Genomic DNA, 57,671 nt, shown 5'->3' with positions numbered 1-57,671 from the left:
TCCGGGCGTTCCACATGGACGAATACATTGGTCTGCCCACCGATGCCCCCCAGAGTTTCGGGCTGTTTCTGAAACAGCAGCTTTTCGATCAGGTTGGCATCCGGGAGGTGTATTATCTGGACGGCAATGCCGCCGATCCGGAACAGGAATGCCAACGGTATGCCGCGCTGCTGGAGCAATACCCGACGGATATTGTCTGCCTGGGGATTGGTGAGAACTGCCACATTGCCTTCAACGACCCGCACGTTGCCAACTTCAACGATCCGGTGCTGGTCAAACAGGTGCAGCTTGATCTGACCAGCCGTATGCAACAGGTTCACGATGAATGCTTTGAATCGCTGGACCAGGTACCCGAATACGCCCTGACCCTGACAATTCCGGCCCTGCTGCGCGGCAAACACCTGTTCTGCATGGTTCCGGCGGCCCACAAAGCCGAAGCGATTTATCACACGCTGGTCGATGCGGTTACGGAAGAATTTCCTTCGACCATTTTGCGGTCGCACCCCAGCACCCAGCTCTTTATCGATCAGGACAGTGCCAGAAAATTCTTCCAGGAAACGGCCTAGAATGGCTTTTACGGTTATGGACGGAAAACGCGGATTGGGTGGGTATTCAATCCGCGTTTTTCGTTACCGGTTTCACAAAACAGACCCACTTGCGTTAATTCCCCGGCAATCAAAGGCTACGACAGCGTACCGCTCACTCATACCGATGCATTGGGACGACTGGCGTATTCGGTCGGCAGCACGCCAAACTGCTCGCGGAAAGCTTTGGAGAAGTAGGAAAGCGAATTAAAGCCGACTTCATAGGCAATTTCGGATACCGTAGCGGCCTGACCTTCCAGCAATTGGGCCGCCCGTTTCAGACGCATCACACGGATGAAATCACCCGCCGACTGCCCGGTTAACGCTGTCAGTTTGCGGTGTAACTGCATCCGGCTCAGGCCCGCTTCCCGGCCAAATTCCTCCACGCTGAATTCCGATTTGCCCAGGTTATCTTCCACAATTTTCATGACGCGCATCAGAAATTTTTCGTCGGCGGAAGTTACGGCAATGTCCGTGGGACCAATCCGGAGTTCGCGGCCAAACCGTTCGCGGAGCTTCCGGCGGCTTTCGATCAGATTCTGCACCCGCACCAGCAACTCCCGCGAGTCGAACGGCTTGGTCAGGTAATCGTCGGCACCGGTTTCCAGACCGGTCAGTTTGTTGTCCTGCGTGGCTAAAGCCGTCAGCAGGATGACGGGAATGTGGCTGGTTCGTTCGTCGGTTTTGATGCACCGACAGAGTTCGGCCCCGTCCATTTCGGGCATCATCCAGTCGCTGATAATCAGATCGGGTGCCTGCTCAATGGCCGCTTCCAGCCCCCGAACACCGTTCTCGGACTCCAGAACCCGGTAATGCCGTCGCAACTGGTTTCGGATAAACATCCGCAGGTCATCGTTATCCTCCACAATCAGCAAGGCGGGTCGCTGGTCGGATTCTTCCGCCCCGTTTTCCGGTTCGTCCGGAACGGTATTGTCCGCGACAAAGCGCGCTTCATCCGCCCGACTTTTGATCGAGGTGCCCTCACTGATGGGGTCTGCCCACTCCACAAGCGGCAATTCCACCACGAACCGCGCCCCCGGCCCGGCTTTTGTTTCGACGCGGATGGTACCGTTATGCAGTTGAATTACCTCCTTGACCAGCGAAAGGCCGATGCCCGTACCGGGCTGGTCGCCCACCAGCGAAGTAGTTCCCTGATAAAACCGTTCAAAAACCCGTTCGAACTGCTCGGGGGCAATACCAATACCGTTGTCGTCGACGGATAGCTGCACATACGGTTTTTCGTGCTTCAGAATCCGCTGCGCGGTGAGCGTAACCGAACCTCCGTTGGGCGTAAACTTGAACGCATTCGACAGCAGGTTGGTCACCACTTTCTCAAACTGGTCGGCGTGATAGCGCACCGAAAGCCGTTCGGTCGGTATATGGACGGTGTACTGAATATGCCGCTGCTCGGCCATGGACGAAAAGGAAGCCGCCGTTACCGTCAGCAGGTCGTTGATGGGGCCCGGCTGAAGCCGGAGTTCCATTTTTCCGGATTCAATCTTCGACAAATCGAGCAACTGGTTGATGAGCTGCAAAAGCCGCTGGGCGTTCCGGTGCATGACGGCCACCTCGTTCCAGCGGAAATCGACATCGGTGGAGTCGGTCATGGAGCGCATTTTTTCGGCCAGCGGACCGATGATCAGCGTCAGTGGGGTCCGGAATTCGTGGGAGATATTGGCAAAAAACCGCGACTTCACCTCGTCCAGTTCCTGAAGCTGGCGGGCCTGTGTGGCCAGCGTCTGGGCCTGCCCTTCCAGTTGGAGCGTCTGGCGCTGGAGTTGTTCGTTCTTTTGGGCCACCAACCGGCTTTGCTCCAGCAACGCCTGATTTTTCTGGATTTTCAACCGCTGACGGCTCACGACCAGCGCCCCGACGAGGAGCGTCAGCAGCAAACCGGCCCCGATGGTATTGCGCCACAACACCGATACTTCCTGCTCCTTTTTCAGTAGTTCAATTTCGGCCTGTTTTTTTTCAGACTGGTATCCGGCCTGTACGCTGGCAATCTTTTTGGCGCTCTCCTCATTGAATACCGAATCGTTCAGGGCCACCCATTTCGACTGAAAACCGTAGGCTTTTGCGAAATTGCCGGTGGCAGCATAGGCAGCCGCCAGTCCCTTGTAGGCCGATAGCCGGTCTTCCCGCTGGTGCAGTTGTTCGGCCAGCTGCCGGGCTTCTTCGTAATAGTCGAGGCTCCGGGCGTCCTGACCGGTTTCCGAACGCACCCTGCCCAGCCCGAGCAGACTCGTCAGGATGCTCGACTGGTAATTTTTCTGCTCGCCCAGTTGCAACGCCCGACGATAGTGGTTTTCGGCCCGGTCGAGCTGCTTCATTTTCAGGTACACTTCGCCCAGATGGTTCAGGCTCATCGCGATTCCAATGGGTTCCTTCATCGTTTCGAAACCGCTACGGGCCTGATTCAGATAGAAAACCGCTTTGCGCAAATCGCCTTTTAGCTGGTAAACCGTACCGATGTTAATCAATACCCCCATCTGTCCGCGCAGATCGGTACCGGCATTTTTTCGGTATGACTGCCAGTAGTATTTCAACGCCTGATCGTAATTTTGCTGGTGTTCAAAGATAACGCCGATGGCATTATACGTGCTCGCTGCCTGCGCCTGTGTGCCAGCGCCCATTCCCTCGTAAACTTTCAGTGCTTTGAAGTAATAGTCAATCGCCTGTGGAAAATCGCTCAGGGCGGCATAGTTCATGCCCATATTGTGATAGGCAGCCGAGATCGCCCGGTTGTTCTTCCCCGCTTCCAGATACGGCAAACCCGCTTTGACCGATTCAATCGCCTTCTGGTAGTTGCCCTTCGCCCAGTGATAGATTCCCATACTGACGTAGCTTCGACCCATCCCGACGCCATCATCCAGTTGCCGGGAAAGCTGCATGGCTTCTTCGGCGTAGCGTTTTAGCTTTTCCGGATCACTGCTCCAGTAGATAGCGGCCGCATCGTTCAGCAGCCGGACCCGGTTGGTATCTGGCCCCGCCTTTTGCAGGAGGGCTTCCAGACTATCGCGCTTGCTTGGCTGCGCTACCGCACAAAACCCGATGGCACAAAAAAGAAGTAAAATTTTTCCCATCAACGCACCGATTTTACTCCGGCAATTTACGCGTATCGTCGAATATGTTACCTAACGAATTGATTGAATGGCCCCTATTTTTTACCTGAATTACCCATAAAATCCAAAACAAATTTTGTTTTTATCATTATTCCTGCAAATTAACTTCCTGTTGCGACCGGGCTAAATGAACTTACGACTGTGTTAATGCCGTCCCGCCCGCTCAATTCGCTGTGCTCCTGTACTTATTTCTGCTCAAACCGCTCCTCAAACCGACATGCTCATGCCTAAATCTGTAGGACGATTCCTGATTTTCCCGCCAATGGTAATCTGACCGGCAGCCGCTTTATATTTTCTTCATGGTAAAAAGCCCCGCCAACAATCCCTAGGATAAGTAATTGTCCACCTTATGATCTTGCTCACCCGCTCCAAGCCACTTAGACTGTAGATTTGCCAAAAATCAAACCACGCTAGTCATCCCTTTCCACGCATGAATAATCTGGTGCCCATTGTCAGCCCGGAGCAGGCCGTACAGGTCATTCAGTCCGGCAACCGCGTTTTTATCCACAGCGTCGCCCAGACGCCCCACCGGCTTATCAGGGCGATGGTCGAACGGGCCGCTGGGGAGCAACTTCGCGATATTGAGGTATGCCACATGCATACCGAAGGCCATCTGCCGTATTGTGAAGAGCAGTATGCGGCCCAGTTTAATCCCAATGCTTTCTTTATCGGGGCCAACATGCGCAAGCAGGTCAACGCCGGTATGGCCGACTACGTTCCGATTTTTCTGAGTGAAATACCGTTGCTGTTTCAACGGAATATTCTGCCGCTGGATGTGGCGCTGATTCAGGTTTCCCCGCCGGATCAACACGGTTTCTGTTCGCTCGGCCCGTCGGTTGATATTTCGCTGAGTGCCGTCAAAACCGCCAAATACGTCATTGCCCAGATCAACCCCAACGTACCGCGTACGCACGGAGACGGTATTATTCACGTTAGAACCCTGCACGCTGCCGTCGAATGCGACGATCCGTTGTACGAAATGCCGTTAAAATCCGCTACGCCCACCGAACAGAAAATTGGCCGCTTCGTGGCCGAACTGGTTGAAGACGGCGCGACGCTGCAAATGGGCATCGGCGGGATTCCGAATGCGGTGCTGGCCGAACTGGTTCACCACCAGAAGCTGGGTATTCATACCGAAATGTTTTCCGACGGCGTGATTGATCTGGTCGAACGGGGGGTTATCACCAACGAAAAAAAGAAAGCCATTCCCTACAAACTCGTTTCCTGTTTTGCGATGGGCACCCGTCGGCTGTACGACTTTATCAACGATAACCCCAGCGTGGTGATGAAGGAAGTGACCTATACCAACGACACGGCCATTATCCGGCGCAATCCGAAAGTGACGGCCATCAACAGCGCCATTGAAGTGGATCTGACGGGTCAGGTCTGCGCCGACACCATCGGAACATTCCAGTATTCGGGCGTGGGCGGACAGATGGATTTTGTGCGGGGTGCTTCGCTCTCGGAGGGCGGCAAACCGATCATTGCCCTGCCGTCGGTTACCAAATACGGCGACAGCAAGATTGTCCCTTTCCTGAAAGAAGGAGCCGGTGTAACCACTACCCGCGCCCATGTTCACTATATCGTAACGGAATACGGTGTTGCGTATCTGTACGGTAAAAACCTCCGCCAACGCGCCCAGGCCCTGATCAATATTGCCCACCCCGACCACCGCGAAACGCTGGAACGGCAGGCCCACGAACGGTTTAAGATATTTGAGTAAGGTCCAGACTGGATAGAAAATGGCCCTTTATGGGCCATTTATTCTGTTTAACCATCTCGAAAAGCCATCCATCATCGTTCGGGCAGTGCATCCATTCAGGCATGTAATTTTGCCGACGCATTTTCATCAGCACGACTTCAACCCATTTGCGCATGAGATTCAGGGGTACGTACCGGATCGTTTTTTTCTTTTTACTATCATTTCTGTTCGGAACAAAAACCGCTTTCGCCCAGCAAACCGAGCCGGTTGAAATCCTGTTTCTCGGCTTCGACCACCTGAACCAACTGGCAAACGGCACGCCCCAGGCCGAGGTTTTCAGCTCGAAAAAGCAGGCTGAACTAGCCAAACTCAACGCGGCCCTGAAGCGGTTCGCGCCGGATATGATTATGGTGGAAGTGGAACCCAGGGAGCAAGCGCGGCTGGATAGTTTGTTTCGTTTGTACCGCTCGGGTTCGCTCAGATTAACCGATCTGGACGGTGGGCGGAGCGAAACGTATCAGGTGGGTTTTGCGCTCGGCAAACTTCTGAACCACCCGCGGATTTACGGCATTGATCATTACGAGGCCACGTCGCAGTCGCTGCTGAGCAAAGGCAAGAACATCGAACTCTTCCGGCAGGGCTTGCAGAAACTCCAGAATACCGCCCGGCCGCTCAAAAAAGCTGTGCAACAGGACAGCCTTTCGCTGTACGATTACGTGGTGGCCATCAACCGGCCCGCGATGATTCAATTGACCCACCGGCTGTTCTACAACACGCCCGCCCTGGTCATCAACGGCGATTTCTCGGAGTCGGGCGTTCACAGCACCGACCTGAGCAAGCTCGATAAAGCCTACATCGGTGCTGAATTCATCAGTCTGTTTTACAACCGGAACCTCAAAATCTATTCGAATATTCTAACGGCGCAACTCAAAAACCGGGGCCGGAAGTTGCTCGTGATCATGGGTCAGACGCACGTTGGTGTGTTGCAGGACCTGGTCGAAGACAATCCGGCTTATAAAATTGTCTCACCCCTATCCTATCTGGAACCGAAGAAGTAAACGATGGCTATTATTTTGAGTCCGTAAGGTTTTATTCCCCCGTTGGCAATTCTGTGGTTTCCCGCTGGATGATTTTCTTCCGGTGGCCCGTCCCCCATTCGTGCAGCGCCTTGATCACGTTATCCAACGAACAGGCGTAAGGTTCCGGCGTGTATAAAACTGCCACCGGGATGGTATCGTGCACGGTCCGCTTAATGAGCTGGTGTTCTTCCAGATCCTTAAGCTCTTTAGCCAATACTTTGGAAGTAATGCCGGGAATGCTCCGCTCAATTTCCCGAAACCGCTGATTGCCGGTTGAGATCGAAATAATGATCTGTAGCTTCCATTTTCCACTCAGCACCTCCAGCGCATCCCGAATCGGCAGGAGCGCACTCTGGCACTCCGAATGTGGTCTTTGCTTCATCTTTCCTAAATACCATCTGGTTACCTTCAGGTAACTGCTATACTTTGGATAGCAAATGTACGTAATTTTGTCGCAGCAAGTTACGTACGGACCAAAAATACCGACCGCTTTTTTGTTGGCTCAGTCCCACGCTTTGACTCTTATGTTTTTAACACGTTTACCGCTATGAATCCTAAAATCAAACGAATTGCAACCATCCTCTTCACGGTATTAGCCGCCGGAATGACCATCTTCAGTGGGATTATGAAACTAACCGCATCTCCGGAGATGGTGGCAACCCTCAATAAAATGGGCGTAGCTCCTTATGTTACGTTGTTGGGGATGATGGAGATTGTCTTTGCGCTGTTGTACCTGTATCCCAAAACCATGAAACTGGGCTTTATTCTATTGTCCTGCTACTTCGCTGGTGCGCTGGCTACGGAGCTTTCCCACGGTACTCCCTTCAATGCCGTTCTGCCAATGGTATTGATCTGGATTTCGGCTTTCCTGCGCGATCAAACCATTTTTCTTTCTTCCGGCAAGCTGGCCTAAACGACGAGAGAAACATTGCTGAAAAGCCGCACGAGCAGTTAACCGGTGCGGCTTTTGCTTTTGATCCACTATCAGTACCCTGCTCAGGGAGCCTGCCAGGCGTAATCACCAATGGTCAGGGTCGGCGGGCCCAGTTCTGCCCAGGTCGGTTCGGCTTCGAAGCGTTCGGGGTAGTTGTTCAGCGCTTCTACAATGTGCGCGCCGTAGTTAATCGTCGGGTTGAAGCGTCCCAGCAATTTCAGAACGCCCAGGGGTGCATTTACAATGGCCAGTTTTCGTTTGGCATACTGCTGGACAAACAGCCTTGCCCCCGCTTCGTAGGTGTATGCTTCCGGCCCTTGAACAACGTATTCGCGGTTTTGATTGCCCGGCAGTTGCAGCGCCCGCGCCACCTGCCGCCCGTAATCCTGCCCGGCCACAAACCACATGGGCGCGACGGATTTTCCGGCCAATGGCAGCAGCGGCCCCTGCGTCTGCATCGAGAAACTTTCCATGAACGTGGACGGATAAAAAATCGTGGTCGGAATACCCGATTCGTTCAACAGGCGCACGGCTTCGTGCTTCACGTCGAACACCCACCAGCGAAACCCGTTCAGGCCCTGATACCGCATGACCAGCGACGACAAATAACCAATGCGCTGGATGCCCGCCCGCCGGGCTTCGGCCAGCAGGATTTTCAGGCCGTCAGTTTCGGTGTGAAATTCATTCGGCTTCTCGTTTTGCCGGACCGACAGATTCAGGTAAACCGCCTGCTGGTGTTGCAGTCCGGTTCGCAGGCTTTCCGGATTCCGCAAATCAGCACGGACGATCCGCGCAGTAGGAAACCGGGCCTGCACTTTTTCGGGATTACGCGCCAGAATCGTGACGGTATAACCAGCCGCAATCAGTTGTTCCGTAACGGGTTTTCCGATCAGACCCGTAGCACCCAGAACGGCGATTTTCATGCCGGTAGCGTATTAGCGTTCACATCCGGAGTATCAAACAAAACCGTCAGCATCCGGCTGAATTCGGCCTGCCAGGGCGCTGTGATGGCAATTTCCTCGTCGGTCAGCGGGTGCCGGAACCGGATGCGCTCGGCGTGCAGCAGCATCGTTTCCATACCAAACTGCTCCTTGAACAACCGGTTTTGCTTGTTGCAGCCGTGGGGCCGGTCGCCGATGATCGGGTGAAAAATGTGCGCCATGTGCTTCCGGAGCTGGTGGAGCCGGCCGGTGGTGGGCGTCAGTTCCACGAGCGAATACCGGGAAGTGGCGTGTTTGCCAAACGGCAACGAAATTTCGGTGCGCCGGAGGGTTTTCAAGTGCGTAAACGCATCCTGTACAGTGCCCACTTTGGCGTTTGCCGACCCCGCCGAACGTTCATCGACCCGGAGCGGATAATCAATGTCGAGTTCGTGGGGGGTGTACCCGCGTACGATAGCCAGGTAGGTCTTGTCCACCTTGCCGTCGGCAAACTGCTGCTGCATGAGCGAATTCATTGTTTCATCCAGCGCAAACAACAGAACGCCCCCGGTTTTGCGGTCGAGCCGGTGAACGGGATAGACGCGCTGCCCCAACTGATCGCGCAGCAACTGCACGGCAAACTCGCTGGCGTCGCTGGCGATAATCGAGCGGTGCACCAGCAAACCGTGCGGTTTATTGACCGCGACCAGATCACTGGATTGATACAGAATTTCCAGCTCCTTCTGTGAATGAATAACGCCAACTTCCGGCTGCTCCTCTCCCATCAATATTTTGCCATCAGATTCAACAACTTCCGGTCCAGCTTATGGCCGTGCCAGTTTTCGTAGGCCACGTCGGCCCGGTCGGAATCCAGCACGCCAAACGAACCACTGAATTCCCAAAGCGCAAAGCCAATGCCGTTGCTACTCAGAATATCGAGTACGTCGCCAAACCAGGCCAGAAACACGTCGTGGGGTGTTTTATTCCAGCAGCCGCATTCGCCACAGTGTACGCCCACGCCCTGGTTGACCAGCCCGATCCACGGTTTATAAAATTCTTCCAGCATGGCGCGGCTGAGGTATTTGTTGCCCACCTGTCCGGGCCATTTCGGCATCGGCAGGTTCTCCGGGTCTTTGTTGGCCCAGGGTGCTTTATAATGCGAAATAATGCCCGGATGATAGCCCCGGCAGCTCTGCCCGATGTTCAGGTCGGTAATCTCCGGAATGACGGTCGAACCGCCACTGTTACCGTCGGCAATGACCAGATGGTCCGGGTTTTCTTTCCGAATGGCTTCCGCAGCGGCTTTGGCCACTTTGCGGTACACCTCGCCGGGCACCGGCCCGCTTTTGGAATGCTGGTCGTTCATGTCCTCCCGCATACTCGGCTCGTTCACCAGATCAAAGCTGATTTTCTTGGACGACGTGTTTTTGTAGCGTTTGGCCCACATATTCCAGTGGAAATTGAAAGCATCCTGCGCCTGCTGATCGCGCCAGAGGTTATACGGTTCGTGGAAACCGGCATTGATGCAGTAGCCGGGCGCACGGTGCAGGTTCAGGCTGACGTGCAAACCGTGTTTGTGGGCCATTGCCACCAGCCTGTCAATGCGTTCCACAGCCTGCTCGTCGATCTGGTAGACCTCTTCGGGCGTGATGTTCCGGCTACGGTCAAATTTGAGGTACGACGGATAAGCAATAGGAATCCGGACAAAATCAAAACCCCAGTCGCGCATCCACTTGAAATAGTCTTCCTGGGTGGCCGGACGGCTCTGGGCCGGATTGGGCGAAAAGAAATCCAACAGATTGAACCCCTTCCATTTAGGCAGTTTATTCTTGGCCGCTGGAGCCGGGGTAGACGCCAAAACTGCGGGGCCGGATGTATGAACGGCAGCCGCCAGCAGGCCGGTATGTTGGAGAAATGTTCTGCGTTGCATACAGAGACGGGTATAGTGGAACTACAAACTTACTCAAAAACCACTTTAGTGTTGTTTTTGCGCAATTGATTCCGGGCCTTTGGCAATTGGCGCATAAGTTTCTTCAATCCGCCCCGATCCGTACCCAATTTTGTACTACCCGAACGCGTTTGGGGCCAACAACAAATACAGAAGAACCAAGATGAAGTCCGTACAACGTTTGCTGTCAAAAGCGGCTTTACTGGCCCTGGTGGTCAGCACCCTGACGAGTTGCAACAAGGAACCCGTGGCCCCCGTTGAGGGGGGCGGTGGCAACGAAGAGATGCCCAACACGCCGTACACCTCCATTCCCGACGACCTGGTCGGTACGTGGTATGCCAGCCACAACAACGGCCCGCTGACGAAAAACTGGGAAAACAAGACTTTTCAGGGCGAAGCGGGTTTTCGTGAATTCCGCACCATGATCTTTACCAAAGACGGTAAAAACGCCGTCGAATACACATCGGAAGTGTACAGCGGCAGCGGTGGAGAAGAAAAGCAATACCTGTACAAAATCACCGGAACGCTCGAATACCAGGCCAAGCCCGCCCAGCTGACATTCCACGCCCAGTCCGGTGTTATGCGGATTTTCAGCAATCAATCACCGGGTTACAAGGAATCGCCCATCAAAGCCGACGACCTGAAAAACTACTTCAGCGTCTTGCGCAATCCGCAGGGCACCACGTTTCCCAACGAGACTAACTACCTGAAAGCCCAGCGGTTCGACGGTGGCAACCAGTATTCGGTGGAATACACCAAAGTAGGCAACGACGTTCCGAACTCGCCGGGCGGCAACGGCAGCTACTCGAAACCGCCGACCTCCGGCAGCTACGTCCAGATCGGAAAGCAGTATTACCCGACGGTAACCATTGGCTCGCAGGAATGGATGTCGGTAAACTACGACGGGGGCGTGGGCGGTCTGAAAGACGGTAACAAACCGCAGTACGGCACCTATTGCAAATACGCTGATTTACCCAACGTGATCAAGATCCCGGCAGGATGGCGCTTGCCGTCCCGGCAGGATTTCGTTAAACTGCTCGAATCGCAGGGTCTGGCGCTGAACGACTGGGGTTCGACAGACGGTTCGGATCTGGCTTCCAAGAAAAAGCTGGGTCAGTTGATGGCGGCAACGGGCTGGAAAAAACAGGATGGTTACGCCAACAACAAATCGGGTTTCAACGCCGTGCCCGGCAACCTGCGGGTGTTAAACGGCAACCCCAACGGCGAAGGCACCAACTGCCTGCTCTGGACCTCCGATCTGAACGAAGAGGAGATTCCGATTGCCTTCGAACTCATTCAGTTGCCGAGCGACACCTACGCCAAATTCGGTGCGTACCCGGTTGGCTACAACCCGCCCTACCTTCCCATCCGGCTGGTGCGCGACAAGTAACCGCCAGCTTTGGCGGTAGTTAAAAAACGGTTTTCGGTGACACCAGCCACCGAAAACCGTTTTTAGTTTACTCCGGCTTATGCCCCCAGTTTTTAAGCGAATATTCCCAGTTGCTGCCTTTCACTTCTTTGGGCCGCTGGGCGCTGTGGCGTTTGATGTAGCCCACCACCTTGCGCATGTGTTCAAAATCGCGGTCGGTCAGGTCGGCCTGTTTTTTCTGCTTGATCTGGATGATTTTTTCACCCGATTTATGGCCGACCGATTCGCCGTCGCCACTGTCCCAGCCCACAGATTTCGACTCGTCCGTTTTCAGCCATTTTTCCAACTCCGACGGGCTCATGTTCACCAGGTCGTTAAACGCGTCGAGCACCTCCTTTTTTTCTTCCTCGTTCATGACGTTTTCTCTTATGGGTGGACCTTTTCCACTTCGCTTTCCAGCTTTAAAACCAGATCGTTATCGTCCTGCTCAATAATCAGCGCCGGGTCATCCGCCGAGCCATTGCGTTTTACCTTCGACCCCTTGATGGTTTTTTCGACCGCTTCTTTGTGGATTTCCACCACCTTCCCTTCGGCGTGGCCACTGGCGTATTTCCAGCGCACCGAATCTCCTTTTTTAATCATAACCGTTGCCTGATTTGGTTGAAAAGCGCTTAACGGCCTGTCGAAAAGAAATGTTTCGCCAGCCGCTCCCTCCCGGTTCCGGACGGCTTTCCGACAGGCCAAACCGATCCCGTAGCCTAAGACTCGCAAACTTCACCCCTGGCATTTGGGTTAAAGGAGCATCCATTATTTGACTCAACTCATGAAAGCTGCAACGATTCACCAATACGGTGCTAACCACGAACTACACGTCGAGGAGATGCCCAAACCCATTGTCGATCGGATTGACAACCCGCATCAGGTTTTGATCCGCGTTTATGCCGCCGGTATTAACCCGATGGACACCAAGGCGCGCGATGGCTCTATGAAGCTCGTTCTGTCGGGTAAGTTTCCGAAGGTTCTTGGCGGGGAATGCGCGGGGATTGTGGAAGCAGTGGGCCTGATGGTGAAAAACCTCCAGCCCGGCGACCGGGTCGTGGCGTCACTGGGGCCGGAAGGGGGCGGTTATGCCGAATATGCTGTTGCCAAAGATACCCAGGTGGTCAAACTGCCCGATGCTGTGAGCTTTGTTCAGGCGGCCGCTCTTCCCATAGCCGCCGGAACGGCATTGCAGGCCCTGCTCGACAAAGGTGAGGTGCGCCCCGACGACCGGGTACTCATCAACGGCGCCACGGGGGGCGTCGGCACGTTTGCCATCCAGATTGCCAAAATCCTGGGCGCTCATGTTACGGCGGTTTGCAGCACGGAGGGGGCCGCCCTGGCCCGCCAGCTCGGGGCCGATCAGGTGATTGATTACAATGCCCACGACTTTACGAAAGGGATTGAAAAATACGACCTGGTTTTCGACGCCATCGGCAAAAGCTCCTTCGACGACTGCCAGAATGTCCTGAAAGAAGATGGGATGTACATCACAACGCTTCCGTCGGCCAAACAGGTGTTAAACCAGGCCATCACGACATTTACCAGCAAAAAAGCGGAGTCGCTGCTATTTACCTTCAAACCGGAGCAAATAAACTGGCTGTTGAAGCAGGTGACAGACGGTAAGCTGGTTCCGGTAATCGAACGGACCTACCGTCTGGACGAACTGGCCCAGGCCCACGCCGAAAGCGAAACCGGGCACGTCAAGGGCAAACTGGTGGTTGAAGTCGAGAGCGAACCCAAATCCGAAAAATCATGAAAGCACTCGTCGCCGGTTTGTTGTTGGTGGTGAGCCTGTCAGCCGCAGCCCAGACCAAACCCGCAGCCACTACGCCCCCGGCGGTTGTTTCGGCCATCGAGGGCATTACTGCCAAACACTTTCAGCCCGACACGGTGTATGCGGCCTTGTCGGAGGAAGACCAGAAGGTGCTGGCCAACGAACCGATTGCCAACTGGGGACTCGCGCAGGAATCCGGCGGAATGACGTATTATAACCTGATTGTGGGCACCCGTTCGTACCAGTTGCTGATTACCAAAGCGCCCAAGGAGGAATTCCCCAAAGCGACACTGCTCCGGTATGCAGACCCCAAATCAAAACCAGAGCCTATTGCCCGCGGTATGCTCAAGCCCAAAGAGGAAAAAGCCAAATAAGACCGTTTTTCGGCACAAGGGAAAGCCGGACATCACCCCGTAAGATAAGCTCCGAAGGAGCGTCCTCAGATATAGATCAGGACGTTCCTTCGGAGCTTATATGTTTTACATCCCTGTTTTTCCGGAAACAGAACGCTTGACGGGAGACCACTTTTCCGAATTCCCCTTAACTTACGAGCTGATTTGTACTTTCACCTACTAATGACACTCGTTTCCCGTTTTTTCCTGATTTTAACTTTCTTGTGCGTGTATACCGTATCCGGCTTTTCCAAACCGGGCAAACCCGGCCAGAAACTCGTTGACCCGAATGCCACCGAAGAAACCGTTGCCCTTCACAAAAATTTAAAGAAACTCGCTAAAAAACACACCCTCTTCGGCCACCAGCACGCAACGGAATACGGCCACGGCTGGGCGGGTGACGCCAACCGCTCGGACGTAAAATCGGTAACGGGTTCGCATCCGGCCGTCATTGGCGTCGATTTCAGCGGTTTGTCGGGTCGCCCTGCCGAAGCCATCGAAAAAACAAAGGAAGCACTGCGCCAAAACATCGCCGACACCTACAACCGGGGCGGAGTAACGACCGTGGCCTGGCACTTTTCCAACCCGGTATCCAAAGGCGGTTTTTACTGGGTTGATTCGGTGTCGGCTCCGGCGGTATCGATGATCATTCCGGGCGGCTCCCACCACGAAACGTACAAGCAGATTCTGCGCACGGTGGGTGAGTTTGCCAATTCCGTCCGGGGCAGCGACGGCAAGCTTGTGCCGATGATTTTCCGCCCTTACCACGAGTTCGACGGGGGGTGGTTCTGGTGGGGCAAACCGCACTGCACCCGCGAAGAGTTTATCCAGCTCTGGCAATTTACGGTTTCGTACCTGCGCGACAGTCTGGGCGTTCACAACTTTCTCTACGCTTTTTCGCCCGATTGTCTGTTCAAAACCGAAGCCGAGTACCTGGAACGCTATCCAGGCGACGCGTGGGTCGATCTGGTCGGCATGGACAACTACACCGATTTTGGCCGCAACGGTCGCTACAACGTTGAAGCCGGGATTCAGAAATTGAAAATCGTTTCCGACTACGCCCGCAAAGCCGGGAAGCTGGCGGCTTTTACCGAAACCGGTCTGGAATCCATTCCCGACACAACCTGGTGGACCTCCACCCTGCTCCGCGCCATGCGGGCCGAAAAAATGCGGCTCTGTTACGTGCTGGTCTGGCGCAACGACACGCGCTCCCCAACGCACTACTACGCCCCGTTTCCCGGACAGGCCAGTGCGCCCGACTTCATGAAATTTTACCAGGACCCGTACACACTCTTCGAAAACGACCTGCCGAGGCTGTACCGGTAGTTTCGTAAGTTATGACACGGCATTATTCAGGGAATAACGGAGGGAAGCCGGGAGACTCTGATTAGTGCTGATGTCCACTGATCAACCCTGTGTAACAACCCACCTACGTTATTATTCTGTTAACCAGAGGCCCTTTTTTGAAAAAACGGAGTAAAGATAAAGTATCTTTACCAACCCACTTTTCATCCTCCGACATGACCGATACCCGCAGAGAATTCCTCAAGAAAGCCGCCCTGCTCGCCGGTGGCACCAGCCTTTTTCAGGTCTTACCCGACTCGATCCAGAAAGCCCTTGCCATCGACCCGAAGCCGGGCAGCACGGTGTTTGATGCCGAGCACGTGGTTATTCTGATGCAGGAAAACCGTTCGTTCGACCACTGCTACGGCACGCTTCAGGGCGTTCGGGGGTTCAACGACCCGCGGGCCATTACGCTGCCCAACCAGAACCCGGTCTGGCTCCAGACCAACGGCGGGGGCGAGACGTATGCGCCCTTCCGGCTGAACCTGAAAGATACCAAAGCCACCTGGATGAGTTCGCTGCCCCACTCGTGGACCAATCAGGTGGACGCCCGCAACAACGGCAAATACGATAAATGGCTGGATTCCAAACGCTCCGGCCATAAGGAATACGCCAAAATGCCCCTGACAATGGGCTATTACAACCGCGACGACATTCCGTTTTACTACGCCCTGGCCGACGCCTTCACGGTTTGCGATCAGAATTTCTGTTCGTCACTGACCGGCACCACACCCAACCGGCTGTATCTCTGGACCGGCACCATCCGCGAAAAGCCCGACCGCTCGGCCAAAGCCAACGTACGCAACGAAGACGTCGATTACGGCGATAACGCCCGCTGGACCACCTTCCCCGAACAGCTGGAAGATCACGGCATTTCCTGGAAAATCTACCAGAACGAACTAAGCCTGCCCGTGGGCTTCGAGGGTGAACAGGCCGACTGGCTGGCCAATTTTACGGACAACCCCATCGAGTGGTTCGAGCAATACAATGTCGGTTTTTCGGAAGCGTACCAGCGGTATCTGGCCAAACGTCTGCCCGGCCTTCCAACGGAAATTCAGGAACTGAAGGCCCGAATCCAGGCCCTTCCGGCAACCGGTGCGGAGACCGAAAAGCTAAAAAAAGACCTGGCCCGCAGGGAAGCCGAACTAAAAATTGGTCAGGAACACCGGGAGAAATACAGTCGGGAGAAGTTCGAGCAGCTATCGCAGCGGTCCAAAAACCTGCACGAGAAAGCATTCACCACGAATAAAAACGACCCAAATTATCACTCGCTGACCAAGCTGAAATACCACGACGGCAACACGGAGCGGGAAGTGCAAATTCCGAAAGGCGACGTATTGCACCAGTTCCGGGCGGACGTAAAAAACAACTCACTGCCGACGGTTTCGTGGGTGGTGGCCCCGGAAAACTTCTCGGACCACCCCGGCGCAGCCTGGTACGGAGCCTGGTATATTTCGGAAATGCTCGACATTCTGACGCAAAACCCGGAAGTCTGGAAAAAGACGGTTTTCATTCTGTGCTACGACGAAAACGACGGTTATTTCGACCACGTGCCGCCGTTTGTGGCCCCGCACCCCGACAAACCCGAAACCGGCCTGGTATCAAAAGGCATCGATACGAGCGTGGAGCACGTTTACATGGAACAGGAACTCCAGCGGAACGTAAGCGACCCCAAAAAAGACGGTCGGGCCAGTGCGATTGGTCTGGGTTACCGGGTGCCGCTGGTGATTGCCTCGCCCTGGAGTCGGGGCGGTATGGTATCGTCGGAGGTGTTCGATCACACGTCCATTCTGCAATTTCTGGAGGTATTTTTGAGTAAAAAAACCGGCAAAAAAGTCGAAGAGCCGAACATCAGCGCCTGGCGCCGGACGGTTTGCGGGGATTTGACGTCGGTATTCCGGCCCTACAACGGCGAGAAAATACCACTGCCCGCGTTCGTAGCCAAGAACGAATTTGTCGAAAGCATCCACAAAGCGCAGTTTAAGGAATTGCCGTCGGGGTACAAAAAACTGACGAAGGAGGAAATTGAACAGACCCGACGGGGGGCGTCGTCGGTGGTTCCACGGCAGGAAAAAGGCATCCGGGCGGCCTGTGCGCTCCCCTATCAGCTATACGCTGACGGTAAACTGAGCGCCGATAAAAAGTCGTTTGACATCACGTTGCAGGCTAAAAACCAGATCTTCGGTGCCCGGTCTGCCGGTTCGCCGTTCACGGTTTATGCCTTGAACAATTATGTGTCGGCCGCCCAAAAACCGGAACGCGATCTCATTGTCCGGGATTATGCCGTATCCGCCGGTGACAGCCTGACCGACCGCTGGAACCTTGCTGATTTCGAACAGGAAACCTACCAGTTCCGGGTCAACGGTCCCAACGGTTTTTTCCGCGAATTCATCGGCAATGCTAACGATCCGCAACTCACCATCCAGTGTGAATACCAGCGCAAAACGCCCCAGTCGAACGTTTTGACGGGTTCGGTTGAATTGAAAATCAGCAACCTGAACAAAGCCAATCCGATTACCATCGAGGTCAAAGACAACGCCTACAAGGCCGCCCCGAAAACCAGGGTGATTCCGAAAGGTGGTCAGGCCAGTCTGGTGCTGGATTTGAGCAAGAGTTTTGGCTGGTACGATTTCAGCGTCCGGGTTGCCGGAAATTCGGTGTTTGAGAAACGCTACGCCGGGCGCGTCGAAACCGGCAAAGCAAGCTTCACCGACCCGGTGATGGGCGGAGAAATCGTGTAAAGATTCGCTGAAACCAATAAAGAAGCCCGGGTAGAAACGATCCGGGCTTCTGCGTTTTTACGTGTACTGTCAACCCACTCCCCCTTTTCAATAGTCTTTTCCGGCTGCTTAACCGTAAGGTTAGAGAACCTATCCTATTCACTTATCATCAGGAAGTATGAACTATAAAGCGTTGTTGTTAGTCTTGGGAGTAGCCGGGTATTTGGCCTTGTCGGCCAGGGGCCGTTTTGAGGAGGAAGACCCCTCCTCGCTCTCCTTTCGGTATCCGCATCACATTTCCATCTCCTGGGAAACCGCACCGGTTTCGAGCCAGAGTATTTCCTGGCGTACGCATGATACCGTTCGGGTCAGTTTTGTGGAGTACCTGGAAACGACCGCAACGCCCTTTTTCAAGGATCAGGTGAAGCGCTTACCGGCGAAGACGGAGCGGCATACGGCCGACGATGGCACTTGGAACCACCATAGTGCAAACATTCAGGGACTGAAGCCCAATACGACCTACAGTTACCGGGTCGGAAATCATACGTATTGGTCGGAATGGGCGGAATTCACAACCGCTTCCGGTACTCGTGAACCCTTTTCATTTATCTATTTTGGGGATGTCCAACGCGACATTTACTCGCTGGGAAGCCGGACGATCCGCAAAGCGATTATGGATAAACCGGATGCCAAATTCCTGCTTTTCGGGGGCGACCTGGTCCACCGGGGGGCCGAAAACCTGGGCAACTGGAACGAATTTTTTCCGACGGGCGGTTGGGTCTACCAAAGTTATCCGCTGCTGGCAACGCCGGGAAACCACGAGTATGCCAATGCCGCATCGCCCGACTACCTGACGAAACACTGGCGGCTGAATTTTACCTTCCCCCAGAACGGTCCCGCGGGTCAGGAAGAAGAAACCTACTTTGTCGATTACAACAACATCCGGCTTATTTCCCTGAACCTTATCCGGTATCCGATTGACAAACCCGGCACCCAGAAAATGCTGGTCTGGCTGGAAGAACGGCTGAAGGAATTCAAAGGCGACTGGGTAATTATTGTGCACCATTATTCGATGGAGCAACTGGCCCGCAACCGGGAGGCCGGTGTGCGTTTCCCGGAATTCAAAGCCCTCTACGAGCGGTATCAGGTGCCGCTGGTTTTAACCGGTCATGAACACGTGTATGCCCGCGGACGGATGAATGGAACGCTACCCGTGTACGTGGTGAGCGTTTCGGGGCCGTATCAAAATGCCATTCGCTTTCCCGACTGGATCGAGCGGGCGGGCTCGTCGCTGCAACTCTACCAACTCATTGACATTACGCCAACCCGTATTCAGTATACCTCCAAAACCGTTCGGGGCGATGTATACGACGCGTTTTCGATTGAGAAAGATAAAAAAGGACGCCTGAAATTTGCCGCCAGCCCGTCGCTCGGGCCGGAGTCGTTACTGCCACCCGATAAATTTGAGACGCGGTATAAAAAAGAGCAGGTCGATAGCTACGCAAAAGACCGCGATAACTACCTGAATAGAAAAAAGTAAACCCGGCTTTTTGAAAAGTACCCCGGGAAGCACCGGAGCACCAGGAATCCGGTGCTTCCCTATTCCTCCACGGTAACGGGAGGATGTTGCCTGCCTTCTTTTAGAATCCGGACCAATAGCGGTAAACTCAGGCCCTGCACAACCAAGGTGATCAGCACAACCACCACCGAAACAAAGATCAAGGTGTTTCGCTCCGGGAACTCACTCCCATCGTCCAGCGTCAAAGGCAGGGCCAGGGCCGACGCCAATGATACGATGCCGCGCATCCCCGACCAGCCGATAATCAGTGCATCACGCCAGTCAATTTTTTCGTCCACATAAAACCGGAACCGTCGGTGCTCCGGAAAGCCGTTGCGACGGGCAATGGATTTTTTCAGATTATTGTTGTGTCCGAAAATCCACAAAATCCGGATAATCAGCATAATGAAACTAATCAGAAAGCTGTAGCCAATCAGTGGTAGAATCATTTCGTGGTCGATCCTGTTGACCACCTGCGGAAACTCGAGCCCAATCAGGATGAAAACCAGCCCATTGAGCAGAAATATAATCACATCCCAGAAAGATTTGTTCTGCGTTTTGACGGATGATGGAAACAGTTTTCGGGTATAAAACGACAGGGTAATCCCCAGAACCACTACGGCCAGCACCCCCGACACGTGCACTTCTTCCGCCAGCAGATAGGCCACAAACGGCGCCAGCGCCATGGCACTGATGGCGATCAAACTATTGCCATAAATTCGCCGGAGAAAGTACACCAGCACCCGGCCAAACACCAAACCGACGGCACAACCACCGATTAGTACAATTAGAAATTGCCCGTATGCTTTCCAGAGCGTAAAACCGGCTCCCGAAACGGCCGCCACCGCAAACCGGTAAGCCGTTAGTCCGGAAGCATCGTTCACCAGACTTTCGCCTTCCAGAATGGTCAGGGTCCGGTGCGAAAGCCCCAGTCCCTTGGTGACGTTGGTAGCCGCCACCGCATCGGGGGGCGACAAAATGGCCCCCAGGGCAAACGCCAGTGGCCAGTTCATGCCGGGAATCAGGTAATAGCCCACCACCGCAATGGCCGTGGTGGTCAGAAACACCAGCGAAATGGCCAGCGAACTAACTGTCGGCCAGTTGCTTTTTAATTCTTTAAACGAGATGTTAAACGACGCATCGTATAAAAGGGGCGGCAGAAAAAGCAGAAAAATCACTTCCGGATTCAGGGTGATCAATGGGATACCGGGCAGGTAACCAATACCGATTCCGGCCAGCACCAGCAGAATGGGATACGGTAATTTGATCCGGTTGGCGACAGCGGATAAAACAATCATGATCGCCATGATGAATAACACAATGCTGTAATTTTCCACGCCTGATTCTTTTGTTGATGCCCCAGCTATAACAACAGCCCGGATGCAAATCCGGGCTGTTGGCTATTTTCAGAAAATCCAGGTCAGCTTCTTACGCTTTTTTCGTGACCGCCGTAACGGCTTTCTTCGCCGGGATTGACTTTTTGGTACCGGAACCAGCCGGTTTGCTTTTAGCAGCACCGGGGTTCTTCTGGGTCATCGTAACGGGGTCCCAATGCACCACCTTATTCTCGAAATAGCTTTCGTTGCAGGCCAGTACGGGAGCAGCCGCGCGGAAACCGAATACGGGGTCTTCAATGGTGCCCTGGCTACCGTTCCGAACGTTCGTAAAGAAATCGGCAAAGTGTTTGGCGTGGGCGTCGTCGTCTTTCGGCGCTTCAAACTTCACTTCCTTCACCGGTTCGGCGGTCCGGGTTTCGGGCGGATATTTGGCGTCGTATTCCTCCACAAACTTCTTCTGCACGTCTTCCGTGAACGTAAAGAAGCTGTCGTAGTTACCGTAACCCGGCGCGATGGGCAGCTTTTTCTTGGTCAGAATCAGGTTATTTTCCGAAAACTCCACGGTTCCTTCGTTACCGATAATCCGGGTTACGTTACTGATCTTTCCGGCATTGGCAAAGTTCACCCGCAGTACCATCTGGAACGCGTCGTGCTGCTCGGTTTTCGGATAATCCATGATGCTGGTCATCACATCGGGCACATCCCGGTGTTCTTTCCAGTAGGCCAGGTTGCCCGACGAGTAAATACGGGTGGGTCCCAGGGTATTGGTTACGTAGTGAACACCCGTAATCAGGTGGACGAACAGGTCACCGGCCACACCCGTACCATAATCCTTGAAATTCCGCCAGCGGAAAAACCGGATCGGATCGAATGGCCGCTTGGGCGCATCGCCCAGGAAGCGGTCCCAATCAACGGTTTGGGGCGACGCATCCGGTGGTACGGAGTAGTTCCAGGCCCCAATGGCGTTAAACCGGTCGTTGTTGGACTCAATGTAGTTGATAGCCCCGATTTCTCCGGCCTGAATCAGCCGTTTGGCTTCCTGAAAAGCCGCGCTGCTGATGCGCTGGCTTCCGACCTGCATGGTTTTTCCCGACTTTTTCCAGGCATCAATCACGGCTTTGCCTTCGTTCAGGTGCTGCACCATCGGTTTTTCGCAGTACACGTGCTTACCGGCTTTCAGGGCCGCAATGGTGATATGGTCATGCCAGTGGTCGGGCGTTACAACCAGCACGGCATCCACGTCCGGCCGGGCCAGAATCTCGCGGTAATCGCGGGTCGTGAACAGTTGCTGACCAAAAGCCGTGCGCGCATGTTCCAGACGCCCGGAATACAGGTCGGCTACGGCCACCAGTTCCACATCGGGGTTGCGCAGGGCCGCCTGGGTATCGTAGTTACCCTGAATACCCATACCGATGGTGGCAATCCGAATTTTGTCGTTGGGGCTGATTTTCTTCAGATCCTTTATGATAGTAAAGGGTTGGGCCACAAAAGGCTTGGCGACGCTCTGGGTAGCCGCCAGCGCCGAAGCGGCTGTCAGTCCCTTGATAAAGTCGCGACGGTTGGATTGCATAAGGTTACTTTTGGGTAAGTTAAAACGGACGTTTAAGTTTATGGTAAAGTTAGAATTTTACGGACTAAATACCTACTTCCTGTTTCCCATGTTATTTGGCAAACGCCAACATTTACCTTTCAAAAATTAGGCAAAGCCGTGTAAAATAGAAGCCTCAAGGCCGATTGTTCGCAGCCCCCATTTTTAATATCCTGTTCAGCCAGCATTCAGTCTACACAAAAAAGTACCTTTACACAGCGTGTGTAAAGGTACCCATCTATCCAACCTGAATTTACCCCTACCTTGTATACAAGGCTCCTCTGGCAATGGTCGATTCATATTCGCCACTGATGGTTTCCAGAAATTTGCCCGTTACCCAGCCAATGTCGGAGTTGCGAATAAACACAAACCGTTTCGGAACGGAGGGTGTCGAGTAGGCTTTCATAATCGCTTCGAGCCACAACACCCCGGCAATAAGCTGTTTTTCTCCCACCTGATTCCGGACGATCCGAATCTCCTGCTCTGCCTTTGTTCGCGTGAGCGCATCCGCAATCTCCTTCACGTCCGGGTGCGTCAGCGCCTGATAATCGTCCATCACCCGTTTTTTAAACTGGTCAATATCCTCCATCGAAATGGCAACAGCCGTGGTGCCGCTTTTTTCGGGATGCAGGTATGTCACCAGCGCCCAGGCTACGTCACCACCCAGCCCCACCGTCCGACGGTTTTGCAGCCCCGTATCCCTGGTTTTAAAGCGGGGCCCCAAAGCCGTATCGGCCACCGCTTTTACCACCCGCTGCGCTTCCCGCTTAAAGGCATCAGTGCTCAGTGACCGCTTGTTTTCGATCCGGCTCACCAGCGTATTCACGCCCACCGGCAATTCAACCGGGTGAAAGGTCCTATTAGGATCGAAATAACCACCTGCGGTTGCATCACTGCCGATGTTGAGCGCCGAGGTGATCGGCCAGACTTTGCGGGGAATCGAGCCGACGGTAAACAGTTCGGCTTCGCGGTGGGTCGAAAGCGTGGTATCAATGCGCAAACTGCTGTTGGACAAGGCGCGGGATAACTGGTCGTACAGCATCTTTTTTGTCGCCGGGGTTCGGGCAAGTCCTTCCTTCATTTCATTGCTGAACACAATAAAAATCCGTTCGGCCGGAATGTTGTAATGACGGATCGAATCCAGGCATACCTTCAGCGCATCCTGACCGGCTTTCAGCGAGTTGGTGGCATCGGCCACAAAGCTGACATTCGGAACCTGAATCCGGGCTTTGATATCTTTTTCGTAAAAATCGCTTTCGTAGCGGGTTTTAAAAATGGCCAGTTTCACATCTGACGCACCGAACTGAATCCCGGCGTACAAATTCTTTCCGGACAGTTCCCGAATCAGCTCGTTGACACCCCAGGCACTGGCTACATACCGCAGCTTTTCATACCGACTGCGAGCCAGCTTAAGGTAATAATCGGCGTTCTCGGTGTTGTTATTTTCGTAGTAAGCCAGTCCAAGCAGCTCGTAGGTTACGGCTTCCCAATAGCGATCTTTTCCGCGGACCGCCGGTAACGCCCGCTCCAGCAGACTGATGGCATCCTGCGGTTTGTCCAGCGCCCGCAACGTGTTAGCGAGCTTGATGTACTGAATGGCTTGTCCGGTGCTGACCGCTTTCTGAGCCAGCACCGGACAAGCCGTTGTTACTGCCAGAAAAAGTGAAAGATAGGACAGAGAGAAAAATCGTTTCATATGTATGCGGACAGATCCACGAAACCTGGATTTTCGGCATCATACATACGTGAAAAGTCAGAAAAGCGATTGAACGGACGAAAAATAAGGTAGACCGCTTCCAATGCCTTACCCTTATCCCAACACCCAGCTTAGCGCCATCACGCCCAGCAAACCCGTCACCGAAACCAGCGTTTCCATCACCGACCAGGTTTTAAGCGTGTCGGCCATCGACAACTGGAAGTATTCCCGAAACAGCCAGAAACCGGTGTCGTTGACGTGCGAGAACATCATGCTTCCGGCACCGATGCTCAGCACCATCAGGTTGGGTTCCACACCCGTCGTTGCCAGCATGGGGGCCACAAACCCGGCCGTCGTGATGCCCGAAACCGTTGACGAACCCGTACAGACCCGGATGAGCGCGGCCATGCCCCAGGCCAGCACGTAAGGGTGCAGGGTCGAATCTTCCATCATCCCGGCTATGGATTCACTTACTCCGCCGTCGGTCAGCACCTGCTTCAAGGCCCCCGCCCCGCCAAAAATCAGGAACAGCATGGCCACATCCTTGATGGCATCACCGAACAGAATCGTTACTTCGGGTACGGTTTTTCCCCGCCGAACGCCCAGCGTATAAGTAGCCACCAGCACCGACAGAAACATGCTCACAACGGGTTCGCCCGCAAAAACGATAATCTGCTGCCCTAGTGAACCCGCTGGCAAAAAGGGACTCAGGAAGGTACTGAGGCCAATCAGCAAAATAGGCAGCAAAACCGTCAGAAAGCTGTTGGCGGTGGAGGGCATCTGATCTTCGCGCAGGTCGGGCGCAATGAAAGCCGGATTCGCCAGGGTCGTGTAGCGTTTCACGGTGGAGCCAAACAACGCACCCGAAATCAGAATGGCCGGAATGGAAACGATGATGCCGTAAAAAAGCGTCAGGCCCATGTCGGCGTTAAACTGTTTCAGAATCGCCAGCGGAGCCGGATGGGGCGGTAAATACCCCTGTGTGACCGACAGCGACGCCAGCATGGGCAACCCAATGTACAGGGCGGGCAGTTTATACCGGTACGAAACCGTGATGACCAGCGGGGCCAGCAGCAAAAATCCAACCGAATAAAACAGCGGTAACCCAACAATAAAACCCGTCACCAGAAACGCCCAGCGGGCATGGCGCGTACCCACCAGGTCCATGAGTTGGGTGGCAATGCGCTGGGCGGCCCCGCTCTGGGCCACCAGTTTGCCCAGCATGGCCCCAAGCGCAATGATGGCCGTGATGGAACCGAGCGTGCCGCCGATGCCCTTCTGGATGGAATCAAGAATCGCCAGCGGCTGAAGCCCCAGCGCCAGACCCGCCCCCAGCGAAACCGCCAGAAAAGCCAGAAACGTGTGTAAACGAACAACTGAAATTAACCCGATCAGGGCCAGAATGGCGAGGAAGGTGATGGTTAGGAGCATCACCAAACATAAAAATTATTACTATTTAATCGAAGAATGCGCACAAAGTTTTGCCTCGGCGGCCACCCGCTGCGCCTGCAAAACGTGTCGTTGCTCATGGGCAATCAAAAATCGAAACGTGTCGCCCACCGATAGTCGGATGAACCGGGCAATGGAAATGGGCACCCGAAACCGCTCAATATTCACCCGCCGGGCGCGTTCCAGCAGATTCAGAAGGTCGCGCTGCTGATCGAGAAAGGTAGTCAACACCGCCCTTGCATCCAGTCTGGCAGCGGGCGTATGGGCTTTCACGGCTTTGGCTTTCAGGCCAATCGAACCGTCGGCTTTGGGCCGCATGGAAGTGGCAAAGTAGTTGCCCAACAAGCCACTGCGGAAGCTCGTGGAAGCCGCTATCTGCTCCTGTTCGCCCCGATAAACTGCCTTTTCGAGCTGCGGGAGGTAATAATGCCCGTAACTGTTCAGGTGTTCCAGGCATTGCAGGATGCTCCAGCGCTCCGGGGCTGGCTGCCAGTTCAGGGTGTCGTTCGGGAGTGAACTAAACTCGTTTTCAACAAGCTGGATCAACGCATGGGTTTCGGCGGTCAACTGATCTAGCAAGACATTGGCGGTAAAAGTCGGCATGGCAGTAGCGGTTTGACGGCAAACGTAACAGGGTTTTTAGCGAATAATCTTGGTCTGGGCCAAGATTTTCAACGCCGTTATAATCTGACGGACGCCAGCAGTTTACTGAAAGTCGTCGGGTCCAGACCCAGATACGACGCCAGGTATTTGTGCGGAATCAGTTGCAGGACGTGCGGACTGCGTGTCAGCAAAATCCGGAATTTCTCTTCGGCGCTGAACGTCATCAGTTCGATGTACCGTTCCATCAGACCCGACATCGCGGCCGCCGTACCGATGCGCCCCCAGCGTTCCAGAGCCGGGTAGGTCGCCAGCAGCCGGTCAAAGTCGGTGAAGGAAAGCCGGAGCAACTGACTGGCAGTCAGCGTTTCGAGGTAATAACGCGAAGGTTGCTGCAATTGAAACGAGTCGATGATGCCCGACATGGAACCGGTATAAGAGAAAATCAGCGTGGCATCCCGTTTCCTGTCGCCCAGATAATAGGCCCGCTGAACACCGTCGACCACAAAATACAGATACCGTTCCACCTCACCCGCCGACGTTAAGATTGTTTTGCGTTTGTACTCGACCCAATGCCAGCAGGCCGCAAAAGCCTTCCACTCCTCATCGGACAGCTTCGTAACCTGAAAAACCACCTTTTTTAGCTGTTCCAAAGCCGTCGATTGCTCATTCATATCCCTGTCCGACCGGCCGGGCTGCCTGGGTTTCCGGCATTTTCAACAATGTCAGAATCACCTGAAACCAGCCATCGGCTTCGCCAACCAGGGGCGCGGGCTGGTTCAGCAGCCGGTATTTTGTGTCAATGTTCGACAGCCCAACCCCATTGGATTCAATCCGCAGGTTTTTGCGTTGCAGGTTGTTTTCAACAATCAATAAATCCTGGGTGTTGGTCCGAATCCGGATCGTAAGCGGCTGTTCGGGCATCACCACATTGTGTTTGACGGCATTTTCCACCAGCAGTTGAAGCGTTAACGGGGGGAGCAGGGCTTTCTGGTAATGATCGGCTACCGAAACCTGCAAGTCGATGCTTTTGCCGAAACGGGTTTGCAGCAGGTGAAAATACGACCGGATAAACCGCAGTTCGTCACTGAGCGTCACCAGTTCGTTTTCGTTACTCCGCAGCAGATACCGGTACACGTTGGAAAGCTCATCGACGAATTTGCTGGCCTGATCGGGGCTCTCGTCGATCAGCGAAGAAAGCGTATTGAGTCCATTGAACAGAAAGTGCGGGTTGACCTGACTCTGCAAGGCCCGCATCTGCACCTCGGTTTTTTCGTGCTGCATCCGCTGAATTGCCAGGTCGGCCTCCAGATTCTCGCGGTGGCGCTGATCGCGTTCGCGCTCCAGGTCTTTTTCCACCACGGCTTTCCGAACGGCTTCCCGCCGGTGCCGGTACGAAATGCCCAGCGAAAAGAAAATCAGGTCCAGCACCACGCCAATCTGAAGAAACAAATCAGGGTGCCGCCAGAAAGGCAACGACAGGCTCAGGTCCAGCGAATGAATCAGCAGAGCCGCCGTAATGGCGTGGTTGATGAGCAGCGAAGCCGTTCCGGCCACAAAAAAACGGGCCACCACATCTTTGGATCGGAAAAACGAGAAGACAATGTAGCCCCCCACGGCCAGCATGGCAAACCGGATGGGTTGCAGCAGCAGGGTATGCAGCGTCGACTGCCAGAGATCCGTAAAGAGATAAATGTACGTTTTGACGGCACAATAAAAGACCAGCATCCACTGCACCACGACCACCCAGCGCAGAAACCGGGGCCGGTCGCGCAGGTTCAGGAAGATTTTAGCCAGCTCCAGATACAGGATGTAACCGATGTATGAGGAAAGCTTATAAAAATTACCCAGATTCGTCGGTAACTCCAGGTGATTGATCACAAAATAGAAGGCCCAGATCAGCGTGTAGATCGTGTATAACCCATAAATCCGCTCACGGTACATAAACCACTGGATGGAATTGGCCAGAAACATGGCCATCACCATACCCCAGAAGAACGGCGACAGGGCTTCGTACGTCATTTGGATGGGAAAGTCGGCTACTCGCTAAAAATCAATAATACGCTGTAAATGTACAAAAAAGGAATAAAAGACGTACGACTTGATCACCGGGTAGCCAGAGGGCAATTGAAGCGGATCGGGTCGAACCCCGCATCACCCGTACCGACGGTTTCCAACGTCCCGTTTTTTTTGTCTGACAACCGGAAAGCCCCCGCCCACCTGAACCAATTCGGGATTCAAATCCTTATCAGAATGTATCAACACGAAAGCGGAAAACGAGCGTTATGGCCCGTTTTCAATGAATGGAATCCCACGTTTTCTGAATAGACCATACGAATATGAAAGTAGAAATCTGGTCGGACGTAATGTGTCCGTTTTGCTACATCGGCAAACGTAAGTTTGAAGCCGCTCTGGAGCAGTTTGCCCATAAAGAAGCCGTTGAAGTGGTCTGGAAAAGCTTCCAGCTCAACCCGGCGATGGAAACGCAGCCGGACAGGAATATTTCCGAATACCTGGCTGAAACCAAAGGCTGGACCGTCGGCTACGCCCGGCAAATGAACGATTACGTTACCCAAATGGCCGCTGAAGTGGGCCTGCATTACGATTTCGACAAAGCCGTGGTGGCCAATTCGTTCGATGCACACCGGCTCGTGCAACTGGCCAAAAAATACGGCAAAGGTGACGCAATGGAAGAACGGCTTTTCAAAGCGTACTTCACCGAAGGGCTCAATACCGCCGACCACGCAACCCTGCTGAAACTGGGTACCGACATCGGCCTGGATGCCGACGAGGTAAAACAGGTGCTCACCAGCGACCAGTATACGGGCGAGGTAAAACGCGACATCAGCGAATCCCGCCAGATTGGCGTTACCGGCGTGCCATTTTTTGTCTTCAACCACAAATATGCCGTTTCCGGAGCCCAGGCCCCCGAAACCTTCCTGGGTGCGCTGAACAAATCCTTCGGCGAATGGGAAGCCGCCAGCAACCCCGCCGAAGCCGTTACCCTTGACGGTCCAGCCTGTACACCGGACGGCGAATGTGCGTAATTTTGTAATTTAGCTCAACTAAAGAAGAAAGAGGTAAGACAAGAGAGAGGAGACAAATACACCTGTAATCGTTTGTCTCTTGTCTCATTTCTTTCTTCTCCGAAAAACTTGGACGTTCGACTCACCTCTCCCACCAGGTCACCCGGAAAAATCCGGTGGTCGGTGGCCGGTTTTTTCTTTATTTCCGGCTTTGGCTTTGCTACCTGGGCTTCCCGCATTCCGTCGCTGCAACACCAGTTGCGGCTGAACGAAGCCGAGTTAGGGGCCGTTTTGTTTGCGCTGCCGATGGGCCTCATCCTGACCCTTCCGCTGACGGGTGCGCTCATTGGCCGGTTCAGCAGCCGCACGATGATGCTGGTCGGGGCCGTTCTGCTGAATGTGATTCTGGTGGTGCTGGGGCAGGTCAATCAGACCTGGCAACTGGCGGTGGTGCTGTTCTGCTTCGGGGCTGCCCGCAACCAACTGAGCATTTCCGTCAACGCACAATCCATTGGCGTTCAGGCGCTCTACGAGCGGTCGATTCTGACCTCTTTTCACGGTATCTGGAGCATTGCGGGCTTTGCCGGGGCGGCTCTGGGTTCACTGATGATTTCGGCCAACATTTTACCAGCCTGGCATTTTGTCATCGTCAGTGTTTCCCTGACGGCACTGGCCCTTGTTCTGTTTCCCAATTCCATTGCCGAACCGGCCACGCAGTCAACGGCCCGCAGCGGTTTTGTCCTGCCCGACCGGTCGCTGCTGAAATTCGGGATGATGTCGTTTACCTCAATGGCTTTTGAGGGCATTCTGTACGACTGGAGCGGAATTTACTTCCAGAAAGTGGTCCACGCCCCCAGGGCGCTCATTGCATCCGGCTTTGTCGTTTTCATGATTGCCATGACCCTCGGACGGTTTTCCGGCGACTGGCTCGTTAATCGGTTCAGCAAGAAAACCGTCCTGACGTTCAGCGGCCTCTTTATGACCGCTGGCCTGCTGCTGGCGGTGCTGCTGCCCACGGTTATCGGAGCCGGTTTAGGCTTTATTCTGGTCGGTCTGGGGTCCTCTTGCGTCGTTCCGCTGGTGATGAGTCTGGCCAGTCAGTCCAAACTGGCGGGCACGGGTTCGGTCATTGCCGCCGTGTCCACGATTGCCTATTTCGGTTTTCTGATTGTGCCGCCGGTAGTGGGCTTCATTGCCGAATCGTTCAACCTGCGCTGGTCGTTTGGCCTGATGTCGCTGCTGGGCGTGATGATGGTCTGGCTCGTCAGCCGGTTGCCCAACGAGCCAGATTGATTGGCTAAAACCGTTACCGCAAGGGCTGCGCCTTTACCCCTTCTACGGTTATTTTCACCGGTTTGATGAATCCTTTTTCGTCAAATTCCATCCGGTCGATGCAGGTTTCGCGGTGGTTACCATCGGTTTCTGTCAGCGGACGGCGGTGGTAGACAATGTACCACTGATCTTTACCCGGCACCTGAATAACCGAATGGTGGCCCGCACCTCGGGCTACGGTTGGATCCTGTTGCAGAATTTTATCGATGCGCTCAAAGGGTCCAAACGGCGAGTCGGCAATGGCGTAGGCCACCGAATAATTGGGGCCGGTCCAGCCGCCTTCCGACCACATAAAGTAATATTTGCCGTTGCGCATGAACATGATTGGCCCTTCCACGTAGCCCTGGGGTGTGATTTCCTTGAAAGTCGTACCGTCCTCGAACGGAACAAAACCCGTGAAATCGTCTTTCAGTTTGGCGATGTTGCAATGCCGCCAGCCGCCGTAAATCAGGTAATACTGGCCGTCTTTATCCTTGAAAACATACTGATCAATGGGCTGCGCACCGTTGATAATCTTGTCCACCAGCGGTTTACCGAGGTAATCCCTGAACGGTCCGGCGGGGTTGTCAGCAACGCCGATGCCGATACCGCCCACGTCTTTTTTATCGTCCTGAATATCGTTGGCGCCAAAAAACAGATAATACTTTCCGCCTTTCTCGACGATGGCGGGTGCCCACATGGCCCGCCAGGCCCACTTGATGGCCGTCGTGTCGATGATGCGCGGGTGCTTGGTCCAGTTTACCAGGTCGGGCGACGAAAACGCGTCCATAAACACCTGCTGGTTATAGGGTGCCGAGTAGGTGGGATAAATCCAGTATTTTTTGCCAAAAATTACCGCTTCCGGATCGGCATACCAGCCCGGAAATACCGGATTCCCCGACAGGGTTTTCTTCCCCGATTTCCGGGACGAAGCCGCTGGATTTTGTGAAAAAGCCGTCAGCGCAGAACTCAGAAGGACGGCAATCAGAAGTGTTTTTTTCATGAAGGATGGTTTTACTGCGGTTGATTCCGCTAAGGTATGGATGACTCTCGCTTAATCCCGCTTTTCCAAACCCGAAAATCAGCATCAATGACGGGTATCTGCCACCAGAAGCAGCGTAGTCGGGCGGTAGCCGGGTACGTATGTGATCGTTTTTACGGTCCTTTTTACCGGAAGTTACTCCGATAACAGGTATTGGTTCAGGCTGACAGAAGAATTGTTGTAAGACACGATCCCTTTCCATTTACCCTTCAGGGAATACCGCTGGCCCGTAGTTTTATTTTCTATCAGGCCGCTGAACGAACAAACCAGATGATACGCATCAATTTGCCGGTCAACAACGATGGTAGAGTTGGGTGGAATATTAATAGCCAGCCTCTCCTTCTTATACACCCCATACGGCTTTTGCTGTTCAGCAGAACTTAGGGGGAATTTTTCGGAAAAATATCCGTAAGAGCCCTCCCCATACCATCTTTCGGGAACTTGTACTTCAAACCGGTCCAGCTTTACGTCGGCGGGAACCGTGCTCTTATCCACTTCAAACTGTGAGGTTTTTACCAGTTCTTCATAATTGTCGTCAAACTGATGGGTGGAGAGTATAGTCGTGGAATTCTGGAGCTTCATTCCTTCCCGTTTCACGGTAACGGTATCCAATCGATCACCAGCATCCATAAAATAGCGCACGTCTTTAAGTTCGTACTCAGCAGGCGTTTCGACGACTTCCGGTTCAATCTTATGCGGCTTAGAACAGGAATAAAAGATGGATACGGCCAGGCCCAGAGCTAATAAATCCGCACGGCCTATTTTAATCATATTTCTGAGGTTTAACGGCAAGAGCAAGGTAAAACAAGTGTAAAATTAGTGACAGCGATGGCTTCATAACGCATGAACATACTTTATATTTTTAGTACAAAAGCCGGAAAGCTGTTTGTTCAAGTCGTTAGTAAAGTCTGGTAGCAGGTACTTTTTAGTACAATTAGCTGCCCTGAACGGGCTGACTTCGTGGGGCCTGACTTTACCACAATTAGGTTTACTGTCAATTATTTATCAAGGCTGGTAGTCGCTTCTGGTCTAAATTTTTCAATCATACGTCGCAGCCTTGGACGCGTGTAGCGTTGCAGTAAAACAGGATAAAGATTCAAAAAGATATTTGACAGGATCAACCACAGGGCAGCCCCGGCTGAATGAGTCAGCGAAACGTAGCCCGTGACGATTAAGACAAGACCTCCCACCACGATATGTCCCACTTCGGCCACACGCGTTGCCCGCTCGTAGGCTACCATACCACGAAGATCTTTTTTAATAGGCGTCTGCTGTTGTCTGATCTTTTCCCAGCCGCTTTTGATTAAAATAGCCCGGTACCACTCTACGCCCAGTATCCGATACAGCTTTCCCTGCTTCTCAAAAGGACGGGGGTTAAAGTAGGGAGAATTCAGCGATGGCTTAAGCAGGGATTCAAGGATGGTGAACCACATCATCAGGATAAAGTTGAAGGCTATACTAAACGCTGCGGAGGTACTATCCAGATAAAGAAACATGAGGCTGGTCGTTAGCGTCGCCAGACAGACTACCAGCAGTATTTTCACCCATTTAAGAACCATAAGAAAACCCTTTGTTTCTACTGTGTTTGCTGTTGATGCGGGCAGCACATCGACCCGCCACCTTATTTACCGTTACTGATCAACCCGGCCCGCTGGCAGAAAAACCTTCACCTCCGGGTGCATGGTGTAAAGCCGGTATTGCCCACCGTCAGGCACCACGATACCGCTGGACGTGTTGTTGCCCATAATGGGATTATTCCGGTATTTCTTCCAGTGAATGAGGTCTCTGGAAACCGCGATATTGGTCGACCACTCACGCCAGTCTTTAAATGCCGATGCGTGGTAGTACATATAATACAGCCCCTTGTGCCGGATAATCTGGTTGGTAGCCACCGCAAACTGGTCGTACGTTTCCGGGCCGCATTTCAGCACGGGTTCGTCCTGCACGTTTGTCCACGTTTTCAGGTCTTTGGAAGTTGCCAGCCAGACGGCGGCATCGTTCCGCTCGTAAAACAGATACCAGGTGGTACCCTCCTTCCAGATCGCGGGGGTGCCATACGGTCCCGGACTGAGCGGTTTGCCGTTGGTGTAGCGAATCGTAATCGGCCCCTGCTCCTGCCAGTTGATGCGGTCGGTCGATGTTAGCAAATGGGCAATATCGTCTTTGCCTTCCGCAAACATATAGTAGGTTTTGCCGACTTTCAGCACCGACATATCTTCTACCCAGTGGCCTTTGTGAATCGGGTTGCGTTCGTACCGTTTCCAGGTCAACCCGTCCGACGAGGTGGCATAACCGAGGTATTTGGTCCTGTCTTCGCTCTTCCGGTAGCCCGTATACCACATAAACCACTCCTTGCCCTCCTTCAGAATGTAGCCCCGCTCCCGGATTCGCTCGTCCCAGGTTGCCGTGCCGGTTCCGGTAAAAACCGGGTTGTGGACATACGGTTTAAACCGGATGAGTTCCGCCGGAAATTCGGGGTCCGGAGCGTTTCGTTCGGAACGAGTCCCGGCGAAGAAAAAGGAAATACTCAGAAGGATCAGGAGGGCTTTTTTCATAAGGGTTTGGAGTCATGCGTGGCCGTTTGCAACTGTTTCGTTCAGGACGTATCAGGCTGAATACCGGGTTGATTTACGGTTTCGCTATTGTTCGGAGGTACAGTTCTTCGACTTTCTGCCGCGCCCAGGGCGTTTTTCGTAAAAACGTCAGGCTGGATTTAATGCTCGGATCGTTCGTAAAACAGCGGACGGGAATGCTCTGCCCGAGCCGCTCCCAGCCGTACCGGTCGACCAGTTCCGTCAGAATGAATTCGAGGGTTTTACCGTGCAGCGGATTATTGGGTTGAGAGGTGTTCATTGTTAGCTGGATTAACCGGGCATAAAGATAGCTCAAGTTGTGGTACAGGACTTTTCTGCCGCCAATCTTCTTTTAATCGGATGGTTTATTCTTTATCTCACCTAATAACCGTATCTTAACCTCCCAACCATAACCCTTATCATCATGGCTCAGCAAAAAGCACCCACAAAAGGCAGCGCAAAAAAGGAAGCAACCAAGACGCTGAAGGAGAAGCGGGCCGACAAACAGGCCAAACGCGACAACAAAAAGGATTATTGATGTTAAACGATCAGCAGTCCGTTCTGCCGCAGGGTTCGCCCAACGGCCGACTGCATAAACGTCCCGAAACTCCCCAGACCGGCGGCTTCGAAGTCCGCTTTGAAGCCGCCGAGGGAGTAGGGTTCGTGCTGCCCGATCACCAGTTCTGGCATTATTTTCTCCAGCCACTCGCCCAGCGCCAAATCGGTTTCCAGCACCCATTCGCTTTTCTTTGAATAAAAAACCAGTTCGGCTACTTCTACACTTTTCTTGCCCTTTCTCACTTCCAGCACCGAAACCGTCGGCAAACTTCCCAGCCAGATCACCACGGCATTGGGCCGAAACTCATTGTCGGGCACCTGCCGAATGCTTTTCTCGATGTAATTCGGCGGAATGGTGGTCGGGGGCGTCCGGAAATCAAACCAGCTTTTAAGCGAAAATTCAAACCCCACGCCGTGCATATAATTAAACAGCGACTTGCGCAGCCCCTCCGAAAACTGGCCGTGATCGCAGCCCAGCGGATCGTCGTGGTCCAGGTCGTTGTCGGCAAACAAGCCGGTTTCGGGGCCAATCCGCATCACATCAAACCCCGCCGGATGCAGGCCAACGGGGCTGTGGGCCGTCATCGCAAACCGGTGCCAGAAACCCGACTGCACCACGCCGGTTTCGAATAGTTGCCGCACCATTTCCAGCGAATCAATCGTTTCCTGAGCCGTCTGCGTCGGAAAACCGTACATCAGGTACGCGTGAACCATAATACCGGCCTGCGTAAAACCGTCGGCCACGCGAGCCACCTGCGCCACCGTCACCCCCTTTTTCATGCGCTCAAGCAGCCGGTCCGACGCCACCTCCAGACCGCCCGAAACGGCAATGCAACCCGAGGCCTTCAGCAACAGGCAGAGGTCGGGCGTAAAGTTTTTTTCAAACCGGATGTTGGTCCACCAGGTCACCGTCAGCTTCCTCCGAATGATTTCCAGCGCCAGATCGCGCATCAGGGCGGGCGGGGCGGCTTCGTCCACAAAGTGAAAACCGTTCTGGCCGGTTTGCTCAATGATTTCCTCGATGCGGTCGCAGAGCAGGGCCGCCGTCAGTGGTTCGTAGCGTTTGATGTAATCCAGCGTTACGTCGCAGAACGAACATTTGCCCCAATAGCAGCCGTGCGCCAGCGTCAGCTTGTTCCAGCGGCCGTCGCTCCAGAGCCGGTGCATCGGATTGACCAGTTCGATCACCGACAGGTACTCGTCCAGCCGCAGATCGCGGTAATCGGGTGTGCCGGTATCGCGCTGGGCCACATCCCGCTCGCGGTTCTGGTTGTGGTACGTCACCACCCCTTCTATACGGGCGTATACCCGTTTCAGGCCATCGCGACCGCGTTTTCCGGCCAGGTAATCCAGCAGCGACAGCAACGGCGCTTCGCCGTCGTCGAGGCAGATGTAATCTACGTAATCAAAAACGCGCGGCTCTTTCAGCGAGCGGAGTTCGGTATTGGCGTAGCCTCCGCCCATGACCACGGCAATATCCGGATGGTGTTTTTTGAGGTACTGACCGCACTTCAGCGCCCCGTACAGGTTCCCCGGAAACGGCACCGTCAGACAAACAACCGACGGTTTCCATTGTTCAAGCCGTTGTTCGAGCCGGTCGGTCAAAGTCCGCGAAATCCGGGTTTCGGGGGCCAGCAAAGCCGCGTGCAGTTCGTCGAAATGCGTGGCCGAGCGCCCCAGCCGTTCGGCGTAGCGGCTGAACCCAAAATGCGAATCGACGGCTTCGGTAATTAGATCGCCCAGGTCTTCGAGGTACAGCGTGGCCAGGTGCCGGGCTTTATCGTGAATGCCCATCGTGCCAAACGCCCATTCCAGATCGTCCAGTTCGGCAAACCGCCCGGCTTCGGGCAAATACGAACGGTCGCAGATGCTATGGGCCAGCGTCGGGTTTTTGTTTTGCAGAAACCGGATCACCGGGTCGATGGTGCTGATGTAATCATCGCGGAGCGCGAAAATCCGGTAACTGTTTTCGGACAGTTCAGCGTCGGAAGCCTCCAGTTCGGCAAACAATTCACGCAGGCCCTTCCGGGAAAATAGCTCCAGAATCACGTCAATGCCCAGATCGGCCTGGTACGAACGGAATCCCTTCGTGTTCAGGAACCCTTTCAGGTAAGCCGTGGCCGGATACGGCGTGTTAAGCTGCGTGAAGGGAGGGGTAATAAAAAGAATCGTTGGTTCCAAAATACTGCCGGAGCTTCGTTTCCTGCAAAGGTACTTCTTGTTTGTCAGAAATAGTTCTTTTCAGAATTGCACCCTATTTTAGCGTATCTGAATACACCCATGAAGAAACATCTCCTTCCTCTCGCCCTCGTTCTTGCCTCAACAGCTTACAGCCAGCCCAGACCCGCAACGAACGACCGTTTACCGCTAACGTACTCGACGACCTACCAGACTCCGGTTTTTGCGGATTCGCAGCGGCTGGAAAAAATCAGGAAGGTTTTTCCGATCATCGATAGTCTGTACCGCAGCCACGCCGTCAAAAATCGTTTTCCGGGAATTGCGTTCGGAGTGGTGGTTGACGGGCAACTGGTTCATGCCGGAGGATTTGGCTATACCGATGTGGCAAAGAAAACCGCCGTAACGCCTAAATCGCTGTTCCGGATTGCGTCGATGAGCAAGAGCGTGACGACGATGGCGATTCTGAAACTGCGCGACGAAGGCAAACTGCGGCTCGACGATCCGGCGAATCGCTACATTCCGGAACTAAAAAAACTGCCGTACCTCACCGCCGACTCCCCGCTCATTACCGTCCGTCACCTGATGACGCATTCGGCGGGTTTCCCGGAAGACAACCCCTGGGGCGACCGGCAACTGGACGACAGCCCCGCCGACCTGACCAACCTGATTGCGGGCGGCCTTTCGCTGTCCAATGTGCCGGGCGTAACCTACGAATACAGCAACCTCGGCTTTGCCATGCTCGGGGCAATTATCACGAAGGTTTCCGGAAAACCGTATCAGCAATACATCAACGACGCCATTTTTAAACCGCTGGGCATGACGCATACGGTCTGGGAATACGCCAACGTACCCGCCGATCAACTGGCGCACGGCTACCGCTGGCTGGACAATGCGTGGCAGGAAGAATCCCTGCTGCACGACGGCTCATACGGCGCTATGGGCGGACTGATTACGTCCATCGAAGATTTTGGAAAATACATGGCCTTTCATGAATCGGCCTGGCCGCCCCGCAGCAATGCCGAAACGGGGCCGGTGAAGCGAAGCTCGGTGCGCGAAATGCAACAACCGTGGACGTTTAACAACCTGTCGGCCAGCTTTAAATACCCCAGTGGCCGGGCCTGCCCGATGGTCAGCAGCTACGGTTATGGGTTGCGCTGGAGCCGCGATTGTGAGGGGCGCGTGTACGTCGGACACACGGGCGGCTTGCCCGGTTTTGGCAGCCAGTGGTGGATTATGCCCGACTACGGTATTGGTGTGGTGGCCTATGGTAACCTGACGTACGCCGGTATGGCGCCAGTCAACTGGACGGTGCTGGACACCCTGATTACGACGGCGGGGCTAAAACCGCGTTCTGTGCCGGTTTCCAACATCCTGGCGCAGCGCAAGGCGGAGTTGGTGCAATTGCTTCCCAACTGGACAAACACGGCCCAAAACACGATTTTTGCGGAGAATTTCTTTCCGGACCAATCCCTCGAAAACCGCCGGAAAGTCGTTCAGCAGCTATACGCCAAAGCGGGAAAAATTGTTCGCGTTGGCGACCTGGTGGCCGAAAACCAGTTGCGGGGCCGGTTTCTGATTGAAGGCGAAAAGGCCACTATCGATGTGTTCTTTACGCTGACCCCCGAAATTCCGGCCCGGATTCAGCAACTGGATTTTAAAGAAGTCAGCAACTAATTCTGAGTCAGCTTCCGGAAACGGGGTTCGATCATTAAAAAGAGTCTCCCTACCATTTAACGTACATGAATATCGAGGATCGAACACTACCCGTATTTCTCTCCGGTGGCGGTGAAGTCGGCACATTGATACGGTCTTATGACTGGTCGGCAACCCCGCTTGGCCCGCCGGAGCAGTGGCCCCAGAGTTTAAAAACCGCCGTCAGCATTGTGCTTCGCTCCAGCTATCCGATGTTTATCTGGTGGGGACCGGAATTGGTTACGATCTACAACGACGCTTATGTGCCGTTGATGGGCAACAAACACCCGGCTTTTCTGGGCAAACCGGCAAATGAGCTTTGGTCTGAAATCTGGGAAACCAGTTTGTTGCCGATGAAAAACCGGGTGTTTGAGCAGCAGGAGTCGATCTACGGTCAGGATTTAATGTTGCTGCTGGAGCGCAAGGAATTTCCGGAAGAAGCCTATTTCAATTTTTCATACAGCCCGATTATCGACGAAAGCGGTCAGGTAGGCGGCTTATTCTGCGCCTGCCACGAAGAAACCGATCGGGTACTACAGCAACGGCGTTTGCAGACGCTCCACGAACTGAATCGTCGTTTACTGCTTGAAAAAACGGTTCAGACAGCAGGGCAGGTGGCCGTTGAAACGCTGGGAACAAACGTCAGGGACATTCCTTTTGCGGCTTTTTATTTACTGGATTCCACCGGAGAAAAAGCCCGGTTGGTCAGCCAGTCGGGAATTGTGCCGGGCGACCATCCGTTCCGGGAAACCGTTTCACTGACCGATGACACCGCCGACGATTTCTGGAAACTCCCAACCGTTGCCAAAACCCGGCAGCCGCTGATTGTGGAGGTCGTTTCAAAAAAGCGCTCGGGATTGGCTCAATCGCTGACCAACCAGCGGCCCAACTGCGCCTACATTCTCCCGGTTCAGAAAACCGGACCGGAAAATCCCGTGGGCATCCTGATCGTCGGGCTGAGTCCGTACCGCGACTTCGACGCCAATTACCGCAACTTTCTGGAACTGACCAGTACGCAGATGGCTACGGCACTCGGCGCTATTGAAGCCTACGAATCCGAACTCAAACGCGCTAAAGAAGTGGCGGAGATTGACCAGAAGGCCCAAATTCAGGTGATCCAAAGCCGTCAGCAGGCCGAAGAACACATTCGCAGCATCATCGAACAGGCTCCCGTCGGCATTGCCGTTCTGCAAGGGGACCGCTTTGTGTTTGAAGCCGCCAACGCAGCCTATTTAATGCTGATCGATAAAAGCCACCACGATGTGATTGGGAGGACTATACAGGAAGTGCTGCCGGAACTACAGAATCAGGGAATTTTTGAACTCCTGGATCAGGTGATACAAACCGGCGAGTCTTTCGTTGGCAACGAACTTCCAGTGATACTCAACCGGTTTGGCAAAGATGAAAATGTTTATTTCAATTTTGTTTACCAGCCGTTGCGGGAAGCCAACCAGTCGGTGAGCGGCATTATCGTGGTTGCCCACGAGGTCACTTCCCTGGTAAAATCCAGACTCGACATTGAGCGTCAGTTCCGGGATCTGGTTATCAAGTCGCCCATTGCAATGTCTATCTTCCGCGGCCCCGAGTACATCATTGAAATTGCCAATGAGACGCTGCTGAAAACACTCTGGAAGCGCGAGTTGCCGGACGTGCAGGGGAAGAAACTGCTGGATATTTTTCCGGAACTGAACGATCAGCAATATCCCCAGCTTCTGGCCCGTGTTCTTCAGACGGGCGTTCCCCATATTGAGAAAGAAGCCTTTGCCTACATCAATTCGAAGGAGGGTCTGAACAAGTATTATCTGGATTTCGAGTACTCGCCTTTGTTTGAAACCGACGGCAGCGTGTCCGGGGTCATGGTAACGGTCAGTGATGTCACCGAAAAAGTGTCGGCCCGGATTCAGATCAACGAAGCCGAGCAGCGGTCGCGGCTGGCGATTGAAGCCGCCGAAATGGGCACATACGACTGGGATCTGGTCACGCATATCTTTATCCACAACGACCGGCTGTCCACTATTTTTGGTCTGGAACCCGGCCAGCGGCATTTGCAAAGCGCGTTCAGGGATGTCATCCATCCCGATGATAAACCCATCCGGGCCCAGGCCCACCAAGATATGCTGACGACAGGGCGCCTGATGTATGAAGTCCGGCTGGTCTGGCCCGACAAGTCGGTTCACTGGGTACGGGTGGTCGGTAAAATCATCTTAGATGCTAATCAAAACCCGGCCCGGTTGCTGGGCACGGCCATCGACATTAGCCAGCAGGTTGAAGCCCGTAAAAACCTGGAGGAAACCGCTGAGGAGCTGGAAAAACGGGTGACGGAACGAACGCTGGAACTCCAGAATATGAACCGGGAATTGATCCGCACCAACCACGAACTGGAGCAATTCGCGTATATCGCCAGCCATGATTTGCAGGAGCCGCTGCGAAAAATTCAGACCTTCACCGAATTACTTCAGGATAGCCTGACGGATGAACAGAAAACAAAAATCCTCCTGCAAAAAGTTAATTCATCGGCACAGCGGATGTCAACATTGATCCGTGACGTCCTGAATTATTCGCGCCTTTCACGAACCGATGAACAATTCGTTGAAACGGATTTAAGTCAGATTCTGGAGAATATTAAAACGGACTTTGAACTGTTGATAGAGCAGAACGGGGCCCTGATTATACACCCTAAGCTCCCGGTTATCAGCGCTATTCCACTCCAATTAAGTCAATTGTTTTCCAATCTGATCGGCAACTCACTCAAATTTTCGGAACGCGCACCCATTATTCAGATTTCCTCCGAAATACTTACCCCGGAAGTTGCCAAACAGCACCTTAATTTATCCGTCGCTAAAGCGTTTATAATGCTAACGTTTAAAGATAACGGCATTGGCTTTGAACAGCAGTATGCCGAACAGATATTTACCATTTTTCACCGGTTAAATGGTCAGAAATCCTACAGCGGAACCGGTATTGGGCTGGCTTTATGCAAGAAAATCGTTGAAAACCATAAAGGGTTTATCGTCGCGCAGAGTGCGCCCGGACAGGGTGCATCCTTCACCATTTATTTACCTGTTTGACGCACCCTGCATCGCTGCCTTTCAGCCAAATTATAGATTTTATACTCCAAAAAGTATGCTTTATTTCGTCAAGAATAAGCTTATTATACCCTTTTTCCTCTTCTTTCTAATCGCTTCCGGTAGCCAGGCTCAACAGCGTGCGCCCCGTTTTAAAGTGATTGCTTTTTACACAGGAAAAAATGATAAGGCCCATATCAGCTATGTTCACGAAGCCAACCGATGGTTTCCCAAAATGGCCGCACAATACAACTTTACGTATGATTCAACGTCCGACTGGAGCAATCTGAATGCCGCGTTTCTGAAAAATTATCAGGTTGTCCTGTTTCTCGACACCCGCCCCGAAGCCCCCGAACAACGGGAAGCTTTTCGGACGTATATGGAAAATGGAGGGGCCTGGATGGGCTTTCACTTTGCCGCTTTTGCGCTGACGCCCTCCGCCTATCCGCAAAACTGGGACTGGTATCACAACGAATTTGTGGGGGCAGGTTCGTATAAAAGCAATACCTGGCGGCCCACATCAGCGATTTTGCGGGTGGAGGACCGTCAGCACCCGGCCACAAAGAATCTACCCATTACGTTTAAATCGTCACCGAACGAATGGTACCGATGGACCAATGATTTGAAAGCGAACCCGGACATAAAAATCCTTTTATCCATCGACTCTACCAGCTTTCCGCTCGGAACCGGACCGAAGCTACACGAAATCTGGCATAGTGGTTATTACCCGGTTGTATGGACCAATAAAAAGTATAAAATGCTCTATATTAATATGGGTCATAATGACATTGATTACGATAATAAAACAAACAAAGAATTGTCCTTTACCTTCGATAACGAAATACAGAATAAGCTTATACTGGATGGGTTAGTATGGCTGGGCACTGGAAAGAAATAACCGTTACCTAAAGATAGCCACCGCTTACTAACAATAGCTCGGATTAGGGTCGGGTAACTTCTATTTTGGCTGTCAACGGAAACACACGAGATGGCACATCAAGGAAAAGAAATTTACAACCCAAAAACCGGGCAGCTTATTCAATTTATAAAAACCAGGGGCGATACAAACGGAGAATTTCTTGAATTAATTTCTACCTACGAACCCGGTTCTAAAGAGCCGCTTCCGCATTATCATCCTCATCAGGACGAGTATTTCGATGTGTTGCAGGGCGAATTATCAGTGCGCTTAAACGGCAATCTTCAGATCCTTAAGCCCGGTGATCAGATCCACATTCAGAAAAATACCGTCCATGCCATGTGGAATGCCACAAACGATAAAAGCGTGGTCCGCTGGCGTACGGTACCGGCCCTTGATACTGAACATTTACTGGAATTAAACGCCGGGCTGGTCAACGACGGCAAAACCAACAAGGATGGGGTTCCGAACCTGTTGCAGGTGGCGTTAATGATGATGCATTACAATCACGTATTCCGGTTGGCCCAGCCCCCCTATCCGGTTCAGCGGGTCATTTTTATGCTTTTGACACCGGTTGCCCGTCTGATGGGTTACAAACCGTATTATAAGAAGTACCTCGATTAACAAAAAAAGCCCCGATTGGGGCCTTTTTCCGGATCTCTTTTCTCCTTACACCAACTCTACCGTTTCGAGTTGCTGGCGAATAAAAGCCGTTTCCTCGGCAGTCAGCCGAACATCAATGGCTTTGGCGTTCTGCACGGCCTGCTCCGCGTTGCGGGCTCCCACCAGAGCAACGGTAATACCGGGTTGGTCGATGGTCCAGCGGATCACCAACTGCCCCAGCGACACCTGTTTCTGCTCGGCCATCGGCTTGATTTTTTCCAGAAAACTCCACACCCGCTCCAGATTACCATCCTTAAAGGCTTTGTAAGTAGTCCGGTGATCGCCCTCCGCAAACTGGTGCCCCGGCTTGATTTTGCCCGTCAGCAAACCGCGTTCCATCGGGCTGTAGGCCAGAATGGCCTTATGGTGTTCCAGACAGTAGGGTACCAGATCGGCTTCGATGTCGCGTTTAACCATGCTGTACGGAACCTGGTTCGAAGCCAGTTTCAGTGTCTGCTCGGCTTCTTTCATCTGCGCCAGATTGTAATTAGACACCCCGGCGGCCCGCACTTTCCCCTGCTCGATCAACCGGCCAACGGCTTCCATCGTTTCCGAAATTGGCGTGGTTACGTCCGGCCAGTGAATCTGATACAGGTCGATGTAATCGGTTCCCAGCCGTTTCAGGCTGTCTTCGCACTCCTTGATGATGCTTTCTTTACCGGCGTATTTGTACACGTCGATGGCATTCCCAGCGTTGTCTTTACTGGGAAAGGCCAGCGTTCCTTTCGCCAGATCCCAGCGCATACCGTATTTTGTCAGAATCTGCACCCGGTCGCGCGGCAGGTCTTTGATGGCTTCTCCCACAATTTCTTCACTGGTTCCCTGGCCGTAAATCGGGGCGGTATCAATCGAGGTTACGCCCAGGTCATACGACGCCCGGATCGCTTCTAAGGCCTCTTTCCGCTCGGTTCCGCCCCACATCCAGCCACCAGCCGCCCACGCGCCAAACGTAATAGCCGAAAGCATTACCTCCGACTCACCAACTTTGCGATATTCCATTTATAATATGTTAGTTATACAGTTACTTTAAAGCGCTGAATCTGGCTGCCCGACCAGTTAATCTGTTTTTCGGCTTCCACCAGATCGACAAATTCGTAATTCAGCAACAGCTGTTTCAATTTGCCCCAGCAGCCGCCCAGACCGTAATACGATTTAAACTGGCGCATCCGGCTCAGGCCCGGCACCATCGGCTGGCCGGGGTCAAAATCGCGGGGATGAAAATACGTCATCACGTAGGGGGATTGCTGCATGAAATACTGCAGCACCGGCAAGGGAAACAGCCTGAAATATCCACCCCCCGAAAAAATAAGGTCTTTGCCCAGCATCCCCACGGTATTGATCGGAAATTCTTTCAGCAACGAGCCGTTTACGTCAATGTAACAGGGTTCGGCAATTCCAAACGTCGAATCCCCTCCGTGCGCCCGACGGGCCGGAAACATGGAACAGTCAATTTCAACTCCTAATTCTAGTAACAACGGAAACACCCAACGGTTTTGCTCTTTGATCGAAAATCCGGGCGCGCGGTACGACCGGACTTTCTTGCCCGTCACGTCCTGCAACGATTTAATCGACCGTTCGAGGTCGGCGCGGTATTCGGTCGGAGACTGCTCGTAGGCTAACTGGTGAAGGTCCGAGTGCGTGGCGACTTCATACCCGGCTTCGTCGATCCGGCGAATGACCTCGGGGTATTTTCGGGCCACCCAGCCGAGACAGAAAAACGTCGCGCGGGAATTTGTTTCGTCCAACAACTGAAAAATCCGGTCCATGTTGTGATGGATGCGGGATTCGTACCGGCCCCAGTCCTGCTCGGACTTGGTGGAAGGATTGTCGAGCAGATGAAACCACTCTTCAATATCAAAGGTTAGAATATTCATCAGTAAAAGCGCTTTCCCGCGGCCAGAAATGCTTTCACATCCTCGCGGGTCGGAAATGAGAAGTACGTCATCTGCGACGCATCGTTTTCAATCAATTCATAATTTCCCGCATGAATTTTCTCAATACTTTCAATAATGCAATCCATCCCGATCTGCTTGGTATATTCGATCAGTTCCGCCTGTGAGCGGTTGCCGATTTCCACTTTTTTCTGCACCAGAATCGGGCCGCTGTCAATGCCTTCATCGACAAAAAAAACCGACACGCCCGTGTACTTTTCATTGTACCGCATCACCCAGAACGACGGCATCAAGCCCCGGTATTTAGGTAGTAACGCCGTGTGCAGGTTCAGGCAACCCAGGGGAGCCAGATCCAGCAGGGGCCGCTTGAAAATCTGGTTTCCGAGAATGGAAATAAGCAAATCCGGCTTGTAGGCACCAATCTTCTCCAGGCTCTCCGGTTTGTTGATGTTGGTTTCCAGATGAATCAGCGGAATCTGGTATCGTTCCAGCAGGTGTTTGACACTGTTCTGCCTGTTGAGTTTGGATGTCACGAATTTCAGACCGTAGCGCAAAAAGAAAGGCAGCCCAAAGATGTCGTAGGTCTTTTTAGCCTTTTCGGTCATCGTTTCTTTTTTCCCAAACGGCGAAACATCGGCCACAACCGTACCGACTACCTTAGCATAAGGTGGTAGCTTTTTTAGCAGATAATCCAGATTCTTTGCCAGATAAAAAGGCTCGTCCTGCGTAATAAATACGATTCTCATGCTGATTATGCTTGCGGGTTTAATATACTAATTTTTACGGTTATCGGTACGGCCTTCGGATTTTAGTTGCGTTACGAAAGGTTTTCTTTGAAAGAATGGAAACCACGTTCACTTTTATGAATCCAGAGCCTCGCTCCTACCCTGCAACCCGCCCGTATGAAGGGCAACAACGGCCGCACCGGGCTTAAAAAAACCATGCCGCGCCAGGTCATAAATACCGTATAACATCTTGCCGGTATACACCTGCTCCAGACGAACGCCGGTTTGCTGCTCAAAACGACGGATGAATGCCAGTAAGTCCGGGGTGGTTTTGGCATAACCCCCAAAATGGTAAGCCGTTACGAGTTGGGCGCGGGGGTGTTTGTCGGAAACGAATCCTTTCAGGGCCGGAAAACCCAGGATGCTGACGCCATCCGGCGCGGAACGCTCCAGACCGGCCAGCGTACCGCCCGTTCCGACGGGGCAGCAAACCGCATCCGGCCACGGGTCAAGTTGCCCGAGAATTTCGGGGATAATTTCCGCCGTTCCCTGAATGGCCAGTTCATTGGTTCCTCCTTCCGGCAATTCATAATACGGTCCAAAGAGAAGTTGAAGCTCCTGCTGAAATACCGGGTCCGTTGGGTTTCGGTATTGCTGGCGGGTGATAAAATGGAGGTGCATTCCCTGCTGACGGGCAAACGCCAGCGTTGGTGTGTCGCGCTCGCGGTGGTCCTGACCCCGAATAACGCCGATGGTCGAAAAGCCAAACTCCTTCCCGGCGGCTGCAACGGCGTAAATGTGGTTCGACCAGGCGCCCCCGTACGTCAGCAGGGTCTGGTGGCCCAGTCGCCGGGCTTCAGCTAGGTTATACTTTAGCTTACGCCATTTGTTACCGGAAATGGCAGGGTGCAGTTCGTCGTCCCGCTTCAGATACAACTGAATCGGCACGGGGTCCGGAAACGGATCGGGCAGAAACTGGAGTCGGGAGGGCGTCGAAACCGTCAGCAAAGGCGTCACAGTGCGTTATTGACCACTCATCTGATTCGTGCCACCTGCCTGCTTTTTCGCATAAACGGCTCCGCTGTAGCCATTGTAGCCTTTGATTGTGTAATGCAACGTCAGCACATTGTCTATGATTTTACCGTCGCCCGAAATGGTGTATTGCGCACCCAAGTTGTTGGTAAAGGCTTGTTCTGCAATGAATAACCTGTTGCCTGAGGTTCGGGCTTCGAGTGGGCTTTTCACCAGATTCGCCAGATTTTCAAGGGTTATCGTGTTGGGCTTATCGGCTTTTTTGTGCAGCACCAGCAGGTAATTGTCTTCGGGTCTGGTTTCCTGAACTGCGTACATACCGTCGAAATCTGTGGTGGCCGGATTGACGATCTTGGCGGTTTCACAACTACTCAATGCCAGAAAAAAAGCGGACAAAAGAATACTATTTTTTGAATAGGCAGCCTTACCGAGCCGCCGGTTTGGGAGGATATAGTTTTTCATACTTTCAGGTAGTACAGCTACAGAGTTCATTTTCGCATACAAATATACGCAGGGTCTGCCAATATTTTGACAAAAACGAGTGACCGTTCACTAAAAACGTCCGATTCTTGGTACTTTTGCAAGATGTTACCACCTGAACATTTAGATCAGCCGGACGAAGAACCCCTGCTGTCGGACCCGGACGACGACGAACTTTACGAGCATTACCGCATCAGCGTTGATCCCGGTCAGAATCTGATGCGCATCGACCGCTTTCTGACCGAACGGCTGCCGAACGCAACCCGTACAAAGGTGCAGAATGCCATCGATACGGAATCCGTCAAGGTCAACGGGAATGCCGTCAAGGCCAGTTATAAAATCAAACCGCGGGATATGATCACGGTTTCCCTGCCGCATCCGCCCCGCGAAACCGATATTTTACCGGAAAATATTCCGCTCAACATTGTTTATGAGGACGATGAACTGCTGGTGCTGAACAAACCGGCGGGCATGGTGGTGCATCCGGCTTACAGCAACTGGTCGGGTACGCTGGTCAACGCCCTGGTGTATCACTTCCAGAATCTGCCCACCTCGCGCAACGGCGCCATTCGCCCGGGTCTGGTACACCGCATCGACAAGGACACGTCGGGGTTGATGGTTATTGCCAAAACAGAATTTGCCATGACGCACCTGGCCCGGCAGTTTTTCGAACACACCATCGAGCGGACCTACAACGCGCTGGTCTGGGGCGAACCCAAAGAACCCGCCGGAACCATTCGGGGCCACATTGGCCGCAGCCTCCGCGACCGCAAGGTGCAGGCGGTTTTTCCCGACGGAAGCCAGGGCAAACATGCCGTTACGCATTACAGGGTGCTGAAACAGCTCCATTACGTTTCGCTGGTGGAATGCAAGCTCGAAACCGGCCGGACACACCAGATCCGGGCGCATATGCAGTACCTGGGCCACCCCCTTTTCAACGACGCCACGTATGGCGGTGACCGTATTCTACGCGGTAATTCCGTTGGCTCCTACAAGTCCTTCGTTCAGAACTGTTTTGCCCTGATCCCCCGGCAGGCGCTGCACGCTAAATCGCTCGGTTTTGAACACCCGCGTACCCGCCAGTGGCTCCAGTTCGACTCCGAATTTCCGGACGATTTTCGGGCGGTATTAACCAAATGGGAAAACTATCTGGATAAACGGTAAACCAATCACCAAAACGCTAAACATACGACGAATGATCATCCGCAAAGGTGTCGCCACCGACGTTCCGCAGTTGTTTGAACTGGTTCAGGAACTGGCTTTATACGAAAAAGCGCCCCAGGAAGTAACCAACACCCCCGAGCAAATGCTGAGAGACGGTTTTGGCGACCAGCCACTTTTTGGCGTGCTCGTGACCGAAATCGAAAACAAGATCGTAGCCATGTCGTTATATTATTTCCGGTATTCGACCTGGAAAGGCAAGCGGCTGTATCTGGAGGACATTATTGTGAAGGAGGCCTATCGGGGTCGGGGACTGGGAAAGGCGCTGTTCGATGCCACCATTGAAGAAGCGCGCCAAACCAACTGTACGGGGATGATGTGGCAGGTACTCGACTGGAACGAGCCCGCCATCAACTTTTACAAACAGTTTGGCACCCGCTTCGACACGGAATGGTGGAATTGCCACCTGGATTTTGATAAATAGCCTTAAATTCGCACCTCACGAGAAAGTGCCGACCGATCGGACACTTTATAGGACACAATGCAAGTCGACAAAAAACGTATACTGATTATTTCAGGTTGGGTATTACTGGGAATCATGGTGCTGGGTGGTATCGGTGCCGGTATTGCTTACACAAAGCGGGAAGCCCTGTTGAAAGAAGGACTTGAACGAGCCATCCGGAAAGCCAAACGGGATTACGGCCTGAATGTTACCATCGGAAGCGCCCAGTTCACCGGATTGTCGACAGTTGCCTTTTCGGATGTTGCCGTTGTACCGCAGGACCGTGATAGCCTGTTCCGGGTTGAAAAAACCGAGGTGGGCGTCAGCATCTGGCCCCTGCTTATCGGACGGGTGGCCGTTTCGTCGCTTACCTTGCAGAACGGACTGGCCCACGTGGTCCGGCGCGATAGCACCACCAACGTCGATTTTCTGACCAAATCGCAAAAGAAAGATTCGACGGCTGCGACGCAGACCACCGAAAGCAGCAGTCGCCGGGTGGATCTGGCGGTGGTAGCCGAAAATCTGGTTGATAACCTACTGGCGAAGATTCCGGACAACATGGACATCCAGAACCTGGAACTCCGCCTGACCGACAACGAACGCAAACTCCGCTTCCTGACCGAAACCGCCACCATTGACGACGAAGAACTGACTTCGACCATCCGCGTGAACGGCGACGAGTCAGTCTGGCACCTGACAGGTACGGTCGATGCCTCCGATCAGGAAGCCAACGTTTCGCTGTATGCTGACGGCAAGCCGCTCGAATTGCCTTATCTGGAAGAACGTTTCAAGCTAAAACTTCAGGCCGATACCCTGCGGGCCGAGCTGAGGGATGTGGCCAGCTCGGGCGGAGAATTCAGGATGGAAGGAACCGGAGCCGTCCGGAACCTGCGCATCAATCACCCCGCCGTGGCCCTGGGCGAAGTGCTGGTGCCCAATGCGGCTATGGACGCCAACCTGTTTGTGGGCGAAAACTACGTCGGTATTGACAGTTCCTCAACGATTTATCTGGGGAAAGTAAAAGCCCGGCCTTTCATCAAATACACACTGTCGCCCGACAAAATCTACGACGTTCAACTGCATACCGACCCGCTCGTAGCTCAGGATCTGTTCAATTCATTTCCGCAGGGGCTTTTTGAGTCGCTGGAGGGAATGAAAGTAGCCGGTACACTCAAGTATGATATGGCCTTTCACCTGGATAGCTCGATGCCGGATTCGGTGCAGTTCTACTCGGGTTTGACGCCAGACGGGTTCAAAATTCTAAAATTTGGCAAGGAAGATTTCAGTCGGGTCAACCAGCCGTTTGAGCACGAAGTCTACGAAAAAGACAAGCTGGTTCGCAAGTTTATTGTTGGCCCGGCCAACCCGGATTTCACTCCGCTGAACGCCATCTCTCCGAACCTGCGTAATGCGGTGCTGACGGCGGAAGACTATAACTTCTTCACCCACAAGGGCTTTAATGAGAAGGCATTTCGGGTTTCTATCGCGACCAACTTCAAAACCAAGAAATTTACGCGGGGAGCCAGCACCATTTCAATGCAATTTGTCAAGAATGCATTCCTGAATCGGAATAAAACCTTATCCCGGAAAGTTGAAGAGATTCTGATTGTGTGGTTAATTGAAAACCAGCGGATTATCAGCAAGGAGCGGATGTACGAGATTTACCTCAACTTCATCGAATGGGGACGTAATATCTACGGTATTGGGGAAGCCTCCCGGTATTATTTTGCCAAAAGCCCGGCCAATCTGACCATTGGCGAGAGCATTCTGCTGTCGTACGTTGTTCCGTCGCCGAAATTGACACTCAGCCGCTTTTACCCCGATGGTTCGGTTAAAACGTATATACGCGGTTATTTCAGGTTGATTGGCCGCATCATGGCCTCCCGCGGTTTGACACCCTACGACACCACGGCCTACGGTTTTTACGGGGTTCGGCTCCGCGAGGGCCTGCGGCAGGAAATTGCACCGGTGGATTCCATCGAGATCGACTCCCTGATGATGCCGGATGACAACCAGCCGGAAGACGGCGTTAACGGTATTAATGATTTCTTCCGGCGCGTCTTTGGGCGGGATCGGACAGAACCGGAGGTGGTGACGCCCCAGCAGGAGCCCGCCAACGGTGCGGTCATCCAAACGGATTCAGTTCCCAAAACCCGCCGTCAACTGCGCCGGGAGCGACGCGAACAGCGCCGTCGTGAACGGGAACAGCAGGAAAATAGCTCTACGCAATAAGCCGGAAACGAACCCGTCAGGACAACAGGTCCGGTCGCCGTTGGCGGGTTCGTTCCAATGCTTTTTCAAACCGCCACTCATTGATTTTGGCTTCGTGGCCCGACAGCAGAATGTCGGGAACGGCGTGACCTTCATAGTCGGCAGGCCGGGTATACACCGGCGGAGCCAGTAAATCGTCCTGAAAAGAATCGGTCAGGGCAGACGTTTCGTCGTTCAGCACACCCGGTAACAACCGGATAATGGCATCAGAAATGATGGCCGCGGGCAGTTCGCCCCCGGACAGGACGTAATCGCCCACGCTGATTTCTTTCGTTACAAATAGCTCCCGAACCCGCTCATCAACGCCTTTGTAGTGGCCGCAGAGAATAATCAGGTTCTGGGCTAGTGAAAGCCGGTTAGCCGTTCGCTGCTCAAACCGTTCGCCATCCGGTGTGACGTAAATGATCTCATCGTAGGTACGGTCGGCTTGCAAAGCGCGGATACAGCGGGCGATTGGCTCGATAGACATGACCATTCCGGCCCCGCCCCCAAACGCATAATCATCCACCCTACGGTGTTTGTCGAGCGAATAATCGCGCAGATCGTGAACCACCACCTCCACAAAACCGCCCTGTTGCGCCCGTTGTAATATGGAGTGCGCAAAAAAACTGTCCAGCAGCCGGGGCAGACAGGTTAAAATATCAATCCTCATCCAGTGCGTTCTCTTCGTCGTCCTCGTCCGTATCTTTCCCAGTTCTGGCCGACGGTTCGTTCAGATAAACATCAACCAGACCCTCCGGTAAGCGAACGTGCAGAATTTTCTGCTCTTTATCCGCCGAGGGCGTCAGTTCATCATTGATCGGAATCAGGATTTCCTTCCCCTGATAATCCATAGCGATCAAATCCTGGGGCGGCACGCTGTAGATCGTCCGAACCGTGCCCAGATCACCCAGTTTTTCATCCCGCACCTGATAACCAACAATATCGTGGAAATAGAACTGACCTTCTTCCAGTTCGTCCAGGTTATCAAGCGGCAGGTACAAATCACAGTTGACCAGTTTCTGCGCTTCCTCAATCGTCTCAACGCCTTCCAGCGCAACGATGCCCCGGTTGCGGTTTACCGATATGGATTCAATGAAATAGGGCACCAGATCGCCTTTTATTTCGATCAGGACCGAATCCATCGTTTCGTACAGCTCCGGCGAATCGGCATCCAGGAAGAAAACCACTTCTCCCTGAACGCCATGCGTTTTGGTTATTTTTCCTAACTGGAAGCAGTCGTCTTTCGTCACAATTTTAGCTATTTACATCCCGAAGCAACGTCGGGAAAGGTCCGTATAAAAGAACAACTGATAGCAATCTGTTTCAAGAAACAAACCCCCATCAGTTGTTCATTCAAGCCGTTACTAACGGATTACGCCTGTGCCTCGCCTTCTTCAGCGGCTGGTGCTTCAGCTGCATCTTCAGCTGGTGCTTCAGCAACGGGTTCTTCAACCACGTTTTTCTTCGCAATAGCCTGAGCACGCGCTTCGTTTACTTTTTTCTCAGCATCCAGACGGGCCTGTTTAGCCTCAGCCTGCTGCTGCGATTTAACGTCGGCAGTTCCCTGCTTCCGGCCTTCTTTACCTTGTTTCCAGTCTTCGAACTTGGCATCGGCCTGTTCCTGCGTGATAGCACCTTTCAGTACACCAACTTGCAGGTGTTTTTTCAACATAATGCCTTCATGCGACAGAATGGAGCGGGCCGTATCAGTCGGTTGCGCCCCGTTCAACAGCCATTCAACGGCGCGGTCGTTTTTCAGTACCACCGTTGATGGGTCCGTGTTTGGGTTGTATGAACCGATCTTTTCAATAAAGCGACCATCCCGTGGTGCTCTGGCATCGGCTATTACGATGTCGTAGATAGCCAGTTTTTTGCGTCCCCGACGCGATAAACGGATTTTAACTGCCATTTTATTGGTTTGTTTTTCGTGAAGGTCCCGGCATACCGTGTTGTATAGCCGCCCTTCAATGGAATTAGGGGGCAAAGGTACAACTTTTTTTGTAAAGAAACTTCATGCCGTCCCAGAGAAAACAGCTTTCAAGCCGTTTTTTAACACCGTTTCTGAAACACTCCGACCCCATTGCCCTTAAACGACAAAACCCCGGCGTCGGCCGGGGTTTTGTACCTAACTCTTTGTTTATCGGTCGAAACGCTGACCCGACTGGTAGGGCGACCGAAGCATGTTCATCGGAACAATTTTCAGCTCTACCCGACGGTTCCGCTGGAGATTATCGCCGGTGGTATTTGGCGCAATCGGGCGGTACTCACCGTAGTATTCGATCGTTACACGGCTGGGGTCGGTCAGACCGGCGCGGGTCAGGAAGCGTTTAGCCGCATCAACCCGACGCTTCGACAATTGCAGGTTGTAACCATAAGAAGCCCGGTGATCGGCGTGGCCAACCAGAATCAGACCGCAGTTGGTTTTCACATTCAACAGTTCGATAACTTTCCGCAGGATGTCCTGAGAAGCCGGACGAATCGTGGCTTTGTCGGTATCAAATTCAATGTTGCTGAACAGCGCTTCGCACTCAGGAGCAAATTTGCCGCGCAGAATGGAGCTGATGATGCTGTCGAGGTTCATGGCTACCCCGGCACCCGAAACAACGCTACCGGCAGGGGTGTTGGCTTCTTTGTCAAACAGGTCGGCTACACCGTCGTTGTCAGAGTCGGTATACAGGCGAGGATCAACCGGCTTCGGCATGTTGGCTTTGGCAATCGAATCCGCGTCGTTCATCGTCGGGTTGTACGGTTCCTTGATCAGGTCTTTCGGATCAGCCCAACGCAGGTGGTAACGGCCTTTTGCCGGATCGTAAACACCATCTTTTCCTACCTTGACGGCGCTCTTACCGATTTTGTAGGTGATCGACAGACCAAGCCGTGCCCATTTGTCCAGCCCTGAATCACCGCGTCTCCAGCCGTATACGTTAGCCGGGTTGGTGTTGTCAACCCCACCTACTGTCATATCCAGTTTCTCGGTATTGACATTGTACAGGGTAGCATCAATACCCAGATCCAGACGGGGCGTCAGTTCGTAGTGCAGTGACGTTCCAACCGGGAACACAAACTCGCGGGTATACACCGAACCGTCGGCTTCCCATTTCCCCTGCGTAACGGAGCTGTAGTCGCGCCGGTCGTTGGAGTAGCGGATCATCTCGTCGGTTGTCAGGTCATACACCCGGGTATCGAACCACATCAAACCGGCTCCGGCCTGAATGTCCCATTTCCAGCGTTTCAGCTTGCGTGTTCCGAACAAGAGCGATTTCATGTTGACGTTGGCGTTCAGGGTTCCCTGCAGGAAGTTGGAGCGGAACCAGGCATTGTAAAGCGCCTGTTTCGACCCACGCAGCGAACCAATATTAAACTCCGCCGACGCGCCAAAAAGGTGCGATACTTGTTTATTGATCGACACGCCAACGGCGCCAGTTATTTTTGAACGGGGCCCTTTTTCCGGAAAAGCCTTATAAAAACCGTAATTATCCAGGTCGCCAAAGAAACGCGTGAGCGCGGGTGTGACGGTCACTGACCAGGTATTCATCTTGTAATCGCCTTCGTAAGACCGGTTACGGGTCGATGTTCCGGACGTGGAACTGGTGGTGGTGGTGTCAGTTTGGGCATACCCGACGGCCTGCGTTAGTAACAGAAGCGTCAGAGAAGCGAAAATGGAAATTTTCTTCATGAGAACTCAGGTTTAATTCATAAGCCTTTTACGTTGAACAATCGCCCGGTCGACCGCCGGTTCGGCAGACCTTGCTAAACTATTCCTTTAGCGGCATCCTCCGCGAAGTAAATCTATAAGCCGGATTCTGTTTCCGATCCGATGGCCGAAGCCGTCTTTTCGGACTCTTATCATTTATCTCGATTCCGGATCACTCCGGAACTCCATCGATCTACCCGCATCGGCGTCATTGCGGCTTTCGCCGAAACTACAGGAACGAGTCGCCCCCATTCCGATGCCTATTTGATCTTTCAGCCCATAAGGTTTACCCTGCCCCGTCTGTCACCAGCCGGGCGGTAGGCTCTTACCCTACCTTTTCACCCTTACCGCAAACTGTTTATCCAACGGTCTACGGCGGTATATTTTCTGTGGCACTTTCTGTCAACGAGTCGTACGACGCCGGGCGTCTCCCACTCGCTGCCTTCCCGTTAGGAAGTATGGTACTCTGTGCTGTCCGGACTTTCCTCCCCGGTTCGATTAACCGCCCCGGAGCGATAAGACAATTTACCTCGCGTCGGTTGCCATGCCGTGATTACCGCAAATCTATAAATACTTAGGTTCTTTAAAAACCTGGTATCGAAAAACTGCAAATTTTTCGAGCCTGTTGTCTAAAAAAATAGGCAAATGGGGCTCTAACTACAATCCTTCGACCTTTAAATTGATTTTTCCGGAGGCATAAACCACCGCCAGCATCGACTCCCGTGTCAGATAAACCTGATCGGGCGTCACTTGTTCAAGTTTACCGTTGATTACAACTCCTTTTGTTATCTGATTGTTCGTTAATCGATCCTGAAGCGATTTTCGTGCTTCGTCGATCTGATTACCCACCGGAATTGTCAGCTGTTTTTCCAACGTGCGCGCAAAGCTACCTTGCAATAACCAATTCGCCGTTTTATACAGAATATTTTTTGTATCCAGATCATAATGCAAGTCCCGCAGCGAAATGGTACGGGCCTGGGCATCGTAATACGGCTGTCCCCGCAGATAAACCGTTCCGTTCAGGCTCCCCTTCAGATCGGCTTTGACAATCAGGGTGTTGTTCTGTCCGTACAAATCAATTCCGGCAATGGTGATCTTATACCGGCCTTCCCGAAACTCGTAGGATTTGCCCACAAACTCTTCGGAAACAATCCGGGCGGCTTCGCCGTAGGTGGCTTCGCTCAGCAAACCAATGCGGAACTGATCAGAAATAACATTGGAAACCATCAACTCCGGAACGGCAGTAGCCGGGCGCACCTCGGGTTTAGCCCCGGTTTGAGTCAGCGTATAGCCTTCGATGCCGATGGTGGAACGAATGGCCCCTTTTTCAAAGCGAAAGGGCGTGATCAGAATCCGCTTGGGTACCACCAGCAGCCAGGTACGGTATTTTTCCGAAACCAGATACGGTTGCCGAATGGTATTCCAGGCTTGCAATACCGGCGTTCGCAGATCAACCTGTTTCTGAACCTGCTCGTCGAGCGCCTGGCTGATTTTGCCCAGATTTTTGTCGATCTGGCGGCCTACGATGCTCGCGACCGGGATTTCGATACCAGCAATTCTCAGGGCGGGTTTTTTCACCCAGTCGTAGCCTTCGGCGGTGGTCTGGGTATGGGCTGTCCAGTCTTTGCCGATGGCAAAACGCGTGGCAAACCGGAGGTTCATTTCAAATTCCGTTTCCTGAAACTGCGTAAACCCCAGCACCTTCACACCGGCTTTGGCCCAGATTTTCAGCGGAACCTGAAAGCGAAAAAGACTGTCCTGAGCGGTGACATGAATGGGAGCGCGTTTCCAGACTTTGGTCATAAACAGATCATCGTCATTATCAGTCAGGCTGTTGTCTTCGTAAATCAGCCCATTGACCTGACTATTGATCTGACGCTCGACATCGGCCAGCGCAATGGATAGGGGAACGTTTACAGTGGATAAAAATTTGTCGTTCTGTACTTCCATTTTAGTTACCTGATAGGCCGCTTTCGGAGCCTTCGGATTGGTCGTGGCCGTGGGTTTACATGCCTGAACCAGCAGCAGGGCCAGCAACAGGCATCGGAACGGGGTCAATGTAGTGAAAATATTTTTATTTGATCTTAACCTTGGTCGCGCCATAACCAAATTTTTCCTTCTGGGCATCTTCAAAATAGGCAACGTTTGGATTTTTGCCCAGCCGCCGGTGCAACTCGTTTCGCAAAACCCCGTTGCCCACTCCGTGAATGAAGGTAATATCATCCATGCCGCTGGCAATGGCATTTTCCAGATTTTTCTCAAACGCCTGAAGCTGGATTTGCAGCAGGTCGGCACTCGTCCGCTCCCCAAATCCGTTGGGCAATAATTTTTCAATGTGTAAATCGACCTGCGCCGACGGCCGCTCGACCGGCGTGGGCAGCGTTTTATCGGTCATGCCCATCAAACTCTCCCGCAGGGCCGCTGCATTGATGGGTTTCTCGGCTTTGGGCTTGGCGGGCGCTGGCTCAACGGTGTCTTCCACATCCAGTTGAAACACGTGGCCGGTCTGGTTTACCACCGGAATGGTCCCGCTATTGGCCTGGAAGGTCTGCGCCCGGCACTTGATCCGTTTGACCAGCGGAGGGCGCAGGGTCGTTCCACCGCTCCGGTGCCAGAGCGCCTGAATCAGAAACGTCGGCCAGCTTTCAAACGTCGCCAGCGAATACCGTTGCCCCAGCCTTGCGAAAGACCGTGCTCTCAGGACCTGCGACAGTAAACCGGTATAGCGCGTTTCCCGCTCCTCCCCGATG

The 57,671-nt window shown here is 53.2% G+C and carries 50 protein-coding genes and 1 other RNA gene (2 of these 51 only partly in view); 19 read left to right on the top strand and 32 right to left on the bottom strand.

Going from position 1 to position 57,671, the window contains the following annotated elements; translation table 11 throughout:
• Positions 1-566 carry the 3' portion of a glucosamine-6-phosphate deaminase gene (locus tag LX87_RS09020; RefSeq protein ID WP_111627883.1) on the top strand. Its footprint begins 232 nt before the window's first position, so the window shows 566 of its 798 coding nt (coding positions 233-798); its start codon lies beyond the left edge, outside the window; the stop codon is at positions 564-566.
• A 137-nt stretch (positions 567-703) separates the two neighbouring features.
• Here the strand turns inward: LX87_RS09020 and LX87_RS09015 are convergent, their stop codons facing one another.
• Entirely contained in the window at positions 704-3,667 is a 2,964-nt protein-coding gene (locus LX87_RS09015; RefSeq protein WP_111627882.1) for a tetratricopeptide repeat protein, read from the bottom strand.
• Between the two features lie 469 nt (positions 3,668-4,136).
• On the opposite strand from LX87_RS09015, the gene LX87_RS09010 reads away from it, so the two are divergent.
• Positions 4,137-5,429, top strand: a complete 1,293-nt coding sequence (locus LX87_RS09010) for an acetyl-CoA hydrolase/transferase family protein (protein WP_111627881.1) — start codon at positions 4,137-4,139, stop codon at positions 5,427-5,429.
• A gap of 152 nt (positions 5,430-5,581) precedes the next feature.
• Positions 5,582-6,466 (top strand): DUF5694 domain-containing protein, encoded by an 885-nt coding sequence (locus LX87_RS09005; RefSeq protein WP_111627880.1) that lies wholly within the window; start codon positions 5,582-5,584, stop codon positions 6,464-6,466.
• Positions 6,467-6,497: 31 nt separating this feature from the next.
• Here the strand turns inward: LX87_RS09005 and LX87_RS09000 are convergent, their stop codons facing one another.
• Positions 6,498-6,869, bottom strand: a complete 372-nt coding sequence (locus tag LX87_RS09000) for a winged helix-turn-helix transcriptional regulator (RefSeq protein WP_111627879.1) — start codon at positions 6,867-6,869, stop codon at positions 6,498-6,500.
• Between the two features lie 165 nt (positions 6,870-7,034).
• On the opposite strand from LX87_RS09000, the gene LX87_RS08995 reads away from it, so the two are divergent.
• On the top strand, positions 7,035-7,400 hold the full coding sequence (locus tag LX87_RS08995; RefSeq protein WP_111627878.1) for a DoxX family protein: 366 nt from the start codon (positions 7,035-7,037) through the stop codon (positions 7,398-7,400).
• A gap of 83 nt (positions 7,401-7,483) precedes the next feature.
• On the opposite strand, the gene LX87_RS08990 is transcribed toward LX87_RS08995, so the two are convergent.
• The 3 genes from LX87_RS08990 to LX87_RS08980 are packed head-to-tail and all read right to left on the bottom strand — an operon-like array spanning position 7,484 to position 10,271.
• Positions 7,484-8,344, bottom strand: coding sequence for an SDR family oxidoreductase (locus tag LX87_RS08990; protein ID WP_111627877.1), 861 nt, complete (start codon positions 8,342-8,344; stop codon positions 7,484-7,486).
• Positions 8,341-9,126 carry a pseudouridine synthase gene (locus LX87_RS08985; protein ID WP_111627876.1) on the bottom strand — a complete coding sequence of 262 codons (786 nt, stop codon included), beginning with the start codon at positions 9,124-9,126 and terminating at the stop codon, positions 8,341-8,343. The genes LX87_RS08990 and LX87_RS08985 overlap by 4 nt, the downstream gene beginning before the upstream one ends.
• The gene (locus LX87_RS08980; RefSeq protein WP_111627875.1) at positions 9,126-10,271 is read right to left on the bottom strand and encodes a glycoside hydrolase family 5 protein; all 1,146 of its coding nucleotides are present in this window, start codon (positions 10,269-10,271) and stop codon (positions 9,126-9,128) included. Before LX87_RS08980 ends, LX87_RS08985 begins: the two co-directional genes overlap by 1 nt.
• A gap of 181 nt (positions 10,272-10,452) precedes the next feature.
• On the opposite strand from LX87_RS08980, the gene LX87_RS08975 reads away from it, so the two are divergent.
• The gene (locus LX87_RS08975; RefSeq protein WP_111627874.1) at positions 10,453-11,679 is read left to right on the top strand and encodes an FISUMP domain-containing protein; all 1,227 of its coding nucleotides are present in this window, start codon (positions 10,453-10,455) and stop codon (positions 11,677-11,679) included.
• A gap of 67 nt (positions 11,680-11,746) precedes the next feature.
• Here LX87_RS08975 and LX87_RS08970 read toward each other — a convergent pair whose 3' ends face one another.
• Positions 11,747-12,073 (bottom strand): DUF3140 domain-containing protein, encoded by a 327-nt coding sequence (locus tag LX87_RS08970; RefSeq protein ID WP_111627873.1) that lies wholly within the window; start codon positions 12,071-12,073, stop codon positions 11,747-11,749.
• An 11-nt stretch (positions 12,074-12,084) separates the two neighbouring features.
• Positions 12,085-12,300, bottom strand: coding sequence for a hypervirulence associated TUDOR domain-containing protein (locus tag LX87_RS08965; protein WP_111628342.1), 216 nt, complete (start codon positions 12,298-12,300; stop codon positions 12,085-12,087).
• A gap of 181 nt (positions 12,301-12,481) precedes the next feature.
• Here LX87_RS08965 and LX87_RS08960 point away from each other — a divergent pair, with 181 nt between their 5' ends.
• The 5 genes from LX87_RS08960 to LX87_RS08940 all read left to right on the top strand — a co-directional run bounded on the left by LX87_RS08960 (position 12,482) and on the right by LX87_RS08940 (position 19,470).
• Positions 12,482-13,456 carry an NAD(P)-dependent alcohol dehydrogenase gene (locus tag LX87_RS08960; protein ID WP_111627872.1) on the top strand — a complete coding sequence of 325 codons (975 nt, stop codon included), beginning with the start codon at positions 12,482-12,484 and terminating at the stop codon, positions 13,454-13,456.
• Positions 13,453-13,848, top strand: a complete 396-nt coding sequence (locus LX87_RS08955) for a hypothetical protein (protein WP_111627871.1) — start codon at positions 13,453-13,455, stop codon at positions 13,846-13,848. Before LX87_RS08960 ends, LX87_RS08955 begins: the two co-directional genes overlap by 4 nt.
• 246 nt (positions 13,849-14,094) lie before the next feature.
• Positions 14,095-15,192 carry a glycoside hydrolase family 26 protein gene (locus tag LX87_RS08950; RefSeq protein ID WP_374755115.1) on the top strand — a complete coding sequence of 366 codons (1,098 nt, stop codon included), beginning with the start codon at positions 14,095-14,097 and terminating at the stop codon, positions 15,190-15,192.
• A gap of 194 nt (positions 15,193-15,386) precedes the next feature.
• On the top strand, positions 15,387-17,951 hold the full coding sequence (locus LX87_RS08945) for a phosphocholine-specific phospholipase C (protein WP_111627869.1): 2,565 nt from the start codon (positions 15,387-15,389) through the stop codon (positions 17,949-17,951).
• 157 nt (positions 17,952-18,108) lie between these two features.
• A complete protein-coding gene (locus LX87_RS08940; protein ID WP_111627868.1) occupies positions 18,109-19,470 on the top strand; it encodes a purple acid phosphatase family protein in 1,362 nt (453 codons plus the stop codon).
• 59 nt (positions 19,471-19,529) lie between these two features.
• On the opposite strand, the gene LX87_RS08935 is transcribed toward LX87_RS08940, so the two are convergent.
• The 7 genes from LX87_RS08935 to LX87_RS08905 form a co-directional block, all read right to left on the bottom strand.
• Positions 19,530-20,825, bottom strand: a complete 1,296-nt coding sequence (locus LX87_RS08935; RefSeq protein ID WP_111627867.1) for a Na+/H+ antiporter — start codon at positions 20,823-20,825, stop codon at positions 19,530-19,532.
• Positions 20,826-20,916: 91 nt separating this feature from the next.
• A complete protein-coding gene (locus LX87_RS08930) occupies positions 20,917-22,395 on the bottom strand; it encodes a Gfo/Idh/MocA family protein (protein ID WP_111627866.1) in 1,479 nt (492 codons plus the stop codon).
• 277 nt (positions 22,396-22,672) lie between these two features.
• Positions 22,673-24,109: a tetratricopeptide repeat protein gene (locus tag LX87_RS08925; RefSeq protein ID WP_111627865.1), complete on the bottom strand. Its 1,437-nt coding sequence runs from the start codon at positions 24,107-24,109 to the stop codon at positions 22,673-22,675.
• Between the two features lie 114 nt (positions 24,110-24,223).
• The gene (locus LX87_RS08920) at positions 24,224-25,540 is read right to left on the bottom strand and encodes a gluconate:H+ symporter (protein WP_111627864.1); all 1,317 of its coding nucleotides are present in this window, start codon (positions 25,538-25,540) and stop codon (positions 24,224-24,226) included.
• 21 nt (positions 25,541-25,561) lie between these two features.
• Positions 25,562-26,161 carry a DinB family protein gene (locus tag LX87_RS08915; RefSeq protein WP_111627863.1) on the bottom strand — a complete coding sequence of 200 codons (600 nt, stop codon included), beginning with the start codon at positions 26,159-26,161 and terminating at the stop codon, positions 25,562-25,564.
• Positions 26,162-26,238: 77 nt separating this feature from the next.
• Positions 26,239-26,832 carry a Crp/Fnr family transcriptional regulator gene (locus tag LX87_RS08910; RefSeq protein ID WP_111627862.1) on the bottom strand — a complete coding sequence of 198 codons (594 nt, stop codon included), beginning with the start codon at positions 26,830-26,832 and terminating at the stop codon, positions 26,239-26,241.
• Positions 26,825-28,180: a sensor histidine kinase gene (locus LX87_RS08905; protein ID WP_111627861.1), complete on the bottom strand. Its 1,356-nt coding sequence runs from the start codon at positions 28,178-28,180 to the stop codon at positions 26,825-26,827. The genes LX87_RS08910 and LX87_RS08905 overlap by 8 nt, the downstream gene beginning before the upstream one ends.
• Positions 28,181-28,497: 317 nt before the next feature.
• On the opposite strand from LX87_RS08905, the gene LX87_RS08895 reads away from it, so the two are divergent.
• Positions 28,498-29,205 carry a DsbA family oxidoreductase gene (locus LX87_RS08895; protein WP_111627859.1) on the top strand — a complete coding sequence of 236 codons (708 nt, stop codon included), beginning with the start codon at positions 28,498-28,500 and terminating at the stop codon, positions 29,203-29,205.
• A gap of 108 nt (positions 29,206-29,313) precedes the next feature.
• On the top strand, positions 29,314-30,477 hold the full coding sequence (locus LX87_RS08890) for an MFS transporter (protein WP_111627858.1): 1,164 nt from the start codon (positions 29,314-29,316) through the stop codon (positions 30,475-30,477).
• A 13-nt stretch (positions 30,478-30,490) separates the two neighbouring features.
• On the opposite strand, the gene LX87_RS08885 is transcribed toward LX87_RS08890, so the two are convergent.
• From LX87_RS08885 to LX87_RS08860, 6 genes are all read right to left on the bottom strand, one after another.
• Entirely contained in the window at positions 30,491-31,498 is a 1,008-nt protein-coding gene (locus LX87_RS08885; RefSeq protein WP_111627857.1) for a glycoside hydrolase family 43 protein, read from the bottom strand.
• 174 nt (positions 31,499-31,672) lie between these two features.
• Entirely contained in the window at positions 31,673-32,308 is a 636-nt protein-coding gene (locus tag LX87_RS08880; RefSeq protein ID WP_111627856.1) for a hypothetical protein, read from the bottom strand.
• Between the two features lie 227 nt (positions 32,309-32,535).
• Positions 32,536-33,033 carry a glycosyl-4,4'-diaponeurosporenoate acyltransferase CrtO family protein gene (locus tag LX87_RS08875; RefSeq protein ID WP_146624450.1) on the bottom strand — a complete coding sequence of 166 codons (498 nt, stop codon included), beginning with the start codon at positions 33,031-33,033 and terminating at the stop codon, positions 32,536-32,538.
• 135 nt (positions 33,034-33,168) lie between these two features.
• Positions 33,169-34,092, bottom strand: coding sequence for a glycoside hydrolase family protein (locus tag LX87_RS08870; RefSeq protein ID WP_111627854.1), 924 nt, complete (start codon positions 34,090-34,092; stop codon positions 33,169-33,171).
• Between the two features lie 73 nt (positions 34,093-34,165).
• A complete protein-coding gene (locus LX87_RS08865) occupies positions 34,166-34,390 on the bottom strand; it encodes a VF530 family protein (RefSeq protein ID WP_111627853.1) in 225 nt (74 codons plus the stop codon).
• 260 nt (positions 34,391-34,650) lie between these two features.
• Positions 34,651-36,849, bottom strand: coding sequence for a B12-binding domain-containing radical SAM protein (locus LX87_RS08860; protein ID WP_111627852.1), 2,199 nt, complete (start codon positions 36,847-36,849; stop codon positions 34,651-34,653).
• Positions 36,850-36,948: 99 nt separating this feature from the next.
• Between LX87_RS08860 and LX87_RS08855 the strand changes: the two genes are divergently transcribed.
• The 4 genes from LX87_RS08855 to LX87_RS08840 all read left to right on the top strand — a co-directional run bounded on the left by LX87_RS08855 (position 36,949) and on the right by LX87_RS08840 (position 43,143).
• Positions 36,949-38,520 (top strand): serine hydrolase domain-containing protein, encoded by a 1,572-nt coding sequence (locus LX87_RS08855; RefSeq protein ID WP_111627851.1) that lies wholly within the window; start codon positions 36,949-36,951, stop codon positions 38,518-38,520.
• 65 nt (positions 38,521-38,585) lie between these two features.
• Positions 38,586-41,606: a PAS domain-containing protein gene (locus LX87_RS08850; RefSeq protein ID WP_111627850.1), complete on the top strand. Its 3,021-nt coding sequence runs from the start codon at positions 38,586-38,588 to the stop codon at positions 41,604-41,606.
• Positions 41,607-41,661: 55 nt separating this feature from the next.
• A complete protein-coding gene (locus tag LX87_RS08845) occupies positions 41,662-42,501 on the top strand; it encodes a ThuA domain-containing protein (protein ID WP_111627849.1) in 840 nt (279 codons plus the stop codon).
• Between the two features lie 90 nt (positions 42,502-42,591).
• Positions 42,592-43,143: a cupin domain-containing protein gene (locus tag LX87_RS08840; RefSeq protein ID WP_111627848.1), complete on the top strand. Its 552-nt coding sequence runs from the start codon at positions 42,592-42,594 to the stop codon at positions 43,141-43,143.
• 45 nt (positions 43,144-43,188) lie between these two features.
• Here LX87_RS08840 and LX87_RS08835 read toward each other — a convergent pair whose 3' ends face one another.
• From LX87_RS08835 to LX87_RS08815, 5 genes are all read right to left on the bottom strand, one after another.
• On the bottom strand, positions 43,189-44,181 hold the full coding sequence (locus tag LX87_RS08835; protein WP_111627847.1) for an aldo/keto reductase: 993 nt from the start codon (positions 44,179-44,181) through the stop codon (positions 43,189-43,191).
• Positions 44,182-44,195: 14 nt separating this feature from the next.
• On the bottom strand, positions 44,196-45,056 hold the full coding sequence (locus LX87_RS08830; RefSeq protein WP_111627846.1) for a polysaccharide deacetylase family protein: 861 nt from the start codon (positions 45,054-45,056) through the stop codon (positions 44,196-44,198).
• On the bottom strand, positions 45,056-45,820 hold the full coding sequence (locus tag LX87_RS08825; RefSeq protein WP_111627845.1) for a methionyl-tRNA formyltransferase: 765 nt from the start codon (positions 45,818-45,820) through the stop codon (positions 45,056-45,058). The genes LX87_RS08830 and LX87_RS08825 overlap by 1 nt, the downstream gene beginning before the upstream one ends.
• Before the next feature lie 114 nt (positions 45,821-45,934).
• On the bottom strand, positions 45,935-46,816 hold the full coding sequence (locus LX87_RS08820) for a 1-aminocyclopropane-1-carboxylate deaminase/D-cysteine desulfhydrase (protein WP_111627844.1): 882 nt from the start codon (positions 46,814-46,816) through the stop codon (positions 45,935-45,937).
• Between the two features lie 6 nt (positions 46,817-46,822).
• Positions 46,823-47,293 (bottom strand): hypothetical protein, encoded by a 471-nt coding sequence (locus LX87_RS08815; RefSeq protein ID WP_111627843.1) that lies wholly within the window; start codon positions 47,291-47,293, stop codon positions 46,823-46,825.
• Positions 47,294-47,416: 123 nt separating this feature from the next.
• Between LX87_RS08815 and LX87_RS08810 the strand changes: the two genes are divergently transcribed.
• The 3 genes from LX87_RS08810 to LX87_RS08800 are packed head-to-tail and all read left to right on the top strand — an operon-like array spanning position 47,417 to position 51,206.
• Positions 47,417-48,475, top strand: a complete 1,059-nt coding sequence (locus LX87_RS08810) for an RluA family pseudouridine synthase (RefSeq protein WP_111627842.1) — start codon at positions 47,417-47,419, stop codon at positions 48,473-48,475.
• A gap of 31 nt (positions 48,476-48,506) precedes the next feature.
• Positions 48,507-48,956 (top strand): GNAT family N-acetyltransferase, encoded by a 450-nt coding sequence (locus LX87_RS08805; protein WP_111627841.1) that lies wholly within the window; start codon positions 48,507-48,509, stop codon positions 48,954-48,956.
• 57 nt (positions 48,957-49,013) lie between these two features.
• A complete protein-coding gene (locus LX87_RS08800; RefSeq protein ID WP_111627840.1) occupies positions 49,014-51,206 on the top strand; it encodes a transglycosylase domain-containing protein in 2,193 nt (730 codons plus the stop codon).
• A 16-nt stretch (positions 51,207-51,222) separates the two neighbouring features.
• On the opposite strand, the gene trmD is transcribed toward LX87_RS08800, so the two are convergent.
• The 7 genes from trmD to LX87_RS08765 form a co-directional block, all read right to left on the bottom strand.
• Positions 51,223-51,897: a tRNA (guanosine(37)-N1)-methyltransferase TrmD gene (gene trmD / locus LX87_RS08795; protein ID WP_111627839.1), complete on the bottom strand. Its 675-nt coding sequence runs from the start codon at positions 51,895-51,897 to the stop codon at positions 51,223-51,225.
• Positions 51,887-52,477, bottom strand: a complete 591-nt coding sequence (gene rimM, locus LX87_RS08790) for a ribosome maturation factor RimM (protein WP_111627838.1) — start codon at positions 52,475-52,477, stop codon at positions 51,887-51,889. Before rimM ends, trmD begins: the two co-directional genes overlap by 11 nt.
• Positions 52,478-52,599: 122 nt before the next feature.
• Positions 52,600-53,136 carry a 30S ribosomal protein S16 gene (locus LX87_RS08785; RefSeq protein WP_111628341.1) on the bottom strand — a complete coding sequence of 179 codons (537 nt, stop codon included), beginning with the start codon at positions 53,134-53,136 and terminating at the stop codon, positions 52,600-52,602.
• Between the two features lie 228 nt (positions 53,137-53,364).
• On the bottom strand, positions 53,365-54,903 hold the full coding sequence (locus tag LX87_RS08780; RefSeq protein ID WP_229310600.1) for an OmpA family protein: 1,539 nt from the start codon (positions 54,901-54,903) through the stop codon (positions 53,365-53,367).
• A gap of 100 nt (positions 54,904-55,003) precedes the next feature.
• An RNA gene (gene rnpB / locus LX87_RS08775) (RNase P RNA component class A) lies at positions 55,004-55,453 on the bottom strand.
• 125 nt (positions 55,454-55,578) lie between these two features.
• Entirely contained in the window at positions 55,579-56,979 is a 1,401-nt protein-coding gene (locus LX87_RS08770; RefSeq protein WP_229310599.1) for a DUF4403 family protein, read from the bottom strand.
• 16 nt (positions 56,980-56,995) lie between these two features.
• Positions 56,996-57,671: the 3' portion of a Smr/MutS family protein gene (locus LX87_RS08765; RefSeq protein WP_111627836.1), read on the bottom strand. 323 nt of this gene lie beyond the right edge of the window; the window shows 676 of its 999 coding nt (coding positions 324-999); the start codon falls outside the window, past its right edge — the gene reads right to left on this strand; its stop codon occupies positions 56,996-56,998.

It is taken from the genome of Larkinella arboricola (assembly GCF_003259745.1).
Classification (GTDB): Bacteria; Bacteroidota; Bacteroidia; order Cytophagales; family Spirosomataceae; genus Larkinella; species Larkinella arboricola.
This window is presented reverse-complemented; position numbering and strand designations above follow the sequence as displayed.

Excerpts from the sequence above, each read along its gene's own strand:
- LX87_RS09015 (WP_111627882.1), bottom strand. The coding sequence starts at position 3,667 with ATGGGAAAAATTTTACTTCTTTTTTGTGCCATCGGGTTTTGTGCGGTA.
- LX87_RS09010 (WP_111627881.1), top strand. The coding sequence starts at position 4,137 with ATGAATAATCTGGTGCCCATTGTCAGCCCGGAGCAGGCCGTACAGGTC.
- LX87_RS09005 (WP_111627880.1), top strand. The coding sequence starts at position 5,582 with ATGAGATTCAGGGGTACGTACCGGATCGTTTTTTTCTTTTTACTATCA.
- LX87_RS09000 (WP_111627879.1), bottom strand. The coding sequence starts at position 6,869 with ATGAAGCAAAGACCACATTCGGAGTGCCAGAGTGCGCTCCTGCCGATT.
- LX87_RS08995 (WP_111627878.1), top strand. The coding sequence starts at position 7,035 with ATGAATCCTAAAATCAAACGAATTGCAACCATCCTCTTCACGGTATTA.
- LX87_RS08990 (WP_111627877.1), bottom strand. The coding sequence starts at position 8,344 with ATGAAAATCGCCGTTCTGGGTGCTACGGGTCTGATCGGAAAACCCGTT.
- LX87_RS08985 (WP_111627876.1), bottom strand. The coding sequence starts at position 9,126 with ATGGGAGAGGAGCAGCCGGAAGTTGGCGTTATTCATTCACAGAAGGAG.
- LX87_RS08980 (WP_111627875.1), bottom strand. The coding sequence starts at position 10,271 with ATGCAACGCAGAACATTTCTCCAACATACCGGCCTGCTGGCGGCTGCC.
- LX87_RS08975 (WP_111627874.1), top strand. The coding sequence starts at position 10,453 with ATGAAGTCCGTACAACGTTTGCTGTCAAAAGCGGCTTTACTGGCCCTG.
- LX87_RS08970 (WP_111627873.1), bottom strand. The coding sequence starts at position 12,073 with ATGAACGAGGAAGAAAAAAAGGAGGTGCTCGACGCGTTTAACGACCTG.
- LX87_RS08965 (WP_111628342.1), bottom strand. The coding sequence starts at position 12,300 with ATGATTAAAAAAGGAGATTCGGTGCGCTGGAAATACGCCAGTGGCCAC.
- LX87_RS08960 (WP_111627872.1), top strand. The coding sequence starts at position 12,482 with ATGAAAGCTGCAACGATTCACCAATACGGTGCTAACCACGAACTACAC.
- LX87_RS08955 (WP_111627871.1), top strand. The coding sequence starts at position 13,453 with ATGAAAGCACTCGTCGCCGGTTTGTTGTTGGTGGTGAGCCTGTCAGCC.
- LX87_RS08945 (WP_111627869.1), top strand. The coding sequence starts at position 15,387 with ATGACCGATACCCGCAGAGAATTCCTCAAGAAAGCCGCCCTGCTCGCC.
- LX87_RS08940 (WP_111627868.1), top strand. The coding sequence starts at position 18,109 with ATGAACTATAAAGCGTTGTTGTTAGTCTTGGGAGTAGCCGGGTATTTG.
- LX87_RS08930 (WP_111627866.1), bottom strand. The coding sequence starts at position 22,395 with ATGCAATCCAACCGTCGCGACTTTATCAAGGGACTGACAGCCGCTTCG.
- LX87_RS08925 (WP_111627865.1), bottom strand. The coding sequence starts at position 24,109 with ATGAAACGATTTTTCTCTCTGTCCTATCTTTCACTTTTTCTGGCAGTA.
- LX87_RS08920 (WP_111627864.1), bottom strand. The coding sequence starts at position 25,540 with ATGCTCCTAACCATCACCTTCCTCGCCATTCTGGCCCTGATCGGGTTA.
- LX87_RS08915 (WP_111627863.1), bottom strand. The coding sequence starts at position 26,161 with ATGCCGACTTTTACCGCCAATGTCTTGCTAGATCAGTTGACCGCCGAA.
- LX87_RS08910 (WP_111627862.1), bottom strand. The coding sequence starts at position 26,832 with ATGAATGAGCAATCGACGGCTTTGGAACAGCTAAAAAAGGTGGTTTTT.
- LX87_RS08905 (WP_111627861.1), bottom strand. The coding sequence starts at position 28,180 with ATGACGTACGAAGCCCTGTCGCCGTTCTTCTGGGGTATGGTGATGGCC.
- LX87_RS08895 (WP_111627859.1), top strand. The coding sequence starts at position 28,498 with ATGAAAGTAGAAATCTGGTCGGACGTAATGTGTCCGTTTTGCTACATC.
- LX87_RS08885 (WP_111627857.1), bottom strand. The coding sequence starts at position 31,498 with ATGAAAAAAACACTTCTGATTGCCGTCCTTCTGAGTTCTGCGCTGACG.
- LX87_RS08880 (WP_111627856.1), bottom strand. The coding sequence starts at position 32,308 with ATGATTAAAATAGGCCGTGCGGATTTATTAGCTCTGGGCCTGGCCGTA.
- LX87_RS08875 (WP_146624450.1), bottom strand. The coding sequence starts at position 33,033 with ATGTTTCTTTATCTGGATAGTACCTCCGCAGCGTTTAGTATAGCCTTC.
- LX87_RS08870 (WP_111627854.1), bottom strand. The coding sequence starts at position 34,092 with ATGAAAAAAGCCCTCCTGATCCTTCTGAGTATTTCCTTTTTCTTCGCC.
- LX87_RS08865 (WP_111627853.1), bottom strand. The coding sequence starts at position 34,390 with ATGAACACCTCTCAACCCAATAATCCGCTGCACGGTAAAACCCTCGAA.
- LX87_RS08855 (WP_111627851.1), top strand. The coding sequence starts at position 36,949 with ATGAAGAAACATCTCCTTCCTCTCGCCCTCGTTCTTGCCTCAACAGCT.
- LX87_RS08850 (WP_111627850.1), top strand. The coding sequence starts at position 38,586 with ATGAATATCGAGGATCGAACACTACCCGTATTTCTCTCCGGTGGCGGT.
- LX87_RS08845 (WP_111627849.1), top strand. The coding sequence starts at position 41,662 with ATGCTTTATTTCGTCAAGAATAAGCTTATTATACCCTTTTTCCTCTTC.
- LX87_RS08840 (WP_111627848.1), top strand. The coding sequence starts at position 42,592 with ATGGCACATCAAGGAAAAGAAATTTACAACCCAAAAACCGGGCAGCTT.
- LX87_RS08835 (WP_111627847.1), bottom strand. The coding sequence starts at position 44,181 with ATGGAATATCGCAAAGTTGGTGAGTCGGAGGTAATGCTTTCGGCTATT.
- LX87_RS08830 (WP_111627846.1), bottom strand. The coding sequence starts at position 45,056 with ATGAATATTCTAACCTTTGATATTGAAGAGTGGTTTCATCTGCTCGAC.
- LX87_RS08825 (WP_111627845.1), bottom strand. The coding sequence starts at position 45,820 with ATGAGAATCGTATTTATTACGCAGGACGAGCCTTTTTATCTGGCAAAG.
- LX87_RS08815 (WP_111627843.1), bottom strand. The coding sequence starts at position 47,293 with ATGAAAAACTATATCCTCCCAAACCGGCGGCTCGGTAAGGCTGCCTAT.
- LX87_RS08810 (WP_111627842.1), top strand. The coding sequence starts at position 47,417 with ATGTTACCACCTGAACATTTAGATCAGCCGGACGAAGAACCCCTGCTG.
- LX87_RS08805 (WP_111627841.1), top strand. The coding sequence starts at position 48,507 with ATGATCATCCGCAAAGGTGTCGCCACCGACGTTCCGCAGTTGTTTGAA.
- LX87_RS08800 (WP_111627840.1), top strand. The coding sequence starts at position 49,014 with ATGCAAGTCGACAAAAAACGTATACTGATTATTTCAGGTTGGGTATTA.
- trmD (WP_111627839.1), bottom strand. The coding sequence starts at position 51,897 with ATGAGGATTGATATTTTAACCTGTCTGCCCCGGCTGCTGGACAGTTTT.
- LX87_RS08785 (WP_111628341.1), bottom strand. The coding sequence starts at position 53,136 with ATGGCAGTTAAAATCCGTTTATCGCGTCGGGGACGCAAAAAACTGGCT.
- LX87_RS08780 (WP_229310600.1), bottom strand. The coding sequence starts at position 54,903 with ATGAAGAAAATTTCCATTTTCGCTTCTCTGACGCTTCTGTTACTAACG.